Below are 55,073 nucleotides of genomic sequence, written 5' to 3' on the forward strand. Positions count from 1 at the left end.
TCCCGCTTATCTCCACCAAATATTAAAGAAACCCGCTTCGGCGGGTTTTTTGCTTTTGGCGCTTTGTCATTTCTCCTGCCTGTTTTACTGCGCTGAATCGCAGACATAAAAAAAGGCGCCGGAGCGCCTTTCTCGTCGTTCTGTATTTGCTTACTTACGCCAGTACCAGACCCGCGATAGAAGCAGACAACACGCTGACCAGCGTTGAGCCGTACAGCAGTTTCAGGCCGAAGCGTGAAACCACGTTGCCCTGATGTTCGTTCAGGCCTTTGATAGCGCCGGCAACGATACCGATGGAAGAGAAGTTTGCGAAAGACACCAGGAACACGGACAAGATGCCCACGCCGCGTGGTGAAAGTTCGGTTGCTACTTTCTGCAGATCCAACATCGCAACGAATTCATTGGAAACCAGTTTGGTTGCCATGATGCTGCCTACCTGCAAGGCTTCGTGACTTGGCACGCCCATCATCCACGCGAATGGATAGAAGACATAACCCAGCACGCCCTGGAAGGTGATACCGAATACCACGTCGAACAACGCATTCAGGCATGAAATCAGTGCGATGAAACCAATCAACATGGCTGCAACGATGATAGCCACTTTGAAGCCTGCCAGGATGTATTCACCCAGCATTTCAAAGAAGCTCTGACCCTGGTGCGTATTACCGATTTGCAGGTCTTCTTCTGAATCAACCTTATAAGGGTTGATCAACGACAGTACGATGAAGGTACTGAACATGTTGAGCACCAGCGCAGCAACAACAAAGCGCGGTTCCAGCATGGTCATGTACGCACCCACAATCGACATAGAAACCGTCGACATTGCTGTGGCAGCCATGGTGTACATACGTTTTTCAGACATTTTGCTCAGAATATCTTTATACGCGATAAAGTTTTCTGACTGACCCAAAATCAGGGAGCTGATGGCGTTGAAAGATTCCAGTTTTCCCATGCCATTAATTTTCGACAGAACCGTACCGATAATACGGATGACGAAAGGCAGTACACGAATGTGTTGTAAAATACCGATCAACGCAGAAATAAACACGATCGGACACAAGACTTTCAAGAAGAAGAACGCTAATCCTTTATCGCTCATGCCTCCAAATACGAAGCCGGTCCCTTCCGCAGCGAATCCTAATAATTTCTCAAACAAGTCTGAGAAGCCTTTCACAAAACCTAAACCAACAGAAGAATTCAGGAAGAAGTAGGCTAACAAGACTTCGATGACCAACAGCTGAACGATGAAGCGTAAACGGATATTTTTCCGGTCACGGCTCACCAGTAAAGCGAGTGCAGCGACAACGGCCAACGCTAATACAAAGTGCAATATTCGGGACATGGGTGCTCCAAATTAGAGGCAGGCTATATTTCGACGGTCATTTTATGTAACGCGTACATTTAAAACGTGAAGTCGATTGCAAATATAGAAATTACAGACACGAATTGCAACAAATCGCGGCCCATCACACAAAAAATCAAGATGTTAATAAAACTAAGCACAATTAGCATTCCTGTGCTAGTTTTATCATGTGCCGTAATGCGTTCTGAATCTGGCCCGTTAATGTCTGTTTTAGGAAAGTGCGCTGCGTCTGGCTTTCTGAAGCCGGGTGAGCGAATCACCCCCTCAGTTATTACCTTCTCGCTTACTGCTGCTGCCTATCAGAGTAATCACTCAGATCATTCCAAATGCACTTGATAATCATTATCAATTAGATATCATTGATGTAAGCGTAATAATTGTAAGGGTTAACTAACTATGCTGAACAGCCGGGCCGAATCTGCAGGCCGCGCGTCCAGAAAGATGAAGCTTTCACTGATGGGACCGGCCTTTATCGCCGCCATTGGTTATATCGATCCGGGCAACTTTGCGACGAATATTCAGGCCGGTGCTTCTTATGGCTATCAGTTGCTGTGGGTGGTGGTATGGGCCAACGTCATGGCGATGTTGATCCAGTTGTTGTCTGCCAAACTCGGTATCGCGACCGGCAAAAACCTGGCCGAACATATCCGCGATCGTTTCCCGCGTCCGGCCGTCTGGGCTTACTGGGTGCAGGCGGAGATTATCGCAATGGCCACCGATCTGGCCGAATTTATTGGCGCCGCCATTGGCTTCAAATTGCTTCTCGGGGTTTCCCTGTTACAGGGCGCAGTACTTACCGGGATTGCCACCTTTATTATCCTTGGGCTGCAAAAACGCGGGCAAAAGCCGCTGGAACTGGTGATCGCCGGTTTACTGTTGTTTGTTGCTGCGGCTTATATTGTTGAATTGTTCTTCTCGCAGCCAAGCATGCTGGCGCTGGGCAAAGGCATGTTAATCCCCGCACTGCCAACCGCCGATTCGGTGTATCTGGCCGCGGGTGTGCTCGGCGCGACCATTATGCCGCATGTCATTTATCTGCACTCTTCGCTGACTCAGCGGGGCGGCAAGGCGTCCAAAGCGCAGCGTTATTCAGCCACCAAGCTGGATGTCGGTATTGCCATGACTATCGCCGGTTTTGTGAATCTGGCGATGATGGCGACGGCTGCGGCGGCATTCCATTTCAGCGGACACAGCGGGATCAGTGAGCTGGATGAAGCCTATCTGACGCTGCAACCGTTGCTCGGCCACGCTGCCGCGACCACCTTCGGTCTGAGTCTGGTGGCAGCCGGTTTATCTTCTACAGTTGTCGGCACGCTGGCCGGACAGGTAGTGATGCAGGGGTTCGTGAAATTCTACATTCCGCTGTGGGTTCGCCGTACGGTGACCATGATGCCGTCTTTTATTGTGATCCTGATGGGATTAGATGCCACACGTATTTTGGTGATGAGCCAGGTATTGCTGAGCTTCGGGATTGCGCTGGCATTGCTGCCGTTGCTGGCTTTTACCGGTAACCGCAGCCTGATGGGCGAGATGGTGAATACTAAAACCGTGCAGTGGGCGGGGCGGGTCATCGTGCTGATCGTCGTCAGCCTTAACCTTTATCTGCTGACAGGTATGTTGAAATAACGCCTTCGCCAGCAACAGGTAATAAAAAACGGGACAGTTTGCGCTGTCCCGTTTTTGTTTTATTCCGTTGATTAATGGCGGTGATCGCCATGCCCGCCCCTGCGATCATCATGGCCGTGACCCCGATCCGGCCCGCGGCGGTGATCATAATGCGGACGTCCGTGGTCGCTGTGATGATAACGCGGTGGCGGCATCGGACGACGTGGAGGATGGCGTTCGTTCCACCAGCCATGATCGCGCCAGCGATAACCATCCCAGTAATAGCCACGCGGGCTGCGTGCACCATAGTGGTGACCACGGTAACCATTCCACCAGCCTGGGTTACGCCAGTCATAGCCGTCCCAGTAATAACCCCGCCTGTCGCGATCACCGATATTGATAGAAAGGCCCGGCGTATTCAGGCTGAAGCTGCTGGCCTGCACGGTGGGTACCGCCGCAGGGAGCAGGGTAAAGAACAATGTGGCAAAAAGTACCGGCTTTAACATGAGTGGCCCCAGATTCCTTATAATTTATGCTGACAGTTATAAGGGGAAGAGGGCACCGGTACTATTGCTTACAATCCTGTTTTGAATGATTTACGCGCCTTAACGGTTTACTTACGAATCCTCCATAAAGGCGCGTTTTTTATACCGCAGGGTAATCGCTTACACTAAAATCCCTTCGATCGCCGCCAGTTCTTCTGTGCTGAAATGACGGTGAGAGACCATGCCCACGGCATCGTCGATCTGGCTGGTTTTACTGGCACCAATCAGGACGGACGTCACGCGGTCGCCGCGCAGAACCCACGCCAGCGCCATCTGCGACAGCTTCTGACCGCGTGCCTGCGCAATATCATTCAGCTTACGCACTTTTGCCAGCTTCTCTTCCGTCAGCTGATCTGCTGTCAGGAACTTACTGCCGCTGGCTGCGCGGGAATCTTCAAGAATGCCCGCCAGATAACGGTCAGTCAGCACGCCGCCTGCCAGTGGCGAGAAGGCGATAGACCCGACGCCGTTATCCGCCAGCGTATCCAGCAGATCAGCCTCAACCCAGCGCTCGAACATGGAATATTTCGGCTGATGGATCAGGCACGGTGTGCCAAGATCTTTCAGGATTTCAAACGCTTTTTTGGCGCGTTCTGCCGGATAGTTCGACAAACCGACGTACAGGGCTTTGCCCTGACGCACGATCAAATCCAGCGCGGCCATGGTTTCTTCCAGCGGTGTATCAGGGTCAGGACGGTGATGATAGAAAATATCCACGTACTCCAGCCCCATGCGTTTCAGGCTCTGATTCAGGCTGGCGACCAGATATTTTTTCGAGCCCCAGTCTCCGTACGGGCCGTCCCACATGGTGTAACCGGCTTTGGAGGAAATAATCAGCTCATCGCGATAAGGCAATAAATCTTCCTGCAGGATGCGGCCGAAATGCTGTTCTGCCGAACCCGGAGGCGGGCCGTAGTTATTGGCCAGATCGAAATGGGTGATCCCATGGTCGAAAGCATGGCGGATCAGTTTCCGGCCATTCTCAAAATGGGCGTTATCGCCGAAGTTATGCCACAAACCCAGGGAAACGGCGGGCAGTTTCAGACCGCTCTGGCCACAGCGACGGTATTCCATATTCTCGTAACGGGTTGGACTGGCTTGATACACCATGTGAGTCCTTATAATAAATTCAGAAGTGAACAGAAGGTTATAAATGTCATAAAAAACCAATTTTAGTGTATGCGCTTTCACAAGCATTTCCAGCTAATCAGATCACATACGGAACAATCCTTGTGCGCAGGATCGTTGATTACCGTGACTATTCTTCCTGCCTATTACCTTTACTGCTGAATCCGCTTCCCTGCATTCACACAGTGCAGGGGTGTAACTCTGCGTTGCCATGCCTTATTTCGAATAATAAATGTGCTGTTCCCCGGTTTGGAGTAATACTCATATTAGTGGGATTAACTGGTTACTTTATTTTTCTCAGAGGATCGTCATGGTTAATGAATACACAGTAGGTGACTATCTCTTAGATCGTTTATCACTCAGCGGGATCTCCGAGTTGTTTGGCGTGCCGGGTGACTACAATCTGAAATTCCTCGACAGTGTGATTAATCATCAGCAAATCACCTGGGTCGGCTGTACCAATGAATTAAATGCCGCCTATGGCGCAGATGGTTACGCCCGTACCAAAGGTATTGCGGCGTTGCTGACGACGTTTGGTGTCGGCGAACTGAGCGCACTGAATGGCATTGCCGGTAGTTATGCGGAATATGTGCCCGTCGTGCATATCGTGGGTGCGCCAGCACTGACGTCTCAGCGTAAAGGTGAGCTGCTGCATCACACGCTGGGAGATGGCGAATTCTGTCATTTCATGCGGATGTCAGCTCCGGTCAGCGTGGCGCAGGCGTCCCTCACACCGGAAAATGCCCTGGCTGAAATCGACCGTGTGATTGAAGAAGTGATGTACAGCTCGCGGCCGGGTTACCTGTTATTGCCCAGCGATGTGGCCGCGTTGCCGGTCAGTACCCGTGCGCATGCGTTACCTGCGCGTCAGCCGCCTTTCTCGGCTTCTTCTCTGGAAGCTTTTACTGCCGCCGCTGAAACGCAGTTGCGGGGTGCAAACCGTGTTTCGTTGCTGGCGGATTTTCTGGCAGACCGCTTCAAGGTTAAAAAGGCGCTGGAACAGTGGATGGAAGAAGTGCCGCTGGCGCATTCAACGTTGCTGATGGGTAAAGGTTTATTCAACGAGCAGCAGGCGCATTTTGCTGGCACTTATTCGGGGGCCGCCAGCGCACCGTCAACGAAAGAAGCGATTGAAGGGGCTGATGTGGTGATCACGGTCGGGGTGAAATTTACTGACACCATCACCGCCGGTTTTACCCAGCAGCTTCCGTCCGGAAAATGCATCGACCTTCAGCCCTTTTTTGCCCGCGTGGGCGATAAGATCTTCCATCAGCTGCCGCTCGAAAAAACGGTCAGCGTGATGCACCGCCTGACCGCTGAACTGGCTTCCGGCCGGACGCCTTATCCTGTTAAACACAACGCATTGCCGTTGTCGCACGATAACAGCCTCGGACAATATGCCTTCTGGCAACAGATTCAGGATTTCCTGCAACCGGGAGATGTGCTGGTCGCTGAGCAGGGCACCGCCTGTTTTGGTGCGGCGGCGCTGAATTTGCCGCAGGATTGCCAGTTCGTCGTCCAGCCGTTATGGGGCTCAATCGGTTTCACGCTGCCCGCCGCATTTGGTGTACAGATTGCCGTACCGGATCGCCGTGTCGTGCTGCTGATTGGCGATGGCTCCGCACAGCTCACCTTGCAGGGATTAGGTGCCGCCATCCGTTATGGCCTGCCGCCGATTATTTTTGTGATTAACAATGACGGTTATACCGTCGAACGGGCGATACACGGCGAAACCCAGCGCTACAACGACATCGCGCAGTGGAACTGGACACAGTTCCCGGCGGCCTTCGGCGGTAAAGAAGTCTTCAGTGCGCGGGTGGATTCGCCGCAGGCGCTGAAAGAAGCGATAGCAAAGGCCACCGCACGGCGGCAGATGGCCTGGATAGAAGTCATTTTGCCAAAAATGGATATTCCTGAACTGCTCAACTCAGTGACTAAATCGCTGGCGCAGCGTAACTCAGGGCAATAAATCAGTTTCCGGTGATGGCGGGACAGTCAGCTGGTCGATGAACCACCAACCCGCCGGACCGGGCTGATTGTTTTTACTCCAGACCGCATCCACCGATATCTGCTTCGGCCAGCCGCGCATCGGCAGGCTGACCAGTTTGTCATGTCCGAACTGTTTCACCAGCCAGTGCGGCAGTGTCGCCCAGCCAAATCCCTGTTCCGCCATTTCCAGCAACATCAGATAACTGGGCGCTGACCAGATCTGACCCCGCGCCCGAGGCATTTCACGACGGCTGTAAGGCTGCAGGCAAAGCTGGCGGAAGGTGTGCAACTGCTCCGGTTGCAGATCGGTGATTTTTGCCAGCGGATGTTCACGGCTGCAAAATACCGACATATCCGTTTGTTCCGGTAAACGCGCCACACCAATGTCCGGCGGATAACTCGCCTGTACTTCCACCATGCCGACATGGGCACGGCCAGACTGCAACAGGTCGATCACATCCTGATCTTCGGCGATCTGACATTCAAATTCGATATCCGGATACCGGCGTTCAAACCGGCGCAGCAGCGCCTCGTGGTGAGTCGGCTGGTAAGTGTCAGACAGCACAAACGTCAGGCGGGTTTCCACCTGCGTCGATAAACGCACCGCCAGTTCATCGAGGCGTTCGCTGGCCGCCAGAATCGCCTGAACGTGGCTGAGCACGCGTTGTCCGGCTGGTGTCAGCACCGGCTGGCGACTCTGGCGGTCAAACAGTGTTACGCCCAGATCCACTTCCAGATTGGCGATCGCCGTACTGACACTCGACTGACTCTTGCGCAGTTTACGCGCCGCTGCTGAAAACGATCCGGTATCGGCCGCTTCGACAAAAGCCATCAGGGCTTCCGGTGAATAGCGCATCAGGTACTCCTTCTGATTCTGATCTATCTATTTTATCGATACTTTCTATCTTTTAACTATCTTATTTAGTGATGATAATGACTGCCTGTGACAGCCGTCACGTAACAATGATCAGGAATCAGGCAGGTTTTTATGTCTAAGCAAACACGGAATATCTCTCAGAAAACGTTCGGCGAACGCATTTTCCACGCGGTGGGTTTTGAAACAATCGCGGTACTGATTTCGGCACCGGCAGCAGCCTGGGCGCTGAACAAACCGGTCTGGGAAATGGGCGCGCTGGCGATCATGCTGTCGACGACAGCGATGGTCTGGAACATCGTTTATAACAGCCTGTTCGACAAATTCTGGCCGGTTTCCCGCGTGGTGCGGACATTTAAAATCCGCGTGGCGCACGCGCTGGGGTTCGAAGGTGGATTTATTATGATTGGTCTGCCGGTTGCCGCACTGTGGCTGGGGATCGGGCTGCTGGACGCCTTTATGCTGGAAGTCGGGTTCTTCCTGTTCTTCCTGCCGTATACCGTGGCCTACAACTGGGTTTACGACACGTTGCGCCAGCGCTGGATGGACCGCCGTCTGGCCGCAGAGGATTGCCCGGCCAAACATTAATCCGCATCGCTGAATGCACAAAAAAGCCCGCCGACATTTTCTTTGTCCGCGGGCTTTTTGTCGGTTATGGTTTTGCCATCCGCATAAACACAGGGTGTGCAAATGAAAACGTTAGGGTTGATTGGTGGCATGAGCTGGGAATCTACCGTGCCGTATTACCGCATGATTAACGAGCATGTGAAGCAGCAACTGGGGGGATTGCATTCTGCCAAACTGTTTCTCTACAGCGTCGATTTTTATGAAATCGAAAAGCTGCAAATGGCCGGTGACTGGCAGCAGGCAGGTGAAATTCTTGGTAACGCCGCGAATTCACTGGCGCGTGCAGGGGCGGAGGTCATCGTTGTGTGTACCAACACCATGCATAAAGTGGCAGACGATATCGAGCGGATCGGCGGCCTGCCGCTGCTGCATATCGCCGATGCGACGGCTGACAAAATCACCGGACAGGGGCTGCATAAAATCGGTCTGCTCGGCACGCGTTTCACCATGGAACAGGATTTCTATCGCGGACGTTTGCAGGAAAAACATCAGATTGACGTGGTGACGCCGGATGAAGCTGACCGCGCGATTGTTCATCGCATTATTTATGAAGAGCTGTGCCTGGGCAGGATTAAGGAGGATTCCCGCGCAGAATACCGGCGGATTATTGGCAAATTAGAACAGCAGGGCGTGGAAGGCATTATTCTCGGATGTACCGAAATCACCCTGCTGGTGGGCGCTGAAGACGCGAGCGTGCCGGTTTTTGACACCACCGCCATTCATGCGCTGGCGGCGGCGGAGTTTGCACTAAAGCAGGATTAATCTTCTTCCGGGACCGGCCGGTTGAGCCGCTGTTTTGCCACCTGCATCAGCGGTTTACCTGCCAGCATCAGCCAGGCTGGCAGCATCACGATGCACAGTAGCGGCAATAATTTCAGCCCCGGTACCACCGCTGCGGCCATAAACAAGCTGAGCCAGCCGTCACGTGTCACGACCAGTACCATGCCCATGACGGCGCATGAAACGGTCACCGCCGCCGGCACATCCGGTGCGTACTGATGCAGCATCAGGCCAAGCGATACCCCGACAAACACCGCCGGGAAAATGCGTCCGCCACGAAAACCGCAGGCTGCCGCCACCACTAACGCCGCCAGTTTGGTCAGGGTGATCGCCAGCAACGGCCCCATCTCAAACAACGCATTGGAATGTGCCAGTTCCTTCATTTCATCCAGCCCTTTAAACAGGGTAATTTCCCCGCCTGTCAGCGCCAGTAAACCCAGCACAAAGCCGCCAATACCCAGGCGCAATACCGGATTCTGAATATTGTTAAACATCCGGTGAACATGCGGGAACAACCAGACGGCAATCATCCCCAGCGCGATGGCAATCAGCACCACGACTGACCCGCTGAAAATATCCATCAGGCTGGCGGCGTCATACGACGGAATGCTGAGCGAAAAATCGGGCTGAAAAAACTGATCGGTGGTGATGGCGCCAGCGCCCGCGGCGAGCAATGGCGCAAAAAGGCGATCCCATAACTGCACATCTTTGCTGGTGCCGAGGGTTTGCGAAAAAATCAGCGCGGCTGCCACCGGCGTGCCGAACAACGCGCCGATAGTCCCGGCCGCCGCCAGGATCACCCAGTCCGTCGTTGGCACTGCGGGCAATAAACGGGATCCTATTGCCGCCACCAGCGCGATATTAATCACTGTAATCGGATGTTCCGGCCCCAGACTGACACCGCCTGCCAGTCCGACCATCAGCGCCAGCGCCAGCCCAGGTAAAGCGCTGACTGCCACCGGGGCGCCAATCAGAGATTCCGTGGCAGGATCCGGCCCGGCGTGGCCTGGCATATACTTAATGATGGCGCCGACGCCAATGCCGGTCAGTGTCAGCATAAACAGCGTCCAGCTGGCGGATTGTGTATTGATATTCAGCACGGCGGGAATGTTCTCCCACAGCAGATTTTGCAGCGCGCCAGAAATCATCATGACGAATACCAGAACCAGGCTGGACATCACGCCAATAATGATCGCGGGCAGGGCAAAAGCTAACATGACTCTGGTGCGGGGATGGAACATGCACGTATTTCCTTATTTATAATTTTGTTTGCTCTGATAGCTTAGATGAATCCCGGCAAAGTCGGTTTGCGGGCTGTCGACATTATTTTGTGTGGCATGCTGCATAAATGTGGGTTGCTTCAAAACTGCGTTGCAGCGTATAGCAATTACCGCTATTTTGCCCACACGAATTTGGCGCAAATGCGCAGCATAATGAATTTACTTTTGCGGAGAATAACATGACCAAATACTCCCTGGTGGGCGATGTCGGGGGCACCAACTGCCGCCTGGCGCTTTGCGCGTTGGACAGCGGCGATATTTCTCAGTCTAAGACTTTCTCCGGGCTGGATTACGACAGCCTCGAAGCCGTGGTGCGTGAGTACCTCGCGCAGCAGCATCAGGATGTTGAGGATGCATGTATTGCCATCGCCTGCCCGATCACTGGCGACTGGGTGGCCATGACCAACCATACGTGGGCCTTTTCCATTGCCGAAATGAAGAAAAACCTTGGCCTGCAACATCTGGAAGTGATCAATGACTTCACCGCTGTTTCGATGGCGATCCCGATGCTGAAAGAAGATGACCTGTTGCAGTTCGGCGGTAAAAAAGCGCAGGACGGCAAACCGGCAGTGATTTACGGTGCTGGCACGGGGCTGGGCGTCGCACACTTAATTCATGCCAATAACCAATGGTTGAGTCTGCCGGGCGAAGGCGGCCATGTTGATTTCGCGCCAAACAGCGAAGAAGAAGACATCATTCTTGAGCAGTTGCGTACCGAAATGGGGCACGTTTCTGCCGAGCGTATTCTCTCCGGTCCGGGGCTGGTGAATCTCTACCGTGCCATTGTTAAATCAGATAACCGCGTGCCGGAAAACTTCAAACCGAAAGACGTGACAGAACTGGCGCTGGCAGACGAAAATCTGGACTGCCGCCGCGCACTGTCGCTGTTCTGCGTCATCATGGGGCGTTTCGGTGGCAACCTGGCGCTGAACATGGGCACCTTCGGCGGCGTGTACATTGCCGGCGGCATTGTTCCGCGCTTCCTGGACTTCTTCAAAGCTTCCGGTTTTCGTGCCGCGTTTGAAGACAAAGGCCGCTTCAAAGATTATCTGATGGATATTCCGGTGTTCCTGATCACGCACGATCAGCCGGGGCTTGTGGGTGCCGGGGCGTACCTGCGTCAGTCTATCGGCCTTCCTCTTCGTCCTTGAAGTTGCAGCGGTGTTGGCTGCGCTCGAAGACCCGAATCACTGACATCAGTCAGCTCATCGGGATCTTCTCACTTGCCGCCTTGCTGCAACTCTAATGACTTAGCGGAAGAATCGGGCTTTCTATTTCAAAAGCCCGATCAAAACCGCATTAACTGCCTGAATTCTTTCACCTTGCTGCGACTTACCGGCACCTCGAAATCTAAATCACTTAAGCGCAAAATATAGGTGTTATTGAACCACGGCACGATCTCGCGGATTTTCGACAGATTCACGCAGTACGAACGATGACAGCGGAAAAAATGCTCCTCCGGCAGGCGGTTGCATAATTCGGTGATGTTCATCGGCATGGTGAATTCTTCTTTGCGGGTATATACCTGCGTGACCTTTTCCTGCGCGGCGGCGTAATAAATATCGTTGATATCGGTAACGATAATCCGCTCATCTTTGATCAGATTGATGCTGTGACTGACACGCGGGGTGCTGCCCGCGACGGGGGCAACACCTTCCGGTTTATCGCCCGGTTCCTTCACTGTCAGCTCTTTATCCCGGCGAAAATGTGACTCCAGCTTTTGCAGCATGGTGACAATGCGTGACTCGTGATAAGGCTTAAGAATGTAATCAAATGCCTCGATTTCAAAGGCTTCTGCGGCGTGCTCCTTATAGGCGGTGATAAACACGATATAAGGTTTATGCGCAAACTTACTGATGTTTTGCGCCAGTAATACGCCGTCAAGGGAAGGGATGCTGATATCGAGAAAAATCGCGTCCACTTCATGTGATTGCAGGTATTTAAGCACGTCCAGCCCGTCATCCAATATTGCTTCAATGCTGATGCTGCTGTGGGTATTAATCAGATAACTCAGCTCTTCCTGAGCCGGTACTTCATCTTCGACGATAATCGCTTTCACTGAATTATCTCCCGGTGCGATGGCCCGAAAGGCGGGCGGGTAAAATGAAAAAGCGTCCCTGTAGTCAGGCTATTTTGCTCTCAAGGGCTTGCGTGACTTTTGCAGGAGCGTGGGTAATAACAAACGAAATATCGGTGCCTGGCTCAAGACGGCGGATGCTCAGGCCCTGACCATACAGCAATGAAACGCGGTGATGCACATTGAGCAGGCCGATTTTGTTGCCGGGCATTTCATTGCGTGCCACACGGTCAATGGTTTCCTGATTAATACCGTGGCCGGTATCTTTTACTGACACCCTGATACCGTCAGCCTGATGCTTCACTGAAATCACCACCACGCCTTTTCCGCTGCATTTCTGGATGCCGTGCACAATGGCGTTTTCGACCAGCGGCTGGATCAGCAGGCTGGGAATTTTCACCGAAATGTCGTCATCAATGTCATAAATCACCGTCAGTTTGCTGCCGAACCGCGCCTGCTCAATGGCGATGTAATCCTGTACCTGATGAAGTTCTTTGCGCAGGTCGATCAGTTCATCGTTCAGTTCCAGGTTATAACGCAGATAACGGGAAAGGTTGATGATGAGCTGGCGCGCCACGTCGGGGCGGGCGCGGATAGACGACGAAATCGCATTCAGCGCGTTAAACAGAAAATGGGGATTTATCTTGCTCTGCAACGCCCGCATTTCGGCTTTATTGGCCATCTCGCGCAACTGTTCGGTGCGTGATACTTCCATCTGCGTCGACATAATTTGCGACAGCCCGATCGCCATCACTTTCAGCGAATAAGTGATGCGGTGCGGGTCGCAATAATAGATTTTCAGCGAGCCGGTGACTTCGCCTTTTTCCCACAGCGGAATAATAATCAGCGAGTGAATTTGCGGCGTACGGTGCATTTCATCGTTGTTTCTGACCGTGATTTCACCGCTTTCCAGCGTCGCTTTGGTCATCTCACTCAGCGTTTCATGGCCGATATTATACTCTTCAGCACCCACGCCGACGTACGCCAGAATGTTTTTGGTATCAGTGATCGCCACCGCATCGGCGTCGATATCATCACGAATAATGCTACAGATACTGGCCAGGGATTCGGCGTTGATATTCCTGCCTTCTATGTTACGGCCATCTATATTGCGAAAGTACGGCAGCGTTTTATTGGCAATATCCAGCGCCAGCCGCGCCTGCCGTGCGGCAATCACCTCTTTTTCATCCTCGACACTTTGCACCAGCAACACAATCAGGCCGATGGAACTGGCTCCGAGGATCAGCGGTGCAGCGATGTTCATGACGATATCCAGCCCGAGCGAAAACGGTCGCGCCATCAGTAAAATCAGGATCATGGTCAGCGTTTCGCACAGCATGCCGCCCAGAATGCCGACTTTCCAGTGCAGTGATTTTTTGACTTTCTTATTGATATAACCGGAAAGGAAACCTGCGGTAATACTGGTGATGAGGCACGGAACAGACGTTGGTCCGTGAATGTCGATCAGGAAACGGTGCGTGCCGGAAATCAGGCCGGTAATGATCCCGACCCACGGCCCGAACAGGATCCCGCCCGACATGATCGCGATCGTACGCACGTTGATCAGTGAGCCTTCGACGTTGATCCCTGAGAGCGTACCGAAAATGGCGAACAGCGAGAAAATGGCGGTGACCGCAGTCAGTTCCAGCGGCGTATGGGTTTCATTTTCTTTGTGCAGCAGTTTGCGGAACAGCGGGGTTCGCGTGAGGAAGAACAGACAGATGAGCATCAGCGCCGCACGGTCGAAGACCGCCAGCAGCATATCGAACATGTGAGGCATGGCAGATTAGGCTCTTTGCACGATTGAAAGATAAGCGTGCCAAATGGATTCAGCGGTTATTATATGTAAAAGGTCAGACTTTCACCATCGCCAGACACAGGAGCACATTCCGACATGATTTTGTTATCCACGCCGCGGCTGATCATGCAGCCCATCCAGGCTGACGACTGGGCATTTTTCTTGCGGCTGTATCAGACCCCGGACGTCATGCGTTTTATCGGCGATATCGAAACCCACGCACAGGTTCATAGCCGTTTTGAACAACGTCTTGGTCACTGGGATCGCTACAGTGATTTCTGGCTGTGCCTGCTGATCCGCGAAAAAGACACCGGCGCGGCGGTGGGGCTGACCGGATTTTTCCCGGACTGGCGGCCCTATAAACAGGGCGAAGTCGGATTCATTCTGGCACCTGAACATCAGCGCAAAGGTTATGCAGTGGAATCCCTGCGCGAAGTGCTGAACTTTGCGTTTGACCAGTGTGGTTTTCACCGTCTGCAGGCCAACGTGCTTGAAGGCAACGACGCTTCGCGCCGTGTGCTGGAAAAATGCGGATTCCTCATGGAAGGCCGTTTACGGGACAGCTACCGGATCGGCGACGAGTGGAAAAACGACTGGCTGCTGGGGCTGCTGGCGACCGATCCGCGTCCGCAGTAAAAAAATAATGCGCAGTATCTCGACAGCCATTTTCCTCTGCGTTATGTTCGTAGAAGGCCGTTACGCGGCCAGCGTCGCTCGGACGGTCCGGGCGCTTACGTATCCCAGAGGAAATTATGGCTGATTCCAGTTCACCCCGTCGTTTTTCACGTATTGATCGTCTTCCCCCTTATGTTTTCAACATTACCGCTGAACTGAAAATGGCCGCACGCCATCGTGGCGAAGACATTATCGATTTTAGTATGGGTAACCCCGACGGCCCGACACCGCCGCACATTGTGGAAAAACTGGTGCAGGTTGCGCAGCGTGAAGACACGCACGGTTACTCGACCTCACGCGGCATTCCGCGTCTGCGCCGTGCAATTTCCCGCTGGTATGCCGATCGTTATCAGGTAGAGATCGACCCGGAAAGCGAAGCTATCGTCACTATCGGTTCGAAAGAAGGGCTGGCACATCTGATGCTGGCGACGCTCGATCACGGCGACACCGTTCTGGTGCCCAACCCAAGTTATCCGATCCACATTTATGGTGCCGTGATTGCCGGTGCGCAGGTGCGTTCTGTGCCGCTGGCTGAAGGTGTAGATTTCTTTGCCGAGCTGGAAAAAGCCATTCGCGAAACCATTCCGCGGCCGAAAATGATGATCCTCGGCTTCCCGTCCAACCCGACGGCGCAGTGCGTGGAGCTGGATTTCTTCGAGCGCGTGGTGGCACTGGCTAAGCAATACAACGTGCTGGTGATCCACGATCTGGCGTATGCCGACATCGTATACGACGGCTGGAAAGCGCCGTCAATCATGCAGGTGCCGGGTGCAAAAGACATTGCGGTGGAATTCTTCACGCTGTCGAAAAGTTACAACATGGCGGGCTGGCGCATCGGTTTTATGGTCGGTAATCCTGAACTGGTCAGCGCGCTGGCGCGTATCAAAAGTTATCACGATTACGGCACCTTCACGCCGTTGCAGGTGGCGGCCATCGCGGCGCTGGAAGGGGATCAGCAATGCGTGAAAGACATTGCTGAGCAATATCGCCAGCGCCGTAACGTGCTGGTACGCGGGCTGCATGAAGCGGGCTGGATGGTGGAAAATCCGAAAGCGTCGATGTATGTCTGGGCAAAAATTCCGCCTGCATATGCGCATTTAGGGTCACTGGAATTCGCCAAACGTCTGCTGGCCGACGCTAAAGTTTGTGTGTCGCCGGGCATTGGTTTTGGTGATTACGGCGATACGCATGTGCGTTTCGCCCTGATCGAGAATCAGGACAGGATCCGCCAGGCGGTGCGCGGCATCAAAGCGATGTTCCGGGCAGACGGTTTGCTGCCACCGAAAAAAGCCAGTAACGAACCGCCCGTGGAGCCGGAACAGGCCGTTAGCGAATAATATTCTGATGCGCTGAAAGCGATAAATGAAAGCCAGTCATTCAGATGACTGGCTTTTTTGTTTTTATGCGGCCGGTTTGTTCAGCGAATATCGGCAGGCGAACAGCCAAAACGCTCTTTGAAGCGCAGGGAAAAACGCGAGCTGGCCCGATAACCGCAGGCATCCGCGATTTGCGAAAGATTCCAGCGCGTGGTTTGCAGCAGGGTGATCGCATGATGCATGCGGATATCCTGCAACAACGTGCGAAAACTGATTTGCTCTTCCACCAGACGCCTTCTCAGCGTGGCTTCGCTCATCGCCAGTTGCTGGCTGGCGCTGGCGGCCGTCCAGGCAAATTCCGGCGCGGCCGCCAGCAGGGCGGTAAGACGTGTACCGAGCGGTTCTGCGGCGCGCGGCATAAACAATATGCGGCGTTCTGCCAGCGCGATAAGTACGGCGGTAAGACGATTTCGCTGCACTGTATGACTGGCCGGATTGCCGGTCCCGCGCAGGCAAAAATCGAGCGTATCGCGTAATTCGTCATCCAGCGGGAGAGTTTCAAACCCGTTCAGCGGCGACAGCGCAGTCAGAAGCCGGGCGTTATCGCGATAAAATTCCGCTACCAGCGCAGGTGAAAACCCCAGATACAGCGACGAGAAAAAACCGTTTGCCGCGTCCGGCGTTTTACTGACGTGCGCCAGCGTATGCTGCGACACCACGATCAGATGTTCCGAATTCCCAAGCTGCACCGACGTGCCGTTTTCATGGCGCAGCGCCAGCTGACCAGAATTTACCCGCAGCAGCGAAGGCTCAAAAAAACGAAAATTCGACACCTGATGAGGCTGTTGCAGATAAGGCTCGGCCCGTGAAAAAAGCCGGTCATGACTGACCGGCAATTTATTTGGCAAAAGACTCACGGCGTGACTGTGCTGCTCAGAGGACATGGTTTCTCCTGCCTGCGGACTTTAATCCAGATTGGGATTTAACGTGTAGGTGCCGGTCAGGCTGGCCTGCGCCAGAACGTGACCTTCGATGGCCTGCAACACATCCGGGCCAAAGAATTTATCCTGCAAATCCAGTTTTTCAATGTCCAGTGCATACAGCGTAAATACGTAGTCATGCACCCGTTCATCGTTCCACGGCGGGCACGCGCCGTCGTAACCGTAATAGTCGCCGCCCATGTTTTCATCATCGCCAAACCATGCGGTATAGCCGTTGATGCCATGACGCATTCCGGCGCTGGCGGGCAGCGCGGGTTTGCCGTGCGGCGTCACGCTGTTGCTGTGACTGCCTGCGGCGATTTCGCGAGCATCTGCCGGAATATCCACCAGCAGCCAGTGGAATAAATCGATGCGCGGCAGCGAAGCTGGCACCACTTTGCCTTCCTGATTCACGTCGTCCGGGCGGCCTGGTACGTGCGGATCCACACACACCAGCACAAACGAACGGGTATTTTCCGGCACATCACTCCACGCCAGGTGCGGGTTCTTATTATCGGAAAGTGCAATGTGGTTTTGGGTATCTTTCACGGCAAATGAAAACTCACCCGGGATAGGTGCACCGTTCTCAAAACTCTGGCTAATCAATTTCATCGTAAACTCCGCATCAGACAATGCTATTTTAGTGTGCGTTGATTATAAAGAGCGGTGCGGACAGACAGGGAACATCACCGGTCAAATTATTCACTTTTCCTGTCATTATGAGCGGAAAGGTGAATGTCTGCCGCGTTTAATCCCTGTTGCGGGTATATCCACAAAGTCTGCGCAATTCCTTTCTATACTCAGGGCAATATTCCTGTTTTCCACACGTTATCCTCCGGCGAGGAAATTACTCATGAAAACCCGTTATTCGCTGTCGCAGATCAGCCTGCACTGGGCAACGTTACTGATGATTATTCTGACCTACACGGCGATGCTGACCCGTGATTATTTCCCTGAAGATAATCAGCCGCTGGTGCGTTTGCTGCATTTTAATTTCGGGATTTGTGTCTGGTTGCTGATGTTTGTGAGCATTTTCCTGCGGACCCGCCATGCGACACCGGCGATCACGCCGCCCGTGCCGCGCTGGCAAAAAGCCGCGTCCCATGCAGTGCATGGGGTGTTATATCTGCTGTTTCTGTCGTTGCCGGTGCTGGGGATTTTGACGCTGGAGTTTGGCGGGCGGGAGTGGTTTTTATTCGGCTGGCCGGTGCCACAGTTTGTGACGCCGGATCCCGATGTCCGCCGCACGGTGAAAACGGCGCATGAGTTCCTGGCAAACTGCGGTTATTACCTGATTGGCCTGCACGCGCTGGCAGCGATTTATCATCATTACTTGCGCAAAGATGACACCTTACTGCGCATGATGCCGGGAAAATAAAGCGGGATTCACCGGCAGAAATCTGCCGGTGAAGGGAGGCGATTATTCTTCGTCGTGTTTGTAATGAATGACCCGGCGTTTACCGTCAATCTGTACGTCAGCCCATTTACGCGTTACCGGTTTGACCTCGCCGTTGCGCAGGGCAGTGATCAGCGCAGGGTTATCCTTTTCTTCATACAGATAAAGTTCTCCCGTTTGCGCCCATTTCCCGGCCTGTCTGGCGTAAATACGGCAGTTGACGGAAGGCGTATCCAGCGTATTACAGAGGAAAACTTCTTTCTGCCGGTCGTTGTTTAAATCCAGCGTATTGACGATACACGCGCCCTGCAGGCTGTGACAGTCGCGCAGTGTGTTGCGGTATTCATCCAGCTGCGGCAGGTTTTTCCACCAGGTGTCGTCGGGGGATACCGCGCCTTTCGCGAGCTGAATCATCTTCTTAGCATCTTCCACGCGATAATTTTCCGCCAGTGCAGCATGCTCTTTATCATCGTAAGCGCCCCAGCGTGATGTCTGCGCGATCATATTTTTCAGTGTGACCTGCAGGCGCGGATCGGCAGTAAACGCGGGGTGTTGTTGCAGCGCTGTCAGCGCCTCGTTGCCACGGCGACCGGTATCGAAACGCAGCATCTTCAGATCGAAATCCTTCGCCTGCGTTTTGCCGCTGTCGAGTCGCGCAATCTGATTGTTGACGCTGATACGGTAAGGATCGAGCAGCGGGCTGTTGGCCGCCATCAACAGAATGACCACCAGCAGCGACAACGGCTTATTGAATTGGGTAATACGCGGCAGCCAGTCCGGGCGTTTATCGATCACCGAAAAACTGTAGCAAAGGGCGGCGATCAGCGTCACGCTGATCACCAGCACCGCCCACAGACGTTGCGGCGTCCAGCCGTATTGCGAAACGCGCAGGCCGGTGGAATACAGCGCCAGCACGGCATACACCGGCAGCAGTAAAATCGCCGCATTCACCAGCAAACGGATCGCCCGCGGATACGGTTTTTCAGCGTGATCGGTTTCGCGTACCACGTTAACCAGCAGCAGAATGCCGAGCGCCATGGTGGTCAGCAAACTGGCTGCGGACCAGGCTTGCGATAACACCGTCAGGCCGGTGAACGGCAGGGCGAACAGAAAAATCAGCGCAACGAACGCCACCAGCGGCAGCAGGCCTTTGAGAATAAAACGGATGATATTGCGGGTGGTATTCATCAGCGCCGGTTGCGTGCGGCAGGTGACGATACTGATGCCCAGCAGCAGGCCGAACACCAGATGCATAAACAGCGGCGTATCGAAAAACAGCTCATGGAAATATTCAATGCCGATCACCCGGAACAGCCCGGCACATAATGCCATCACGCCAACGGCCAGCAGCATCATCAGCAACGTCAGCATGGCGCACAGCGTATTCTGGCTGTAGCAGGCGGAAAGGTTGGCGTAACGGTAACGGCTTTCTGCCGGGAACGCCTGCACCTGTAGCCACGGCAAAACAAAAAAGACCAGCAGCGTCAGCGACAGGTTAAACGGCACCATCACGCTGTCCCCGGACGTTGCCGCGATATTGCTTTTCGCCCAGGCTGCCATGCCCGCCAGTAACAGGATGAGTAACCCCGTTCCGCCCCAGAACCGGCGATCACCAGGCTGTACTACTGACAGAGAAATCAGCACCGGTAATGTTAATGCCATAGTCTGGCCGTAAATATTATGAGAGAACCCGGCATATCTGATGGCCGCGTGATCTGAAAAGAAGTAATACAGCAGGAACCCCTGCAACAGGCAAATCGCAAGGATTAACCAGCGGGTGGGAACGGGCAGAGGCGGCATCGCGCGACCTGCTCTGTTGAACTGAGACATCCGTGACTCTCCGAAAGTGTAAGAGGACATGTTGTTAAAAACGCATGCCAGTGTAGAGGGTTCCGGCTTCCGGTGCAGAAAACTCTTCACCTGAGCGGCCTCAGCGTTTTGTGAGCGACCCTTCATAACTGGCAAAATCAGCGGCAGTCACTAGGCTTATGGACTGGATGGAGAATTTCGAGGTGAAAATGGCAGAACATGAACTGAAAGAAAAGCGCATTGAAATTGTTAAGAATTTCTACGCCAAACTGGATCAGGCAGATGCCTCTTTACTGGATCTCTTTGCTGAAGATGTGGTGCTGTTTTTTCCGAAATTTGGCACTGCGCAGGGAAAGTCTTCACTGGGGGAACTGGGTAAACGCTTTGCGCTTGAAATCGACAAGATCCAACATATTCAGAACGCTTTCCGCTTTCTGAGTGACGGAGATGCCATTGTGCTGGAAGGGCAGATGCGCGGCGTGATGCAAAACGGTGACCGCTGGCCGACGTCCGAAGTCGGCAGCCATCATTTCTGCACTGTCTTTGTCTTTGAAGATTTGCTGATCAAACGGCTGAGCATTTATCTCGATCCGGACTTTAATCTTGAGGATAAAAAGCGGGTGAATAATTACCGGCAGGTGATGAAAAGCGAGGAAAGCAAAACCTGAGATTGTCGGATAAAAAAAGAAGGGAAACCGTTTCAACCCACGGTTCCCCTTCGCCAACTGCCTCTCATCAGGATTCGGCAGGGACAATGTTGTTCTTATAGCGTTGCAGAATGGGTGAGTTGATCTCCGACGGGTTTTGCAACTGCCACAGGTTACGTTCGATACCGTCATTCACCAGATAAATCACGCCGGATTCAATCGCCGACATCAGGCATAACATCACAGGCTCATTGGTGGTGTAGCCCAGTTCGCCTTCCAGCAACCGCTGATAATCGATAAAGCGGAACACCCCGGCCTGCACTTCATACGACAAAATCGTTTTGCTGGTATTTACGGAAGATAAAACCTCGCCGGTATTAACGTCGACAGCGCGCAGGTTCACGGCTATCTGATCCAGCTGGTATTGCGTACTGGCACCGATACCGAAATACCGCGCCCCCACGCCCCCTGATTTCACATTACTTTCGTAACCGATTATCGAGCCTTCAATCAGAATATTCGCTGCTACCAGCGAGGAAAGTGGCCGCTGATTATTGATCGCGACACTGCCATTTTCCTGCGCGGCACGGATAATTTTGCGTTCGTTCAGCAGGTTTTGCAGCCCCTGACGTTCCAGCGGGATAAACCATTTTGAATCTTTGAGTGCCGATACCAGCATCGCCGTGGCGCTTTGTGGCACGGCGGTCGAGAAGTTACTGGCCGGATACGGTTTGAACTGCCCCGTTTCATCCTGAATGTTATAGACCGACACAAAAATCCGGCCCTGCGGCGAAGGCAAATGCGTCAGATCGGTATAGCTTGGCGCCCGGGGCAATAATGTCGGTCTTGCGGCTTCTTTCGGTGCTGCTGTGAGGCACCCGCTCAACACAAAAACTGCGATGAGTAATAAATAGCTGCGCATGATGTCGTTCCTGTTTTTATTGGTCGTCGGAATCAGTTGGTGGTGGCGGACAAACCCTGAACCTGAATAGTGGAAATTTTACCGGTCTTGCGGTCAGTGACATTCATCACCAGCTGTCCGTCGGTATTCTGGATATCCACGATAAAGTCCTGTGTTACCAGCCGCCCCGGTTTTCCCTGATTGACGTTGCCCATCAGGCTGCCCAGCAATTGTGACTGAATCGAGGCGGTGAAATTGTCCAGTGCAGACGTCGAGGTGGACCCGAAGTCATACGCATCGGGGTCTTTATAGGAGTTTTGCGCCTGAGCTTCGTTGAGCAGGAACGCGCCATTATTCGGGTTGCCGCCGAAATTCGGGTTGATGAACTGGAAAACCATATTGCCGCCCCAGGAAACCGGGGACGCCGTCAGCAATGCCAGCAGCATGACTGAACGCGAAGCTGAGACTGGAATATTCACGATGCTCTCCTTAAGAGGCTGTGCATTAAAATTCGTCATGGGCGAGATCCCCGGTGCCCAGTAACGCTTTGTCTAATTGCCGCCGTGATAACGCTTCGGTTACACCGGCAATGGCGGTATCGACGTCCTTATTAAAATTGCGACGGTTGGGAAACAGCAAAGTCTGATACAGGGTGTCCTGACCTATTTTTATGGTGATCCAGCTCCCCCAGCGGGCGCTGGGCCTTTCTGAAATGGTGATGGTTTCCGGGTAGTTCTGTTCCCATTTGCCGGTAAAGCCACGGTAAAAATCGTGGCCGACCGATGTCACGGTTCTGTCGGTGATAAGCCCCGGGTCTTTTATATCCGCAGCCTGAACATGCAGGCAGGTGGCGCATAACAGCGCCAGCCAGAGCCAGAAGCCCTTTATGCAAATAGTCATGATGTCAGCGCTTGAGATTGTCATTCGCCCAGGACGCCGCCTGGGTACGGTTTTTAACCGAGATTTTTCTAAATAAATTATAGAGATGCGTCTTGACGGTGTTCTCGCTGATAAACAGCAAACGCGCGATTTCCGTGTTCGAGGCGCCCACACGTAACTTATTGAGGATCTCTTTTTCACGATGGGTCAGGCCGGTTTCTTCTGAGTGAAGATGACGGAAAGCACCGGACTGATTGATCAGGTAACTGGCGAAGCCCTGAGAGAAGTAACATTCTCCGCGGATCACGCTTCTGATCCCTTCCACCAGATGTTCTTCGTCAGTGGAGAGATAAAAAACGGCGCTGATCCCCGGCCAGGTTTCAATTTCCCGAAAATGATAATTATCAGGTGTGTTTAATAATAATAACTTCACGTTGTCGTGATAGCGGTTAATAGCCGTTTGCCACAGTTCAATTGTCCGGCGATCGGCTTCCATCATATCGAAGAGAATTAATGCCTGTTGAAGCGCCTGATCCTCAAGTGATTTATGGATATTATGCAGCCGGGTATTGACACAAAGTTGCTGTTTTAATTGTTGCAATAAAGCACTGGCTTGTAATGATGGTTTGGTCACTAATAAAAGAATATTATTATTGATTGCTGCTTCATTACTCATAATGAAACCCTGCCCTGATTTTTATAGCCACAGTCTGCCACTGCCTGAATATTGAAAAGGCACGGAATAGACTGAGATTTTATTTTGCTAAATCTATAGCTGTATGTTTGCTGTGCATATCTGAAAGTAGCAAATATTCACAACCTGAGGCACATAATATTTTCAGGTGGTTTATGTGCGGTACTGACTCAATTTAGCTTTTGGTTTACCTTACGCAAGGCTTATTTATGTTTCAAAATGTAACTGAAAATGTATAAAGCTTTCCTTATGTATTCCGGGAAATTAAATTCCGCCCTATTAAAGAGGGCTTAAGTAATAAATTTACACTATCTTAACGTTTGGCCTTGTTAAGACAGCATATTTGTCAGATAGCGCTGCGAATTAAGGGGGCTCAAACACCAGCCGGCTGCGTATTTCGCCTTAAATAACTCAAACTGGTTTATCTTTTCGTATTGATTTTACTTAGGTGAGCACATCTGCAGGCTTCTTTATGCCCTGTTAAACCGCGCCGCAAGGCAGCGGGAAGGCATTTTTAAGCGACTGTTAAGGGGTGGAAATGTGCGGGGGATCTCTTTTAGGGCTGTTTTAGTTTCAGAGAGAATTAAGAATAGTTGCATTTGTGTGATTATTTAAAACGGTTTGCTCTGTAACTTTAGGATTAATGCCATGGGTTGATTAGCCGTGCTGACCTTTTACTGAGACGCGCTGGTCAATCCGTATGATAAATACCGCCTCATGCTTTTTGATGAAGTCTGAAATTAAAATACGACGAGCGGGTGAGTTCCTTATTTTGAACAAACACCATAATCAATTCGTCAGCAGCAATTAGCCGGTAAGCAAAGTGTGGTGCCGGTATATACAGGGTGACGAAATGAAAAAGACTTTATTGACCCTGGCGTTACTTTCAGCCTCCTGGGGCATTCATGCACAGCAATTTGATATGGCCTATCCGGAAATGAATTCTGAGGTGCCGGATCAGATTTTTGCTGGCGCAAGGAATTCATCGGGGAATTCGTCAGTGATTTATCAGAACGGTAATAACAATCTGGCCACCACTTATCAGACGGGTTCTGGAAATTCCGGCGTTATCCGTCAGTCCGGGTCAGAGAATACTGCGCTGGTGAATCAGCGAGGTAATGGAAATAACGCGGATATATCCCAAAGCGGCAGCGATAATTTTGCCTACGTATCGCAAACCGGTGGCGGGGATGCATCCATTACGCAACAGAATTTTGGCAATACCGCATACATTCTGCAAAAAGGCCGGAGTGTGACGGAAATTCGCCAGAATGGTACGAACCAGAGCAGCGGCGTCGTGCAAAATTCGTCAGGAATGGCGATTAGAGTGACACAGCATTAACACACCAAACATCCGATATTAAACCAATGGGGTAGCATCATGAAACTTTGGAAAATTGTGGCAGTCTCCGCTTTAGTCGTCAGTGGCAGTGCATTTGCAACCAGTCCTGGTCATGGCGGGGGGGGCTCTGACCACGGTCATAATCCACCTTCATCAACTGTGCCGACATTCACAGCCACTCAGTGGAATTCTGAAATTCAGATTTACCAGCAGGGCACGGCAAACCTGGCGAATGCCACTCAATCTGGCGCACAAAAATCGCTGACCGCAATCAGTCAGGATGGCTACAGAAATAGCGCCGGGACGACTCAGACCGGTGATGGCAGCCTGATCAGTGTGGTACAAAAAGGTGAATACAACGGCGCTAACGTTTCTCAGAGCGCTAACGGCAGCAAAGTGCTCGTGTCCCAGAACGGTTCAGGCAACTATGCCCAGGCTTCACAAGGTGCGAATGGCTCTCTGACCAGCATTACTCAGGTCGGTACCGCGAACCTGGCCTACGCGTCACAAAACTGATGAGTGTTCCCTCCCCTGCGAAGGGGAGGAGTAAAGCAGAACAGGGCACTAGCCCTGTTTTTTTTCGACGGAACCCTGAGGATAAACGCTATGCACTTACTGCTGATCGCCGCCGTGATGTCCAACCAGCTTTGGTTTGATACGCACAACGAGGCGCAGAATTATGTTATTACCCCGATGGTCAGTCTCACCAAAGCCTGTTCCTGTCAGGTGGCGGTTTCTGTTTTGCAGGAAAGCACCGCAGGCACCAGCACCAGCCGCCAGAGCCACAATGTGAATCTTTCCGCCAATCAGCCACAGCCTCTGGGACAGATGCGTTTTGCCGTCCAGCCCGGCGGGAAAACACAAATTATGATAACCATTACAGACGGCGACAAACTGCGTCTGGAAAAGCAGCTTACCTTGCCGAATGACGCCTGATACCGGGCGGATCACACCGCCAGATTGTCATAGCCTTTGCGGCGATAATTAAGGACAGAGATGCCCCAGAACACGACGAAAATCGCCACAGCCGCATAGCCGACGCTGCCCATATTCTCATTCAGGCGTTCGACAACCGCCCATATTCCGCCGTGTAAATCCAGTTTATCGGCCATCAGTCCGAGTGCTTCCAGGCCGCCGATAAACAGAGCGATCATCACGCTGGTGGCTGTAATCGTCATGTTGTAATAGAGTTTTCGCACCGGTTTATCGAACGCCCAGCCGTAAGCGCCGACCATGACAAAGTTATCCAGCGAATCGACCAGTGCCATGCCGCTGGCGAACAACGCCGGAAATACCAGAATGCTCCATACGGACATGCCGGAAGAGGCCCCCGCAGCGGAAATCCCCAACAGGCCAATTTCCGTGGCGGTATCAAAACCCAGCCCGAACAAAAATCCCACCAGATACATCTGCCAGCTTTTATTCACCAGATTAAATGCAAAGCTGAATAACCGGCTCATCACACCTCCCTGCATCGCGTGGGTTTCTCCGGCGTCCGGAAAGCTTTTGCCCTGTTTGATCTTCTGAAAACGGCGGTAAACATCGCGCAGGATCAGCGCATTCAGCAGGGCCATCATCAGTAAAAACAGTGCGGAAACCATCGTGCCGATGGTGCTGCCATAATCGTGCAACCAGCCAATTTTGTTGCCAAACATCAGTGACGTTGCGGCGATCGCCACGCAGGCCAGTACCACAATGCTGGAATGTCCGAGGGAGAAAAATGCCCCGACGGCCACCGGACGCTGACCCTGTTGCATCAGCTTGCGGGTAACGTTATCGATAGCTGCAATATGATCGGCATCGACGGCATGACGCAGCCCGTAACCGTAAGCCAGCAAGGCCGCCGCCACCAGCGCCGCATTGTGGCGAAACACCACCAGTGCCCAGCCCCAGGCCAGTAAATTGATTGCCAGCAGCCCGATCAGCAGCCAGAAAGCACGACGGTGCGTGTGAAAAAAATCACGGTTAATCATGGGAGTCCTTGTTGTTAAAACCAGAAGAAAATTGCAGACGGGCGCAGGCGATAACGGCCTGACCCAAAGCCAGCCCGCCGTCTCCGGCGGGCACGTTTTGCGGCATCAGCACGCGAAGGGGGGCTAAATAATGATGTAAAAGCTGGCGCAGCAGGCGGTTATGCAGCACGCCGCCACCCAGTGCGACAGTACGGGTGCCGGTTCTCACCGCGTGGTAGCAGGCGAGGGCGGCAAAGCCTTGCGCCAGCGCGTCGTGAAAAGCGAAAGCCCGTGCGGCAGGCGTGGCATTCCAGCCGAGCCATTGCTGCCAGAACGTCGCTAAATCCAGAAAAGTGCCCGACGGCGTATGCCGCAGTGGCATCGTGACCGGATGCGAAATACCCTGTGCACGTTGTGCCAGCGCTTCCAGACGGCATGCCGCTTCGCCTTCCCAGCTCAGTTGCGCAGGCGTACAGCCGAGTGCGGCGGCGACGGCATCAAACAAGCGCCCGCAGGAAGACGCCAGCGGGGCATTAATCCCGGCGGTGATGGCTCTGGAGAGCGGCAACCACGGATATGCCTGCAACACCTTTGCCTCCGGGCGTGTCTGCCAGTCCGGCACAAACGCCTGCCACTGCGCCAGCAAATTCCGCCACGGTTCCCGCGCGGCCCGGTCGCCACCCGGCAGCGCAACGGCAGGCAATCCGCCTAAATGTTCACAGTGCAGATAATCCACCTGCAAACACTCACCGCCCCACAGGGCACCGGTTTTATCGTCAGCAATACCATAACCCAGCCCGTCAAGCGCCAGCCCGATGACCTTGCTGCCATCCAGCGGCCAGTGATGTTCCGCCAGACACGCGGTGATATGAGCGTGATGATGAAGAACATCAATCATGCGTACACCGTGACTTTCCGCCTGCACATGACTGATATACGCCGGATGTGCATCACGGGCCACCGCCAGCGGCATACAGTCATAAAGGTGCTGAAAATGTTCAATCGCCTGCTGCTGCTGTCCGGCAATATCGCTGCGGGTGAGTGACCCGAAATGTGCGCTGAGAATCGCCTGATCACCGCGCACCAGACAGAAGGTATTTTTGAGGTCACCGCCCAGTGCCAGCAGCGACGGCTGGGCATCGAATCCGTCAGGCAACGTAAAAGCATCGGGCACATAGCCGCGTGCGCGGCGCAGCATTTCAGTACCGTGCGGCGTCAGCCGCAGCAGCGAATCATCGGCGCGCTGGACGATATCGCGGTTATGCAACAGCCACATGTCTGCAATGCCATCGAGTTGCAACAGCGCAGCCGCATTAGTCAGCACGGGGGCACAACCGTTCGCATTTCCGGAGGTCATCACCAGCGGAGTATCCACTGCCTGCATCAGCAAATGATGCAGCGGGGTAAACGGCAGCATCAGTCCGACTTCGTCCAGTTCCGGCGCGATTGCCGCGCACAGCGGTGACATCGCGCTTTTCGTTGCCAGTACGATGGGCGCGGCCGGTGACTCCAGCATTTCGCGCAGTGCAAATGGCGGGCTTTCATCGCTGCATTCTGCCAGCCAGCCGATGTCCGGCAGCATCACCGCCAGCGGTTTTGACGGACGCTGTTTACGTTCGCGCAGCCGCATCACCGCGTTTTGCTGCGTGGCATCGCAGGCCAGATGAAAGCCTCCCAGCCCTTTAATAGCGACGATTTTACCCGCGCGTAATGCCGCAACCGCGTATTCCAGCGCCGCATCTCCTTGCGCCAGCATGTCGCCATTTTGCAACGTCGCGCTGACCTGCGGCCCGCACTGCGGGCAGGCGACTGGCTGCGCGTGAAACCGCCGGTCGGCGGGGTTCTGATATTCCTGCTGACAGTGCGGACACAATGTAAATTCCGCCATGCTGGTGGAAGGGCGGTCATAAGGCATGGCGCGGATCAGTGTAAAACGCGGGCCGCAATGTGTGCAGTTGGTGAAGGCGTAGCCGAAACGACGATCACCCGGGCGGGTGATGTCTTTCAGGCATTCCGGGCAGGTTGCCGCGTCGGGCACCACCTGCGTATCCATCCGGCTGTGACGGCTGTCAGCGATAGTGAAATTTTGCGGAAGCGTCTGCCAGTCGAAAGGATTGAAGCTGATGCTGTCGATGCGCGCCAGCGGCGGGCAGTCGCGCTGTAATTGTTCAATAAAAAGTTCGAGATTGACCGGCTGAAGCAGCCTGATTTCCACACCCGCGCTGTCATTACACACTTCCCCCCGGAGCTGCAGACGGTCGGCCAGTTGCCAGATAAAAGGTCGGAAACCGACGCCCTGGACTTTGCCGCAGACGCGAATGAGCAGACCGGAATCAGACATAAATACCTCTTAAATCTCAGGGGAGTTTTGCTCCTCCCCCTGCGAAGGGGGAGGAGCTTAAAAACTAAACCTCAACCACCGGGATCACATCTTCCACGGCGCTGCGCAGGCGCGCTTTCATGTCGCTGTAAGTCTGATGAGCGTAGTTCTCTGCCCAGCGCTGATCGGCGATCTGCTCGACTTTCACCGCGCAGTATTTGGTTTCCGGCGTTTTGGAAATCGGGTCGAGATTGTCCTGGGTCAGTTCATTACAGGCACCGATCCACCACTGATACGTCATGTACACCGCACCCGGGTTGATACGTTCGTTGTAGTTGGCGCGGGAAATGACTTTGCCACGGCGTGATGCCACCCAGACCAGTTGCTGATCACGGATACCCAGCGCCTGGGCGTCCACCGGGTGCATCTGCACGAAGCCCGGTTCATCAGCCAGCGTTTGCAATGCCGCACAGTTACCGGTCATTGAACGGCAGGAGTAGTGACCGACTTCACGCACGGTACACAACACCAGCGGATAATCGCCGTCCGGCACTTCAGCCGGTGCGCGCCACGGTGCGGCAAACAACTGGCCTTTACCGGTCGGGGTATCGAAGTGATTGTCGGCATACAGATATGGCGTCCCCGGGCTTTCAAGCGTGGTACAAGGCCACTGCACGTGTCCCAGTTCGCCCATTTTTTCGTAGGTGGCGCCGTAAAACAGCGGACACAGGCTGCGCATTTCGTCCCAGATTTCCTGGTTATCGTTGTAATGCATCGGATAACCCATTTCGGTCGCCAGCAGGCTGATAATGTCCCAGTCGCGCTTGACGTTATATTTTGGTTCGATGGCTTTCTCGAAGCGCTGGAAGCCACGGTCTGCGCAGGAGAAGACACCGCCGTGTTCGCCCCAGGAAGTGGCCGGTAAAATCACGTCGGCCTGCTCGGCGGTTTTGGTCATGAAGATGTCCTGAACCACCACGAATTCCAGTGCTTCAAAGCCTTTGCGCACCAGACCTAAATCGGCTTCGGTCTGCAACGGATCTTCACCCATGATGTAATAGGCTTTAACTTTGCCTTCAAGGGCCAGATGCGGGATTTCCGTGATACGGTGACCGACTTCGGTGTCCATCTGATTCACGTCAATGCCCCAGGCATCGGCGAATTTCGCGCGAACTTTCGGATCAGTGACGGACTGATAGCCCGGGAATTCATTCGGCAGCACGCCCATATCACAGGCACCCTGCACATTATTCTGACCGCGTACCGGTCCGACGCCGACGTTGGCGCGGCCAAGATTACCGGTCAGCAAAGCCAGCCCTGCCAGACCTTTTACCACGTCAACCGCCTGACCAAACTGGGTGACGCCCATGCCCCACATGATGGTGGCTGAAGGTGCAGCGGCGTAAGTGCGCATCGCCTGACGGATTTGCTGCGCAGAAACACCGGTCTGTTCTGCCACGGCTTCCGGTGAGTAATCCGCCACATTTTTGCGGTATTCCTCAAAGCCTTCGGTGTATTTCGCGACATAGTCATGGTCATACAGATCTTCTTCGATCAACACGTGGGCAAAGGCATTCACCAGCGCCATGTTGCAGCCGTTTTTGATTTGCAGATGCTGATCGGCAATACGTGCGGTTTCGATGCGGCGCGGGTCGCAGACGATGATCTGCGCGCCTTTTTCTTTCGCTTTGATCACACGGCGCGCGACGATGGGATGGGAATCCGCGCAGTTATAGCCGAACACCAGCAGACATTTTGAGTTTTCGATATCGCCGATGGAATTACTCATCGCGCCGTTACCGAGCGTGGCCTGCAAACCGGCCACCGACGGGCCGTGACACACGCGGGCGCAGCAGTCGACGTTATTGGTGCCGATCACTGCACGGGCAAATTTCTGCATCACATAGTTGGTTTCATTGCCGGTCCCGCGGGAAGAACCGGTGGTCATAATGGAACGCGGACCGTGTTTTTGTTTAATGTCTTTCAGGCGCTGTGCGGTGTAACGGATGGCTTCATCCCAGCTGACGGCTTCGAATTTTCCGCCTTTCTGGCGGCGGATGAGCGGCTGGGTCAGGCGCGGGGTCAGCAGTTTGGTGTCATTGAGAAAATCCCAGCCGTAATAGCCTTTCAGGCACAGTTCGCCCTGATTGGTGACGCCGTTCGCGGCTTCCGCACGGATGATTTTTCCGTTATCTACAACCAGATTCAATTTACATCCGGCGCCGCAATACGGGCAGACAGTGGTGACTTTTTTCATGGTCTTGCTTCCTTAATCCGGGGTTAAAACAGCAACGGGGAGGTGCTGTCGAGCGCAGCGCGGCGGCGTTTTTCTGCGTTCATTTCCTGTAAGTGGTTACGGTCGATAGCGAAAAGTGCCTTGGTCGGGCAGATTTCCATACAGGCCGGGCCTTCAGCGCGGGTGTGGCACAGGTCGCATTTGTGCGCCTCGGCTTTATCCGAGGTGGTGACCATCGCCGCGCCGTTCTGGCGGAAAACGGGTTTGGTGACGACTTCCATGGCGCCGTACGGGCAGGCGACAACGCAGGTCTTACAGCCGATGCAGCGTTCCTGCATCACCTGTACATGATCTCCGGTGCGAAGAATGGCGCCGTTCGGACAGACGTTGGCACAGGGCGCATCTTCACACTGGCGACACATCACCGGTGTACTGAGATTGACACCTTTAATGACGTGCAGACGCGGTGCGAATGTCGCGGCGTTGAGCAGCGAGATATCCTGCGATTCACTGTGAGCCATCACGCAGGCAATTTCACAGGTACGACAGCCGATGCATTTTTTAGGGTCGGCGATGATAAACCGGTTCATTTTTCTCTCCAAATCCCCGTCGTCCTTGACATCGCAGGTGCGTTGGCTGCGTTCACTCGCCCGAATCACTGACTCATGTCAGCTCATCGGGACTCCTTCGCTTGCCGCCTTCCTGCCATGCCAATGCCTTAGGGGATTTCAGTGTGCTTTTAATTCAGGGGGTTAAAAGTTTTCATCTACTTCTATACATAAAACGTGCCAGTTTCGGGTGCTTGTTTTTATCTATGTATTTCAGTTGGTTATATAAAAATGACGTAACGATGACGAAATGTCGGGCTGATGTCATGTCTGTTTCGTCACCGCATCGACAGTTATGTCGACAGCCGCTGTCAGAGGCTTTCGGGCCGGAAAGGGGCGATTCCCAGCCCCTGCTCCAGCGCAGGCAATAGCTGATACAGGCGGTTCACGGCCTGTTCAACGGCGGCACTCATCGGGAAGTAAAAAGCCACCACGTCCGGCTGAATGCCGACAAAGGTGATCTGCGGGATGTCTTCACGCAATTGCTGAATAAGGAACGTCAGCGGCAGATTGTGGGTGGTCATCATGAACATCTCAGCGATGTCATCTTCATCGATAATGCGCATTTCACCGGGTGTCAGCCCCATGTCGGTGGCATCGACAATCACCAGATGCGCAGGCCGCAGTTCGCGTAAATAACCGATGTCGTTCTCTGGTGCCGCACCGCCGTCAACCACAGTCCAGCCGGACAGCGGTTTTTCAGCGCACAGTTCGGCCAGCCGCGGGCCGGCACCGTCGTCGCCCATCATGCTGTTGCCCACGCACAGCAATGCATAGCGGGAGGATAAATCAGGCATCGTATCTCCTGACCATCAGGTACATGGCGGGGTCGTTTTCAATCTGGGCAAGCAGGGTGATCAGCGCATCGCTCCAGCCCTGTTGCGTATCACTCATGTACGGGCGGGCAGCGCTCAGCGCCAGCGCCAGCAGGTGGGTGTGGCTGCTGTCGATAATGATCTCTCCGAAACGCTGCACACCGGCCAGTTTTCGATATGCTTCGCTGTTTTCGGGCAGGCAGTCAATCCAGTGCATATACCCGTCGAGAGGGCATTCGAGACGGGATTTCAGGCAGTCGATCACCCCGAGGTGATGGCCGATCGCCAGGCTGTAATACACCACTTCCTGCACTTTTTGCGAACTGCGTTTCAGGGCGCTTTTCTCATCGACAAACTTGCTGCTCAGCGAATAGAAAATCACTTTGTTCTTGTCCGGCTGATGACCGGCGTAGGGTTGATGTCGCGCGTAGCGCTGGTCGTTGACGGAGGTCATCACAGGTGTACCTCGCCACGCAGAACCTGCTGATAAATGTGCAGCAGGTTGCCGATAATTTCGTTGAGACGCAGATCGCCTTGTTCTTCAAGATATGCAGAAATGCGCTGTTCCACGGGTTGTAAGCCGGGCGCGGCCACGATATCCATAAAGGTGTCGGCAATCTGGCGGCCATAACGGTAACCGGCCATCCGGCGCGCTTCGCGGTCCAGCAACACGCGCAGCGGCTGCGGTAAATCCGGGTGCAGCAGCAGAGCTGGTTCGGTGGCCGCCTCATCGTGTTGCTGGCCTTTGATCTTCTGATCCAGCAAACCCAGAGCCATCGCAAAACCATAAATGGTGGCGGCCGGTGTCGGCGGGCAACCCGGAATATACACATCCACCGGCACGATTTTGTCAGTGCCGCCCCACACGCAATACAGATCGTGGAAGATGCCGCCGCTGTTGCCGCAGGCGCCGTAGGAAATGCAGATTTTCGGATCCGGCGCAGAATCCCAGGCGCGCAGCGCCGGAATACGCATGGCGCGGGTCACGGCACCGGTGAACAGCAAAATGTCTGCGTGGCGCGGCGACGGGACCACTTTAATCCCAAAGCGTTCGGCGTCGAACAGCGGGGAAATGGCGGCGAAAATCTCAATTTCACAGCCGTTACAGCCGCCGCAGTCCACGCGGTAAACGTAAGCTGAGCGGCGGATGCTGTGAAGCAGTGTGGATTTCAGTTTGGCAATGCTTTCATCCAGCGTGACGGGTACCGGCAGGCCATTTTCGTCACGCGGAGCAATCAGGTTATGACTCATGAATGAGCCTCCGTGGTCATGTGCCGGCCAATATCAATACGGTCGGAGGAAGAAAGGCTGTGCAGTTTTTTGCATTCGGGGCAGGTTTCATACTGCTCCCGGCGGTCAGCAACTTGCCTGTCACTCAGGGCGGCGCTTTCCTGCAACAGGCTGAGTGCGAAGTCGATTTCCTTTTGTACCGCGTAAGGTTTGCCGCAGGCACGGCAGTGACAGATGGGGAAATCCGCGGTCTCAAACAGGTCTTCTTTACGCCAGACTGCCAGTTCAAATTCCTGCGACAGTCTGATGGCCGCCGTCGGGCAGACTTCCTCGCAGCGGGCGCAGAAAATGCAGCGGCCTAAGAACAGCTGCCAGCGGAGGGTTTCGCCGTCTTCTGCCGTGGTCATGGTCAGCGCGTTAGACGGGCAGGCGTTGGCACACGCGCCGCAGGCAATACACTGCTGTGCGGTGTATTGCGGTTTGCCGCGAAAATTCGCTGCCAGATCCAGCGGCTTAAACGGATAAGCCACGGTTGCGGTGCCGGTTTTAAGCACTTTTTTAATCAGTTTCAGCATGATGGGAGCAGCTCCTCAAAGCGGCGAATTTTTGCGTTCGATGCCGTAGCGTTCGATCTCTTTGTAAGGCACGACGATGGACGTTTTCTTACGCACATCGACAACCGTCATGCGGTCGGTGCAGGAATAACAAGGATCGAGACTGCCGATAATCAGCGGCGCATCGGAGACCGTATTGCCGCGCAACATGTAACGCAGCGTCGGCCAGTTGGCGTAAGTCGCCGCACGGCAACGCCAGCGGAACAGCTTTTGGTTGTCGCCGGTCATGCTCCAGTGAATGTCGTCACCGCGTGGCGCTTCAGCAAAGCCGAGGGCAAAACGGTGCGGGATATAATTGAAACCTTCTACCGCCAGCGGGCCACCCGGCAGGCTTTGCAGACCGAACTCGATCATATTCAGGGCGTTAAACACTTCGTGGATGCGCACTTTCAGGCGGGAATAAACGTCGTTACCGGTTTCGCTGCACAGTTCAAATGGCAGTTTGGCGTAACCGGCATAAGGGTGATCCTGGCGCATATCGCGGCGGTGACCGCTGCCACGCACCATCGGGCCGACGTTACTGAAATCGCGCGCCACCTGCGGATCCAGAATACCGACGCCGATGCTGCGCTGCCGGGTATTCGGCGTACTGAGCAGGATATCCACCAGCTCGTTAAGATCCCGGCGCATGCTGCCCGCCAGCGCAATGGTGGCGATCATGTCGTCTTTGAGGATGTCACGGCGGATGCCGCCGATCAGGTTCATGCCGTAGGTTTTACGCGCGCCGGTCAGGATTTCTGCCATCTTCATCGACTGTTCACGGACGCGGAAAAACTGCATGAAACCGGAATCAAAACCGACAAAATGACAGGCAAGCCCGAGGTTCAGCAGATGGCTGTGCAGACGTTCGACTTCCAGCAGAATAGAACGGATCATCTGGGCGCGTTCCGGCACCACGATACCCATCGCGTTTTCGACCGAAGAGGTGTACGCCACGCTGTGCGTGAAGCCGCAGATGCCGCAAACGCGGTCTGAGAGGAAGGTGACTTCGTTGTAGCCCATGCGGGTTTCGGCCAGTTTCTCCATGCCTCGGTGCACGTAAAACAGCCGGTAATCGGCATCGATAATGTCTTCACCGTCAACGAACAGACGAAAGTGTCCCGGTTCGTCAGAAGTGACGTGCAGCGGACCAATCGGCACAATTTTGCTGCCTTCTTTGGCTTCGGAAATAAACGGATAGGTTTCTTCGTCCGTGGTGGGTGCCGGGCGCTGGCGGTAATCCATCGCATCTTTGCGCAGCGGGTATAAATCGTCCGGCCAGTCATCCGGCAGCACCAGACGGCGTTCGTCCGGCAACCCGACCGGGCGCAACCCGTACATATCACGCACTTCACGTTCGCCCCAGACCGCTGCCGGTACGCGCGGTGTCACGGAAGGGAATTCCAGCGACACAGGATCCACTTCGGCGCGCACGGTGATCCAGCACTTCACGCCTTTTTCCATCGACAGCACGTAATACAGCGCGTAGTTGCCGCACAACGTACGTTCGTCATTGCCGAATAACACGGAAAGCCAGCCACCCTGCTGGTAATACAGCCATTCGACCACTTCCGGCAGCCAGTTCAGCCTGATGGTGACGGTCGCCTGTGTGTCGGTCTGCCATTCACTGCCTAAGATCGCCGACGGAAACTGCTTCGCCAGCGCGGCCAGATACTCTTTACCGACCGGGTTTTGATTTAATGCGGTATTGAACTCACTCATTACAAAGCCTCTTCCCGCCGCAGCGGGACAAGAAAAATGTCAGGTCAGCCTGCGACCAGCCAGGAAACCAGCGCCAGAAACGCCAGCCCGAAACCCGCCCAGGTGGTGCGGGAAGTTTTAAGAAAGCGCAGACGGGCGACGCTGTTCTCGATGAGCGCCACCACAAATACCGCGATCAGCAGTTTCACCAGACACAGCACCACGGCGGTCAGCAACGTCAGCGGCGTGAGTTGCTCCGCCAGTCCGAACGGGAAAAACAGACCAAGGAATAGCTGCAACACCACCAGTTGTTTCAGGCTGATGCCGATTTTCAGCACGCCCAGCGCCGCGCCGGAGTATTCGGTCAGCGGGCCTTCCTGTAATTCCTGCTCGGCTTCCGCCATGTCGAACGGCAGCTTGCCCATTTCGATATAGGTCGCGAATGCACAGGCCAGACCGGCCAGAACGAGGGTTAAGGAAGACGACAGCGGCCAGTGCAGAACACGGGCGGCAATGGCGCCAAGCGAGGTGGAACCGGCGACCAGCGCCGCAATCCACAGCCCGAGCAGCAGAATGGGCTCGACCAGCACGCCAAGCACCGCTTCACGGCTGGCGCCGATGCCGGTGAAGGTGCTGCCGGTATCCAGCCCGGCGATGGCAAACACAAAACGCACCACGGCAAACAGGTAGATGACCGTGATCAGATCGCCCGCCGCGCCCATTGGCGACGCCAGCGTCACCACTGGCAGGGCGGTGGCGATCACCAGTAAGCCGCCGGTCAGCAGGTACGGCATGCTGCGAAACGCCGCACCGGCCGCAGCGGGTGCGACACTCTGGCGGGTCAGCAGTTTGGTGATATCACGGTATTCCTGTAACACGCCCGGTCCCTGACGGTTGTGCATCCGTGCGCGCATTACGCGGCTGAATCCGGCAAACAGCGGCGCGAGCGCCAGCAACGCAATCGCCTGAATCAGCGCCAGTGGCCACAACGAACCCGCGAGTAAGAATGAAGTGTTCATAGTCAGTTCCTCAGGCAAAAGCCACGACCAGCAACACGGCCAGTTCGATGAAAGCCAGACGACGGCAGAAGGCACCCAGCCAGCCACGGTGCAGCGCGGCCACCAGCGGAGCCGGTGTCATGTGCTGACGCAGGCGATAAAGCGGGGCAAACATCACGCGCAGCGGTTGGGCAAAACCCGTCGCTGTCACCACCATGTCAGCGGAATGGCCGTAGCCACAGGCCCAGGCATCGCCGCGTGAACGGTTTGGCAGACGGGAACCGCGCAATACCGTGGCGGCAATCCACGGCAGCAGCGGCATGCCCAGCAGCAGAATGGCGACCATCGGCGCGGATACCGCAGACGTGGCGGAAAACGCCGCGCCATGTCCGGCGGCCTGTAAGACAGGCACGTTCAGCACTGAGGCGGCAACGGCGGAGAAGTGCGGAATCAACCACGGCGAGGCGACACCGAAAACCACACACAACAGCGCCAGCAATACGCTGCTGAGTGTCATCAGTCGCGGGGCAGGCGTGGCGTCTGCCGCCGCCGGACTGCGTGGTGTGCCTAAGAAAGTGACGCCGAAAACTTTGGCAATACACATCAGCGCCAGCGCACCGGTCAGGGCCAGACCGACCGCCAGCAGCGGCCCGAGCAGACGTGCGATAAACACGTGACCCGCACTCAGCTGGAACAGCGACTGATACAGCAGCCATTCGCTGGCAAAGCCGTTCAGCGGCGGCAGGGCAGCCATCGACATCAGGGCAATCAGCATCGACACGGCGGTCCACGGCATCAGACGGGCGATCCCGCCGAGTTTTTCCATGTCCTTAATGCCGGTCTGCATTTCGATTTCACCGGCACCGAGGAACAGCGCGGTTTTAAACAACCCGTGATTAAACAGGTGAAACAATCCGGCCAGCAGGGCGAGCGAAGCCAGCAGCGGCAGATTCAGCGCCACGCCCACCATGGCGCCGCCGATGCCGAGCAAAATAATCCCGACGTTTTCCAGCGTGTGATAGGCCAGCAGACGGCGGATATCGTGCTCCATCAGCGCGTACAGGCCGCCGATAAATGCGGTCAGGATTGCCAGAAGCAATACCATCAGGCCCCACCAGAGTGGCGGTGCGCCGAGCAAGTCCAGACCGACTTTTACGATGCCAATAATGCCGATTTTCATCAGCGCCGAAGAGAACAGGGCAGCGGCGTGGGCGGGGGCGCTGGAATGCGACTGCGGCACCCAGGCGTGCAGCGGGATAATCCCGGCGTAGAGTCCGAAACCGGCCAGTGCCAGCAGGAAAGCCAGCGATTTAATGCCTGGCGTAAACGTGGTGTGGCGAAGAACCTCAAAATCCAGACTGCCGCTGGCGTGATGCAGCAGCGCAAACGCCAGGATCAGACACAGCGTGCCGAGGCGGCCGGATAAAAACTGATTCAGACCGGCACGGCGGCTTTTCACATCGTCGGCTTGTACGATCATGAAATACGCACACAGCGCGGCCATTTCCATCATCAGGATCAGTTCAGCCGCATTGGCGGAAATCGCCGCGGCAGTCAGCGCCGCCAGCAGCAGATTGCATAACAACCCGGTACGGGCGCGCTGGCGCGGACGGGCATTCGCCAGCCATGCGCAGGCATACAGGCTGCTGAACAAGGCCGTTACCGACATCGCCAGTAACAACAATGCATTCAGCGGGCTGAAGCTGGCGCGGTAAGGCAGAACCGGCAGTGTAAGGGTCACCGGTGCGCCACTGTTTACCATCTGGACCGCCGCAATAATAACCGCCGCGGATGCCACCATGCTGCCAGCGCCTGAAATCAGGCTGCTTAATTTCGCGGCTCCTGCCAGTAACCCGCAGATAATGCCGCTGAAAACCCAGACCAGCAGCGCCAGCGTCAACAGTGATGCCGGATCCAACGTTAATAGTGCCGTCATTGTTTGGCCTCCGTGTCAGGCGCACTAAAGGATGTCAGCCCGGCCGGGAATACATTCATCGCATTCAGGCGTTTTTGCTGGCTGGCATTGTCAGACAGACTGGCCGTGATAAGCCGGATGGCCTGTGTGGGACAGGTCTTGATGCATGCCGGACCCTCAGGGCTGAAGCTGCATAAATCGCATTTCACTGCCACCGCGCGAACCCCCGGCACACAATCCAGGAAAGGGCTGATCGCACGTGGCGGGCGCGGCGCGGGCGGCGCTTTTGAGGTGTTACAGTCGACGGGCATGTCCAGCGGCGTGCTGCCGGAAAAGGTGATGGCACCGAACGGGCAGGCAAGCCCGCACAGTTTGCAACTGACGCAGAGGCTTTCATTGAGATGAATCGCGTCGTTTTCACGGGTGATAGCATTAACCGGACACACCTGCGCGCAGGGGGCATCTTCACACTGGTGACACATCACCGGCGCGGAATCCAGACGGTTTCGCATCACCTGCAAACGGGGGGCAGATTGTAAACCGTGACGCTGGTGTTCCTGCGAACAACTGGCCATACAGGTATTGCAGCCAATACAAAGTTTCGGATCAGCTATCACATATTGATTCATGGCATTTTTAAAGCTCATGAAGTCTCCTTGGTATTTCGTCAAAGGTGACGAAATCGGCACTTAAATTGACATTTCGACATTTATGTCGGAATAGATCCCAGTAAAAAAACGGCAATGAAAAACATTCCTGTTATGCCGGTGTGATAATGTATTTCTGAATGTAAATCAGGCGTGGTCGAGTAATTTATCGAGTTGCGAATGAATGGGCTGATTAGTTTTCAGTGAGTCGAAAATACACTGATAAATAGCCGATATTTTATTGAGATAATGTTCCAGTACGGCGTTCTTATCTTTAATATCCACGGTGCCATCCACCCGGCCTTCTTCACTCAGCGTGGCGTGTGCAAACGCTCTGAAGTCGGGTTCTTCACCGCTGTGCGCCATGTTCAGGCTGTAAACGATATCCTGACTGTAGAAGTCGTCGCTGAGATGAATACTGACGGAAAAATGGTTAAACAGGGTGAAGCGGATATCCTGATCTTCGCCGCAACTGAATTCATGGTTTATCTTTTTATTTGAATGGGTTATGGCCTGTGTCAGGCTGTTCTGATACAGGCGCCATTGTGATTTCAGATGGCTGTTTTTGCTGGCTATATAATCCGCTTTACTGGTCAGTTCGCTGAGAGTGCTCATTGTCATTACCCGTTATTGAGGTGTGCGTAGGTGCCTTTCCGGTCCGTCTTTATGCAGAAAGTGACGACGAAAATACGGCGCATACATCCCTGCTGGCATAAAACGTGCCAGTTTCCGGTTTTGTTTAAGAACTGCTTTATTATTAAAAGGTTAAGATATTTAAAACCTGTGTGCCCGGTCGCATGAAAAACATAATGACATGTCGATGACACGGTATTTCGACATATATGACGGACTGCGCCGGGATTATTTCGCTATCCGGTTTTCTTCTCCGTGTCTCCGTGTCGAAAAATTGTGGCATCAATATTGCTACTTACCTTCCCATGCGCTGTTTATTAATCTCCTGACGGAGAGGGAAATAATGCACGAGATTACGTTGTGCCAGAACGCCGTGGAAATAATGCAACAGTTTGGACGGCAAAATAATGCCCGGAGAATTACGGCGGTATGGATGGAAATTGGCGCGTTTTCCTGCGTCGAACCTGAAGCGGTGCAATTTTGCTTCGAACTGGCGTGCCGCGAAACACTCGCTGAAGGCTGTGAATTGCATCTCCACACACCGGCGGCAGAAAGCTGGTGCTACACGTGCCAGCAGGACATCACTTTACTCAGCCCCGGCGTGCTGCTGTGTCCGCACTGTGGCGGACGTGATGTGCGGGTGGTGGCCGATGACGGCATGAAAATTAAACGAATCGAAATCGAATAACGGGCATCCGATGTGCCCGGGGAGAAAGCTATGTGCAGTACCTGCGGTTGTGCCAGCGGCGAACTTCGTATCGAAGGCGTCAGCCCTGAACACACTCATCACCATTCCCATGATCACGATGATTCACATGATCATCGCCACGGTCTGCCGTTTGCACCGCGACGCCTGGTGGACATCGAAATGGACGTGCTGGCGAAGAATAACCATATCGCTGCCCATAACCGCGAGCATTTTGCGGCGGCGGGCATTCTGGCACTGAATCTGGTGTCCAGCCCCGGCTCCGGTAAAACGACCCTGCTGACCAGCACCCTGACCCGGCTGGCACCGTATTTCGACTGCGCGGTGATAGAAGGCGATCAGCAAACCACTCACGATGCCGATCGTATCCGCGCCACCGGCGTCCCGGCGATCCAGGTGAATACCGGTAAAGGCTGCCATCTGGATGCGCAAATGGTTCATGATGCGCTGCATCAGCTGTCGCCAAACAATAACAGCCTGTTGTTTATCGAAAATGTCGGCAATCTGGTGTGTCCGGCCAGTTTTGATCTCGGTGAATTGCACAAAGTGGCGGTGCTGTCCGTCACGGAAGGCGAGGACAAGCCGCTGAAATATCCGCATATGTTTGCCGCATCGCGCCTTATGGTCCTCAATAAAATCGACCTGTTGCCGTATGTCAGTTTTGACGTCGAAGCCTGTATTGCCAATGCGCGCCAGGTCAATCCGCAGATTGAAGTGATCCGGCTTTCTGCCACTACCGGCGAAGGTATGGAGCAGTGGCTGGTCTGGCTGGAGCAGCAACGATGTGCATAGGCATTCCGGGACAAATCGTCGCGCTGCATGACCAGCAGCCTGATCACGCCTGGGCAGAAGTCTGCGGTCTGCGCCGCGAAGTGAATATTGCGCTGGTGTGCGACGGCCAGCCACAAACGCTGATCGGCGGCTGGGTGTTAATCCACGTCGGTTTTGCATTGAGCAAACTTGATGAACAGGAAGCACAAGAAACGCTGGCTGCGCTGCACGCGATGGAAGAAGTAGAAGCCGATGTCGCCCTGTTTCTCGGTGCGGGAGAGGCCCGATAATGCGTTTTGTTGATGAATTCCGTGATCCGAAACTGGCGAAAACGCTGATTGAACGGCTGCATCAGCGGGCGGCATTACTGCCTTACACCGCTGAAAAACCCATGCAGATTATGGAAGTGTGCGGCGGCCATACCCATGCCATTTTCAAATTCGGGCTGGATAAACTGCTGCCCCCGCAACTGGAATTTATCCACGGGCCGGGGTGTCCGGTGTGCGTGTTACCGATGGGGCGTATCGATGCCTGCTGTGAAATTGCCGCACATCCCGACGTGATTTTCTGCACCTTTGGCGACGCGCTGCGCGTGCCCGGCAAGCAAGGCTCGCTGTTGCAGGCGCGCGAACGGGGTGCCGATGTGCGTGTGGTTTATTCCCCGCTGGATACGCTGAAACTGGCCCGTGCAAATCCGGCACGTCAGGTGGTGTTTTTCGCCCTCGGTTTTGAAACCACGCTGCCGGTTACCGCTGTCACGCTGCAACAGGCACGGCGCGAACGTCTGCCCAATTTCAGCGTGTTCTGTCAGCACATCAGCCTGATGCCGACCTTACGCAGCCTGCTCTCGCAGGATGATGTGCGGATTGATGCTTTTCTGGCTCCCGGTCACGTCAGCATGGTGACGGGCACCGCACCTTATCATTTCATCAATGAAGAATTCGGCAAGCCACTGGTGATCAGCGGCTTTGAGCCACTCGATATGCTGCAAAGCGTGCTGATGCTGGTGGAACAAGTTTGCGAGGCATCGTGTAAAACGGAAAACCAGTATCGCCGCGTGGTGCCGGAAGAGGGTAACCTGCTGGCACAGGAAGCGATGCGCGAAGTGTTTACGCTTGCCGGTAGCAGCGAGTGGCGCGGTCTGGGCGTGATTGAAGCCTCAGGGATTTCCCTGGCCCCCGCCTATGCCTCATTTGATGCAGAGCGGCGCTTTAACCCGCAGGCACAACCGGTAGCGGACGATCCCCGCTCCCGTTGCGGTGAAGTGCTGACCGGGCGCTGCAAGCCGCATGAGTGCCCGCTGTTTGGCACCGCTTGTACGCCACATAATGCATTTGGTGCGCTGATGGTGTCTTCTGAAGGTGCGTGCGCGGCGTGGTATCAGTACCGGCATCAGGAAACGGCAATGGCGGATAAACCGCAGCAAAAGCATCAACAGCAGAAGGTAAGTCAGGATGAGTGATCGCAAAGAAGTCGTCACAATGGCGCATGGCAGCGGCGGCCGCGCCATGCAACAGATGATCGAACAGATGTTCATCAGCGCATTTGATAATCCCTGGCTTAACGAACGGGAAGATGGCGCACGATTGTCACTTGCCAGCCTGAGTGCACAGGGCGACCGGCTGGCGTTTACCACGGACAGTTACGTGATTGATCCCATCTTTTTCCCCGGCGGCAATATCGGCAAGCTGGCGGTGTGCGGCACGGCAAACGATCTGGCGGTCTGCGGGGCGACACCCGCCTATCTTTCCTGCGGTTTTATTCTGGAAGAAGGGTTAGCGCTGGATGACTTACAAAAAATAGTCAGCGCGATGGCGCAGACCGCGCATGCTGCGGGCATTGCCATTGTGACCGGCGATACCAAGGTCGTGCAGCGAGGTGCCGCCGACAAAATCTTTATTAATACCGCCGGGATCGGCGTGATCCCAACGGCCGTTAACTGGGCCGCCGGTACGATAAAAGCAGGCGATAAAGTGATCGTCAGCGGGACGCTCGGCGATCATGGTGCGGCGATCCTCAATCTGCGTGAAAAGCTGGGGATGGATCTGGGCGTGGAAAGTGACTGCGCGGTGCTTGCGCCGATGATCGCACCACTGCGACCGCTGGCTGGCGTGCATGCCTTACGTGATGCCACGCGCGGCGGGGTGAATGCGATTTTGCATGAATTCAGCGCCGCCAGTGGTTTTGGGATATGTATCGACGAAACCGCGTTGCCGGTGAAACCGGCTGTGCGTGGCATCTGTGAATTACTGGGGCTGGAACCGCTGAATTTTGCCAATGAAGGCAAACTGGTGATCGTCGTGTCGGACCGGGCTGAAGAGCAGGTGCTGAACCTGTTACGCAGCCATCCGCTGGGCGCTGATGCGGCGACTATCGGCGAGGTGACGATAAGTCCGCAGGTGTGTCTGCGCGGCGCGCTGGGTGTTTCCCGCCAGTTAATGTTGCCCCATGCGGAGCCATTACCCCGCATTTGTTGATCTCGTCAGGGGAGCGCGCCGCCGCGAAGGCGTAAACTTTCTTAATCGTTTCTTCAAAAACGCTTTACATCAAAAGCCAGAGCCCACGGTATGCAGAGTGCAACAATGAGCACCACAAAACACAAAGGATTACTGGAACTGACGCGCACATTGCTGCTGCAACAGAACATGACTTCGCTGCTGGAAACCCTGACGCAAGTGGTGCAGAGCGCCGGTATTGCGGAGGCTGTGACGCTGGTGTTGTTCGACAATAACAGCGAACGCGTCAGTTTTTATGGCATCGATCCGCATCATCAGCCGGTCAGTTATGAAGATGAAACGCTGCTGGCGACCGGGCCGGTACATGCCTTACTGAGCAATCCTAAAACGCAGGTCTGGCGCAGTGAAGCGTTGCATCTGCGCTATCCGCAACTGGCGGCGCTGAACCTGTATCCGGCGTTTACCGATTATTGTCTGGTGCCTCTGCTGGCCTCTTCCGGCTTGCTGGGGGGCTGTGAGTTTACCCGTCAGCACGCGACCCCGTTCAGTGAGGAAGACAAGAACGGTCTTTATGAGCTTTGTACGCTGGCGGCCATTGCGGTCGAACAAATCCAGTTGCGCGAAAGCGCCTCGCTCCAGCAATCCCTGCTGCGCCATGAACGTGACGATTTCCGCATTCTGGTGGATATCACCAACGCCGTCCTGTCCAAGCTGGATCTCGACGAACTGACCGGCGAAATCGCCAAGACTATTCACCATTTCTTTCACATTAATGCCATCAGCATTGTGTTGTGTGATGCCGATAAAGACAGCGAACAGGCCAGTGTTTACGCGACACATTATGTGCAAACGCACGTCGCGGAGCGTGAACAGTCGCGCATGACGCTGGAGGGTTCCCTGGAACAGCAGGTGATGAAAAATGGCGAAATGTTGCTGACTAACGTGCGGTCCGCCGAAGAACCGGATAACGATGAAAGCACGTTGTTCCAGCTGTTATGGCGGGATCAGACCAAAACCCTGTGCATTCTGCCGCTACGTTTTGGTCATAAAACGCTGGGGGTGTTGAAACTGGCACAGTGCCAGCCGGATAACTTTAATTCCGCTAATCTGCGCGTGTTGCAGCAGATCGCCGAACGCATTGCAATTGCCGTGGATAACGCACTGGCCTATCAGGAAATTAAAAGCCTGAAGGAAAAACTGCAACACGAAAACCTGTATCTCACCGAGCAGATAAACAGCAATAACCCGGATTTCAGCGACATTGTCGGCCGCAGTTCCAGCATGTCGGCGGTGCTGAAACAGGTTGAGATCGTGGCGAAAAGCGACTGTTCTGTGCTGATCCTCGGCGAAACCGGCACCGGTAAAGAGCTGATCGCCCGTGCGATCCATAATCTCGGCGATCGTCGTGATCAGCGCATGGTGAAAATGAACTGCGCGGCCATGCCTGCCGGATTAATGGAAAGCGATTTATTCGGCCATGAAAAAGGCTCGTTTACCGGGGCTACCGCTCAGCGGATGGGGCGTTTTGAACTGGCTGATAAAGGCACCTTATTTCTCGATGAAGTGGGTGAAATTCCGATTGAACTGCAACCCAAGTTGCTGCGCATTTTGCAGGAGCAGGAGTTCGAGCGTGTCGGCGGCAATAAACTGATTTCGGTGGATGTGCGGATGATCGCTGCGACCAACCGCGACCTGTGCCAGATGGTTGCCGATAAAGAATTCCGCAGTGATTTGTATTACCGGCTGAATGTGTTCCCGATTGTCATCCCGCCGTTGCGTGAGCGCCCTGAAGACATTCCGCAACTGGTGAAATTCCTGACCTATAAAATCGCCAAGCGCATGAAACGCACCATCGACAGTATTCCCGCCGAGACCTTGCGTTTATTAAGCCGGATGCCCTGGCCGGGCAATGTGCGCGAACTGGAAAATGTTATTGAACGCGCTGTGCTGCTGACCCGCGGAACGGTGCTGGATTTACAACTTCCTGAGCTGAATTATCCGTTGCCGGTGTCTCAGCCGGAGAGGGTGATGCCCGCGCCTGATACAGCGCCCGCCCCGCATTTGAATGAGGAAGACGAGCGCGAACGTATTCTTCAGGTACTTAAGGAGACCAACGGTGTGGTCGCCGGTCCGCGTGGTGCGGCACAACGTCTGGGATTAAAACGTACGACGTTGTTGTCGAGAATGAAAAAATTGGGGATTGCCGCGCATTAACCGATTCAGACTGCTTTTACCGCACCGGACAATGAAATATGGCCGATGCGGTAATGCTGCCCGTCGCCTGCCAGCGGATTTCTCCCCGCCGTAAAATGGATTTTCTTCCAGTTTGTCGTGTCCCAGGCGGTGACGTCGATAAGTCTGTCGCTCACCGTTTGCTCACTGAATGGCGCAAGGTCACTGAACGGTGCGATATCCGTTATCTCTCTTTTCGCATATACCGCCTCCGCGACGTTTCCGCTGACATGTGCCGTCAGCACCGGATAAACCCGGATCTGCGGCCAGCCGAAGGCGCCGGCGACGCCCTGAAAACCTGCACCTGAAATAAAACGGTTCATATCTGATACGTCCTGCCACAGGTAAAACGGCGCGTAGATATTTTCTGCGCTGCCGGTGTGCAGGCAGTTGCGGCGGGCATAGAGATAGGTTTTGAAAATAAGCCCTGCAAAACCGTCCGTCCGATATCCGTTATCCGCAATGCGCTTTTCAATAATGCCCATGTCGTAGTCCGCAGGCAGGGTAAAACTGTATTGCATGGCAATCATGACCGGGCTCCTTGCGCAATTCTGAACATTTCACCGTGACTGAACGACCAGTCTTCCGGCTGTGTAAAACTCACCACCACCATCACATCAGCCTGAGAAATTCCCAGTGTGAGGTGTAATTTTTCGGCCAGATGGTGGAACAGTTGCTGTTTCTGATAACCGTTACGCGGTTTGCCTGCGGTGATGTGAAACAGCAGAAAATCGTCTGAACGCCGGTCATTTTCACCGGCTAAATAGGTCGGGTTGATCACCCGCTGGTGGCGGCTGACCGGTTCGAATAACTGAAAACAATCATCTTTGGGCACGGAAAAGTGATCAACCAGCGCTTCCTGTAATATGGCTGAAATGGCATCCTGCCAGGCATCCGCGCGGTGGGCTGGTAAAGAAATTCGGCTAAAAGGCATCGGTTGTTCCTCCGGTTACGGGGCGCGGGTTACTGGTCATTGAGAGCGGCGAAGCGGCTCAGGGCGGATGCCGCTGCGGGCCAGCCGGCATAAAATGCCAGATGGGTGATCACTTCTGAAAGTTCGGCCTGTGAGACCCCGTTTTTTACCGCCAGGCTCAGATGAAAAGGCAGTTGTTCAACGCGATTGAGGGCAATCAGTGCGGCAACGGTGATCAGGCTGCGATCACGCGCAGACAATTCATTTCTTTTCCACAGATCGCCGAACAGCACCTGTTCCGTCAGTTCCGCAAATTTGGGCGTCAGACGCGCCATGGTATCCAGCGTCTGTGTTTGGGACGAGGTCGTGCTCATATCAGGCTCCTTTTTGTCGGTGTGAAAAGGAGCATAAGGCGTTATGATTATCCTGAATATCGAAAATAACAGCAGCATTAGTCCATAAAAACGGGATGATTAAGCATGGCGAAAAGACCGGTCACTTTTGATTCAGAAGCCTTGCGCAGTTTTGTTACCGGCATTGAGCTGGGGAGTTTTGTGCTGGCCGCCGACCGGCTGGGACGCTCCACATCTGCCGTCAGCGCACAGCTGAAAAAGCTGGAGCAACAGGCGGGCACGGAGCTGGTACAGAAATCCGGACGGCACCTGATCCTGACCGGACGCGGCGAAGTGATGCTGAGTTATGCGCGGCGGATCCTCAGCCTGAATGATGAGGCCAGCGCTGTGCTGCTCGCCAGTACGCTGAGTGGCAGCCTGAATCTGGGTATGCAGGAGGATTTCGGCGAAACCCTGTTACCGGCCATTCTCGGCACATTCACCCGTGCACATCCGCAGGTGCAGGTTTCCGCCAGTATTACCCGTAATCAGCAATTGCTGGACGGGATCCGGCATAACGAGTTTGATCTGGCGGTGTGCTGGCAGGCTGATGAAACGCCACTTTTCCCGTCAAGCCGCTCGCTCGGACGGATTCCGCTGCGCTGGATTGGCCCTGAAAGTTTCGACCTGAAGCACTATCAGGAAACCGGCGAACCGTTGCCCTTGCTGGTGTTCGAAGCGCCATGCCTGATGCGGAATGCCGCAACGACGGCGCTGGATAACGCCGGTATTGCGTGGCGGATAGCCTTCACCAGCCGCAGCCTGAGCGGGATTTGGGCGGCGATGTCGGCGGGGCTGGGGGTGACTGTTCGTACGGATTTCGGTATGCCATCAACCGTACGGATTTTGCAGGAATTGCCCGCGCCGGGTGAGGTGGGGATCAGCCTTCATCAGAGCCTGACGCCACCGGGCGAGGCGGCCGTCAGCCTGAGAGAGTCGATTGTCGGCTTCTTTACGCAGCAGCACTGAGCCGCTGTGACTATTTTTTAGCCGGTTGCTGACGATAATGTTCCAGACGTTCGCGAAAATAAGCGCGCAGATGTTCCGGCTGCTCCATCTCCACTTCTTCTGCGTTGACCGGCAGATGGTTGCGCTCACGCACCACGACAGTCCCGGCCGCCAGCCCGGCGCTGACTTTATCCATTTCCTCTTTACTCAGTCCTGCGAGTGCTTTGTTCATGGTTTCTCCTTTTGATTGTTCTGTTAGGTTGTCGGGCAAAGCCTCTATTCTACTGCGGTTCCGGCCAGTGTCTTTAACATGCCGTCAGCGAAATATGTCTCCAGCAACGCCGGGTCGGTTTTCTGATGTTCCGATGAAAGAAATTTGGCAATAGCGTTGCGATCATCTTCTCCCCAAATAAAGATTTTATCGGGATGATAAAAAGCATGTTTTTTTATTGAGGCATTATTGGTGATCAGTTTCTTATTAAAAGCCATGGCTTCGAGAGCACGCAGCGTTAATCCGCATTGATCCGGCTTGTTGATCTCAAGAACGACAGAAGCGCGTTTCAGCTTTTCAATATTTTGCTGATAACTGATTTTCTGATTGATACAACAGTCCGGGTAATCCGGGGTTCCGTTGCAATCGCCCACCAGATAAAAGTCGGTCTGGCAGTGATTCTGGCGCAATACCGGTGTCAGGTCGTTAATGAGTTTTGCCCGATAATCATCAAACCCGCCGACATAAAAGCATGAGCAGGATGACGGCGTATTTGCCGGTTCCGATTGCCACGCAGCCATGTTATGGCGGGTGAACGGCAAAAACTGGTCAACATAAGAAAGTCCGTATTTCCGGCAATCTTCGGGATCAAAACTGTAAATAACATCAAAAACAGCGGTGACCCGGTCGAGATAATTTTCGTCATGGGAAAGTAATTTCAGCCGACGTCTTTTAGACGTAAGCGCGGCCACTGAGTCGCGCAATACCAATATTTTTTTGCATTTGAGCAGGGAAAGTAAATCCAGCATCAGAAATGCGCTGTAGCCGTTACAAATGATGATGTCGCTTTCACGCACGTGGCGGAACTTGATAGCAATCTGAAATTTCCGGTGCCAGTGTTTGAGCCGCTTTCCCGGCAGCAAAGAGTGGACAGATTTAAAGTGTTTTTTGACGTGATAAATCGTATGCACATTAAATTCTTTTTTCAGTGCAGAGGTCATCATCCGTTCGTACTCTGAGTTCCATTCGATGAAATGTATTTTCGGTGGTTGCGAAAGATGGTTTTTCATTGTTTCTCCCTTTATGACCAAAGTTTAGCATTTTCAGTGCATAAAAGTGTTGATGCGGCCTGGAAAGCCATCCCATCTCACAACGGGTTTACAAAATCGCCAAAAACAGGCCATTATTTATCCTTCCCCTGACCGGAACGGAGCCTGAAAAATGACCCGAATGACAGCGAAAGATTTCCCGCCTGAACTCCTCGAATATTTTGATTTTTACGTGCACGGCAAAATGACCAAACGTGAGTTTCTTGATCTCTCGGCGAAGTTTGTGGCAGGCGGATTGTCGCTGGCTGCACTGACAACGCTGATGACGCCGAACTATGCCTACGCCGAACAGGTGCAATTCACTGATCCGGATATTGTGGCGGAATACATTCAGTATCCGTCGCCGCAGGGACACGGCAGCGTGAAAGGCTATCTGGTGCGTCCGGCCAAAGTGACCGGTAAAGTGCCTGGTGTGGTGGTGGTGCATGAAAATCGCGGGCTGAATCCGTATATCGAAGATGTCGCGCGGCGGGTGGCGAAAGCCGGATTTGTCGCGCTGGCGCCGGACGGGCTGAGTTCGGTCGGCGGTTATCCGGGCAATGATGAGAAAGGGCGCGAACTGCAAAAACACGTTGATCCGGCCAAACTGATGAACGACTTTTTTGCGGCGGTAGAATTTCTGATGCACCACGAGACTGGCACCGGCAAAGTCGGCATCACCGGTTTCTGTTACGGCGGTGGCGTGGCGAATGCGGCGGCGGTGGCTTACCCTGAACTGGCGGCCGCCGTGCCGTTCTACGGGCGTCAGCCGAAAGCGGAAGATGTGCCGCGTATCAAAGCGCCGTTATTGCTGCATTATGCTGAACTGGATAAACCCATTACCGAAGGCTGGCCGGCGTATGAAGCGGCGCTGAAGGCCAATAACAAAGTTTTTGAAGCGCATATTTATCCCGGCGTGAACCACGGTTTCCATAATGATTCGACGCCGCGTTATGACAAAGCGGCGGCGGATTTAGCGTGGGAAAGGACCATTGCCTGGTTTAAAAAGTACCTCGAACCGCAGACAGAACGCGCATAAAAGAAAAGGGCGGGATCGCAAAATCCCGCCCTTTTTTTACGTTTCAGATGTCCGTTACGATTTCAGAATGCCATCGAAATCCGAGGCATCATGGCGCTCTTCCAGTTGTTCATCACCCCAGGTGCGGTTCACAATGCGTCCGCGTTTCACCGCCGGACGGCCCGCCACTTCAGCCGCCCAGCGCTGGAAGTGCTTATAAGATTCGATGTCGAGGAACTTAGCCGATTCATACAGACCGCCCTGCGCCAGGCTGCCATACCAGGTGAAAATGGCGATATCAGCAATCGTGTATTCTTCCCCGGCAATAAAACGGTGTTCAGCAAGCTGACGGTCTAATACGTCGAGCTGGCGTTTGGCTTCCATCGTAAAGCGGTTAATGGCGTATTCGATTTTGACCGGCGCGTAATGGTAGAAATGACCGAAACCGCCGCCAAGATACGGCGCGGAACCTTGCAGCCAGAACAACCAGTTCAGGGTTTCAGTGCGACCGGCGAGATCTTTTGGCAGGAATTGGCCAAATTTTTCCGCCAGATACAGCAGGATGTTGCCGGATTCAAACACGCGGATTGGCGGTGTGGTTGAGTTATCCAGCAGCGCCGGGATTTTTGAGTTCGGATTGACGTCAACAAAGCCGCTGGAGAACTGATCGCCTTCATTGATGCGGATAATAAATGCATCGTATTCCGCACCGCTGATGCCCAGCGCCAGTAACTCTTCCAGCAGGATCGTCACTTTCTGGCCGTTCGGCGTGCCAAGGGAATAGAGCTGAAGCGGGTGCTTACCGACCGGCAGCGTTTTTTCGTGCGTCGGACCGGCTATCGGGCGGTTGATGTTCGAGAACTTGCTGACTTCATCTTTATTCCAGGTCCAGACTTCAGGGGGCTGATACTGTTCTGACATTGCATTCTCCGCATCTTTTTTTGAGGTTAAGACTCAAAAGTCTAGCAGGAGATAATCAATGGCGACGCTGAGAATGTGCCTTCGGGGCGCGGCTAACTGGCGGCAGGATACAACCCTTTGCGCTTCCATTTCACATCGGCCACTGACTGGCCGTTGTGAATTCTCCCCTGTAACAGCAAATTGAATTTCGCGCCGGTAGCGCGCATCAGGCGGCTTTGCAGAATATACACTGCCTCGGTGCCCAGCTCGCGGCACGGCAAATGCACGGCAGTGAAACTTTGTGCCGCTGATGTTTTCATGTCGTGCGCAAAATCGATACTCATCACCGAAATATCTTCCGGGACTTTAAATCCGTATTCGTTCAGGGCATCAATGGTGGCCTGTGCAATCTGATCGCCTCCGCATAAGATGGCTGACGGCATGGTTTCCCGTTTATGCCCCCGGAGATACTTCTCAATATTTTCTCTCGCCTGTTCCCCTCCGCTGCCATGATTGACCAGCAAATGCAGGGCTTCGTCGAACACCACATGGTGTTCAAGGCAGGCGCGTTTAAAGCCATCGAGGCGCTGCATCATGGTTTCACGACGCAGGTCGGTGAACAATAAAACGGGGCGGTGACCTCTGGTAAACAGATAGTTGGCAGCACTGTAACCGATGGAATAATGATCGGCAGAAACACAGTCCAGACGCATCTCGCTGTCCTTGGCGTTGATCATTACCACCGGTTTGTTAGATTCTGCTGCCAGCCGATACAGCATCACGTCATCAATACCGATAATGACAATGCCGTCGACATCCGGCTGATGAAGTGCCTGCATAAAAACAGCGATATCCGGTTCATTGACTGCCAGCGCGCATTTACGTATGTGAATATCAAAACGCGCAACTTCCGCCGTTATTTCCTGAATCACTTCATAATAATAACGATCTTCATGGGGAGAGAAGGCGGCGGGTGGCGCACAGAGCAACAGGCAATTCATTAACAAACGGCTGGCCGGAATGTCACGCAAAATACCCATTGTTCTGGCATGGGCAAATACTTTCTCTTTTGCCTGGAGACTGACATTGGCTTTCCCTGCCAGCACACGGGAAACGGTACTCGGAGAAAGCCCGGTTAACTCCGCTATTTGCCTGATTTTTAATTTTCCCGTCATTTTGTGATCAATGCCTCAAATGGAGATGGACTTATTGCCATGGTTAACTGGTTGTAATTCATGGGCTATTCAGCATGATAGCAAATTCCGCAAACGGCACTGCAATTCCTGTCACAAATAACAGTTGTTGGAAAAAAAAACCATTATTACTCTCCAGAATATAAACCTCAGAAACAAAAAATAAGGTATTTATCTGTGCTGAATCTATAAAGAATTCAACACGGTGACGCCCTTTATGCGGCTTAAATCCGCCAGCTGTTCGGTTAAATATAAGGAGTAAGAGAATGCTGAAAATAGCCATTATTGGTACGGGTAATATTTCACATAACCATATTCAGGGATATTTAGAGTTTGCTGATCGTTGCCAGATTGTTGCGCTGGTAGATATTTATCCTGAAAAAGCGGAAGAGAAAAAACGGCATTATGGCCTGACGAACGCCAGGGTCTATGCCAGCCATGAGGAAATCCTTAATGATGCAGATATCGACATTTTTGACGTCTGCACGCCGCCGTATGTCCACGCCGAAATCTCGATTAATGCGCTGAACGCAGGCAAACACGTGTTGTGCGAAAAGCCGATGGCGGCGTCATTACAGGAATGCGACGCGATGATCAGCGCGGCGCAGGCGAGCGGGAAAACGCTGTCAATCATCGCGCAAAACCGTTTTACCGACGCGTTCTGGCGGCTGAAAAAAGTGCTCGATTCCGGTGAGACCGGCAAAGTGTGTCATGCGCAGGTGGATTCTTTCTGGTGGCGCGGTCATTCCTATTACGATTTGTGGTGGCGCGGCACCTGGGAAAAAGAAGCGGGCGGTTGCACGCTCAATCACGCCGTTCACCATATTGACGCGATTCAGTGGATGCTCGGTTTTCCCTCTGAAGTGGTCTCGATGATTACCAACGCTGCGCATGATAATGCCGAAGTGGAAGATCTCTCGGCGGCAATTTTCAAATATGACTCCGGCGCACTGACCCAACTGACGGCTTCCGTGGTGCATCACGGCGAAGATCAGAAGATTGTTATTCAGGGCGAGAAAGCGCGAATTTCAGCTCCGTGGGACAAATACGCCAGCATTTCTGCGCCGAACGGTTTCCCGATTGATGCGCGTGACACGGATCGTGAAAACCAGCTTGAAGACATTTACCAGTCGATTCCCAAACTCACTTATACCCTGCACACCGGCCAGATCGACAATTTCCTGACCGCACTGGAAACCGGTACCGCGCCGCTGATTGACGGCATTCAGGGCAAGCGTTCACTGGAACTGATTGCCGCGATTTATAAATCCGCCATTACCCGCAGCATTGTGTCACTGCCGTTGTCGCCGGAAGATCCGTTTTATCAGACCGGCGGGCTGGTTTCGCTGGCACCGCACTTTTACGAAAAATCAGCATCGGTGGAAAACTTCGCCAATGAAGATGCGATCCCTCTCGGCAAAAATATGGATAAAGGAGCCTGAACATGAGCAATAAAGACGGTATGAATTATGCGCCGGTAGGGAAACCGCAACCTGTGGTAAAGCCCGGTGAATTCGTGATTGCTGCTGCGGCCCTGGATCACGGGCATATCTACGGTATGTGTAACGGGTTGATCGAGGCGGGCGCCAGCCTGAAATGGGTTTACGATCCGGATCCGGTAAAAGTGGAGAAGTTTGTCGCCCAGTATCCGCAGGTTAAGGTCGCGGAGTCATTGCAGATACTCCTTGATGACCGTGAAGTGCAGATGATCGCGGGGGCGGGCATTCCGTCCGAACGCTGCGCGCTGGGGCTGAAAGTCATGGCAGCCGGGAAAGACTATTTCAGCGACAAAGCGCCGCTGACCACGCTGGAACAACTGGCGCAAGCGAAGGCCAAAGTGGCCGAGACCGGGCGCAAATATGCCGTGTATTACAGCGAACGCCTGCACGTAG

Annotated in this window: 57 protein-coding genes; 22 read left to right on the forward strand and 35 right to left on the reverse strand. The window is 54.1% G+C overall.

The genetic code is table 11. The features are described from left to right. Nucleotides 1–154: 154 nt before the first annotated feature. The gene (locus tag UC14_RS15970) at nt 155–1,342 is read right to left on the reverse strand and encodes a NupC/NupG family nucleoside CNT transporter (protein WP_013574449.1); all 1,188 of its coding nucleotides are present in this window, start codon (nt 1,340–1,342) and stop codon (nt 155–157) included. A gap of 417 nt (nt 1,343–1,759) precedes the next feature. Here UC14_RS15970 and UC14_RS15975 point away from each other — a divergent pair, with 417 nt between their 5' ends. Next, the gene (locus UC14_RS15975; RefSeq protein WP_013574450.1) at nt 1,760–2,989 is read left to right on the forward strand and encodes an Nramp family divalent metal transporter; all 1,230 of its coding nucleotides are present in this window, start codon (nt 1,760–1,762) and stop codon (nt 2,987–2,989) included. Nucleotides 2,990–3,060: 71 nt separating this feature from the next. Here the strand turns inward: UC14_RS15975 and UC14_RS15980 are convergent, their stop codons facing one another. Then, complete coding sequence (locus UC14_RS15980) at nt 3,061–3,474, reverse strand: DUF2502 domain-containing protein (protein ID WP_013574451.1); 414 nt, start codon at nt 3,472–3,474, stop codon at nt 3,061–3,063. A gap of 159 nt (nt 3,475–3,633) precedes the next feature. Continuing rightward, nucleotides 3,634–4,623, reverse strand: coding sequence for an L-glyceraldehyde 3-phosphate reductase (mgrA, locus tag UC14_RS15985; RefSeq protein WP_112198041.1), 990 nt, complete (start codon nt 4,621–4,623; stop codon nt 3,634–3,636). Between the two features lie 328 nt (nt 4,624–4,951). On the opposite strand from mgrA, the gene UC14_RS15990 reads away from it, so the two are divergent. Further along, nucleotides 4,952–6,610: an alpha-keto acid decarboxylase family protein gene (locus UC14_RS15990; RefSeq protein WP_112198042.1), complete on the forward strand. Its 1,659-nt coding sequence runs from the start codon at nt 4,952–4,954 to the stop codon at nt 6,608–6,610. Here the strand turns inward: UC14_RS15990 and UC14_RS15995 are convergent. Beyond that, the gene (locus UC14_RS15995; protein ID WP_112198043.1) at nt 6,599–7,486 is read right to left on the reverse strand and encodes a LysR family transcriptional regulator; all 888 of its coding nucleotides are present in this window, start codon (nt 7,484–7,486) and stop codon (nt 6,599–6,601) included. The genes UC14_RS15990 and UC14_RS15995 overlap by 12 nt on opposite strands. 132 nt (nt 7,487–7,618) lie before the next feature. Between UC14_RS15995 and UC14_RS16000 the strand changes: the two genes are divergently transcribed. Together UC14_RS16000 and UC14_RS16005 are read left to right on the forward strand one after the other, a co-directional pair. Further along, on the forward strand, nt 7,619–8,092 hold the full coding sequence (locus UC14_RS16000) for a multidrug/biocide efflux PACE transporter (protein ID WP_013574455.1): 474 nt from the start codon (nt 7,619–7,621) through the stop codon (nt 8,090–8,092). Between the two features lie 102 nt (nt 8,093–8,194). Next, nucleotides 8,195–8,893 (forward strand): aspartate/glutamate racemase family protein, encoded by a 699-nt coding sequence (locus UC14_RS16005; protein WP_013574456.1) that lies wholly within the window; start codon nt 8,195–8,197, stop codon nt 8,891–8,893. On the opposite strand, the gene UC14_RS16010 is transcribed toward UC14_RS16005, so the two are convergent. After that, entirely contained in the window at nt 8,890–10,152 is a 1,263-nt protein-coding gene (locus UC14_RS16010; RefSeq protein WP_013574457.1) for an ion channel protein, read from the reverse strand. The genes UC14_RS16005 and UC14_RS16010 overlap by 4 nt on opposite strands. A 218-nt stretch (nt 10,153–10,370) precedes the next feature. On the opposite strand from UC14_RS16010, the gene glk reads away from it, so the two are divergent. Beyond that, nucleotides 10,371–11,342 (forward strand): glucokinase, encoded by a 972-nt coding sequence (gene glk, locus UC14_RS16015; RefSeq protein ID WP_013574458.1) that lies wholly within the window; start codon nt 10,371–10,373, stop codon nt 11,340–11,342. A gap of 137 nt (nt 11,343–11,479) precedes the next feature. On the opposite strand, the gene UC14_RS16020 is transcribed toward glk, so the two are convergent. Both UC14_RS16020 and UC14_RS16025 read right to left on the reverse strand, forming a co-directional pair. Next, entirely contained in the window at nt 11,480–12,250 is a 771-nt protein-coding gene (locus UC14_RS16020) for a LytTR family DNA-binding domain-containing protein (RefSeq protein ID WP_013574459.1), read from the reverse strand. A gap of 64 nt (nt 12,251–12,314) precedes the next feature. Further along, nucleotides 12,315–14,048, reverse strand: coding sequence for a sensor histidine kinase (locus UC14_RS16025; protein WP_013574460.1), 1,734 nt, complete (start codon nt 14,046–14,048; stop codon nt 12,315–12,317). Between the two features lie 114 nt (nt 14,049–14,162). Here UC14_RS16025 and UC14_RS16030 point away from each other — a divergent pair, with 114 nt between their 5' ends. Continuing rightward, nucleotides 14,163–14,702: a GNAT family N-acetyltransferase gene (locus UC14_RS16030; RefSeq protein ID WP_112198044.1), complete on the forward strand. Its 540-nt coding sequence runs from the start codon at nt 14,163–14,165 to the stop codon at nt 14,700–14,702. Between the two features lie 116 nt (nt 14,703–14,818). Then, on the forward strand, nt 14,819–16,078 hold the full coding sequence (alaC, locus tag UC14_RS16035) for an alanine transaminase (protein ID WP_013574462.1): 1,260 nt from the start codon (nt 14,819–14,821) through the stop codon (nt 16,076–16,078). Between the two features lie 80 nt (nt 16,079–16,158). Here alaC and UC14_RS16040 read toward each other — a convergent pair whose 3' ends face one another. Together UC14_RS16040 and UC14_RS16045 are read right to left on the reverse strand one after the other, a co-directional pair. Further along, entirely contained in the window at nt 16,159–17,001 is an 843-nt protein-coding gene (locus UC14_RS16040) for an AraC family transcriptional regulator (RefSeq protein WP_112198045.1), read from the reverse strand. 21 nt (nt 17,002–17,022) lie between these two features. Then, entirely contained in the window at nt 17,023–17,649 is a 627-nt protein-coding gene (locus tag UC14_RS16045; protein ID WP_013574464.1) for a YbhB/YbcL family Raf kinase inhibitor-like protein, read from the reverse strand. A gap of 241 nt (nt 17,650–17,890) precedes the next feature. On the opposite strand from UC14_RS16045, the gene UC14_RS16055 reads away from it, so the two are divergent. Further along, complete coding sequence (locus UC14_RS16055) at nt 17,891–18,415, forward strand: cytochrome b (protein WP_112198046.1); 525 nt, start codon at nt 17,891–17,893, stop codon at nt 18,413–18,415. A 42-nt stretch (nt 18,416–18,457) separates the two neighbouring features. Here UC14_RS16055 and UC14_RS16060 read toward each other — a convergent pair whose 3' ends face one another. Continuing rightward, entirely contained in the window at nt 18,458–20,263 is a 1,806-nt protein-coding gene (locus UC14_RS16060) for a DUF4153 domain-containing protein (RefSeq protein ID WP_112151249.1), read from the reverse strand. A 188-nt stretch (nt 20,264–20,451) separates the two neighbouring features. Between UC14_RS16060 and UC14_RS16065 the strand changes: the two genes are divergently transcribed. Beyond that, entirely contained in the window at nt 20,452–20,910 is a 459-nt protein-coding gene (locus UC14_RS16065; protein WP_013574467.1) for a nuclear transport factor 2 family protein, read from the forward strand. 67 nt (nt 20,911–20,977) lie between these two features. On the opposite strand, the gene csgG is transcribed toward UC14_RS16065, so the two are convergent. From csgG to csgD, 4 genes are read right to left on the reverse strand one after another with little or no spacing between them, the layout of a single operon-like run. Further along, nucleotides 20,978–21,811: a curli production assembly/transport protein CsgG gene (gene csgG / locus UC14_RS16070; RefSeq protein ID WP_013574468.1), complete on the reverse strand. Its 834-nt coding sequence runs from the start codon at nt 21,809–21,811 to the stop codon at nt 20,978–20,980. Nucleotides 21,812–21,843: 32 nt separating this feature from the next. Beyond that, nucleotides 21,844–22,236 (reverse strand): curli production assembly/transport protein CsgF, encoded by a 393-nt coding sequence (gene csgF / locus UC14_RS16075; RefSeq protein WP_369794818.1) that lies wholly within the window; start codon nt 22,234–22,236, stop codon nt 21,844–21,846. Between the two features lie 58 nt (nt 22,237–22,294). Then, on the reverse strand, nt 22,295–22,714 hold the full coding sequence (csgE, locus tag UC14_RS16080) for a curli production assembly/transport protein CsgE (RefSeq protein WP_013574470.1): 420 nt from the start codon (nt 22,712–22,714) through the stop codon (nt 22,295–22,297). Continuing rightward, nucleotides 22,695–23,345, reverse strand: coding sequence for a biofilm master transcriptional regulator CsgD (gene csgD / locus UC14_RS16085; protein ID WP_013574471.1), 651 nt, complete (start codon nt 23,343–23,345; stop codon nt 22,695–22,697). Before csgD ends, csgE begins: the two co-directional genes overlap by 20 nt. Nucleotides 23,346–24,216: 871 nt before the next feature. On the opposite strand from csgD, the gene UC14_RS16090 reads away from it, so the two are divergent. The 3 genes from UC14_RS16090 (at nt 24,217) to csgC (ending at nt 25,641) form a co-directional block, all read left to right on the forward strand. Beyond that, nucleotides 24,217–24,705: a curlin gene (locus UC14_RS16090; RefSeq protein WP_013574472.1), complete on the forward strand. Its 489-nt coding sequence runs from the start codon at nt 24,217–24,219 to the stop codon at nt 24,703–24,705. Nucleotides 24,706–24,744: 39 nt separating this feature from the next. Next, nucleotides 24,745–25,221, forward strand: coding sequence for a curli major subunit CsgA (gene csgA / locus UC14_RS16095; protein WP_013574473.1), 477 nt, complete (start codon nt 24,745–24,747; stop codon nt 25,219–25,221). Nucleotides 25,222–25,311: 90 nt separating this feature from the next. Then, nucleotides 25,312–25,641, forward strand: coding sequence for a curli assembly chaperone CsgC (gene csgC / locus UC14_RS16100; protein ID WP_013574474.1), 330 nt, complete (start codon nt 25,312–25,314; stop codon nt 25,639–25,641). Nucleotides 25,642–25,652: 11 nt separating this feature from the next. Here the strand turns inward: csgC and UC14_RS16105 are convergent, their stop codons facing one another. The 13 genes from UC14_RS16105 to hycA form a co-directional block, all read right to left on the reverse strand. Further along, nucleotides 25,653–26,678 carry a HoxN/HupN/NixA family nickel/cobalt transporter gene (locus UC14_RS16105; protein ID WP_112151246.1) on the reverse strand — a complete coding sequence of 342 codons (1,026 nt, stop codon included), beginning with the start codon at nt 26,676–26,678 and terminating at the stop codon, nt 25,653–25,655. Then, complete coding sequence (gene hypF, locus UC14_RS16110) at nt 26,671–28,998, reverse strand: carbamoyltransferase HypF (protein WP_112198047.1); 2,328 nt, start codon at nt 28,996–28,998, stop codon at nt 26,671–26,673. Before hypF ends, UC14_RS16105 begins: the two co-directional genes overlap by 8 nt. A 64-nt stretch (nt 28,999–29,062) precedes the next feature. Beyond that, the gene (gene fdhF, locus UC14_RS16115) at nt 29,063–31,234 is read right to left on the reverse strand and encodes a formate dehydrogenase subunit alpha (protein ID WP_015689505.1); all 2,172 of its coding nucleotides are present in this window, start codon (nt 31,232–31,234) and stop codon (nt 29,063–29,065) included. A 23-nt stretch (nt 31,235–31,257) separates the two neighbouring features. Beyond that, nucleotides 31,258–31,803, reverse strand: a complete 546-nt coding sequence (gene hydN / locus UC14_RS16120; RefSeq protein WP_013574478.1) for an electron transport protein HydN — start codon at nt 31,801–31,803, stop codon at nt 31,258–31,260. A gap of 329 nt (nt 31,804–32,132) precedes the next feature. After that, nucleotides 32,133–32,618: a hydrogenase maturation peptidase HycI gene (gene hycI / locus UC14_RS16130; protein ID WP_013574479.1), complete on the reverse strand. Its 486-nt coding sequence runs from the start codon at nt 32,616–32,618 to the stop codon at nt 32,133–32,135. Further along, nucleotides 32,611–33,090 carry a formate hydrogenlyase maturation protein HycH gene (gene hycH, locus UC14_RS16135; RefSeq protein ID WP_013574480.1) on the reverse strand — a complete coding sequence of 160 codons (480 nt, stop codon included), beginning with the start codon at nt 33,088–33,090 and terminating at the stop codon, nt 32,611–32,613. Before hycH ends, hycI begins: the two co-directional genes overlap by 8 nt. Continuing rightward, nucleotides 33,090–33,887 carry an NADH-quinone oxidoreductase subunit B family protein gene (locus tag UC14_RS16140; RefSeq protein WP_112198049.1) on the reverse strand — a complete coding sequence of 266 codons (798 nt, stop codon included), beginning with the start codon at nt 33,885–33,887 and terminating at the stop codon, nt 33,090–33,092. Before UC14_RS16140 ends, hycH begins: the two co-directional genes overlap by 1 nt. Next, on the reverse strand, nt 33,884–34,441 hold the full coding sequence (locus UC14_RS16145) for a formate hydrogenlyase complex iron-sulfur subunit (protein WP_013574482.1): 558 nt from the start codon (nt 34,439–34,441) through the stop codon (nt 33,884–33,886). Before UC14_RS16145 ends, UC14_RS16140 begins: the two co-directional genes overlap by 4 nt. A 15-nt stretch (nt 34,442–34,456) precedes the next feature. After that, entirely contained in the window at nt 34,457–36,181 is a 1,725-nt protein-coding gene (locus UC14_RS16150) for an NADH-quinone oxidoreductase subunit C (protein WP_015689510.1), read from the reverse strand. Nucleotides 36,182–36,225: 44 nt separating this feature from the next. Beyond that, on the reverse strand, nt 36,226–37,179 hold the full coding sequence (locus UC14_RS16155) for a respiratory chain complex I subunit 1 family protein (protein ID WP_112151242.1): 954 nt from the start codon (nt 37,177–37,179) through the stop codon (nt 36,226–36,228). Nucleotides 37,180–37,189: 10 nt separating this feature from the next. After that, nucleotides 37,190–39,094, reverse strand: a complete 1,905-nt coding sequence (locus UC14_RS16160; protein WP_112198050.1) for a proton-conducting transporter membrane subunit — start codon at nt 39,092–39,094, stop codon at nt 37,190–37,192. Next, nucleotides 39,091–39,702 carry a 4Fe-4S dicluster domain-containing protein gene (locus tag UC14_RS16165; protein WP_183065344.1) on the reverse strand — a complete coding sequence of 204 codons (612 nt, stop codon included), beginning with the start codon at nt 39,700–39,702 and terminating at the stop codon, nt 39,091–39,093. Before UC14_RS16165 ends, UC14_RS16160 begins: the two co-directional genes overlap by 4 nt. 165 nt (nt 39,703–39,867) lie before the next feature. Further along, the gene (hycA, locus tag UC14_RS16170) at nt 39,868–40,335 is read right to left on the reverse strand and encodes a formate hydrogenlyase regulator HycA (protein ID WP_013574487.1); all 468 of its coding nucleotides are present in this window, start codon (nt 40,333–40,335) and stop codon (nt 39,868–39,870) included. A 361-nt stretch (nt 40,336–40,696) separates the two neighbouring features. Between hycA and hypA the strand changes: the two genes are divergently transcribed. The 6 genes from hypA (at nt 40,697) to flhA (ending at nt 46,500) form a co-directional block, all read left to right on the forward strand. Then, nucleotides 40,697–41,041 carry a hydrogenase maturation nickel metallochaperone HypA gene (gene hypA / locus UC14_RS16175; protein WP_013574488.1) on the forward strand — a complete coding sequence of 115 codons (345 nt, stop codon included), beginning with the start codon at nt 40,697–40,699 and terminating at the stop codon, nt 41,039–41,041. A gap of 30 nt (nt 41,042–41,071) precedes the next feature. Beyond that, nucleotides 41,072–41,851: a hydrogenase nickel incorporation protein HypB gene (hypB, locus tag UC14_RS16180; RefSeq protein ID WP_015689514.1), complete on the forward strand. Its 780-nt coding sequence runs from the start codon at nt 41,072–41,074 to the stop codon at nt 41,849–41,851. After that, nucleotides 41,842–42,120, forward strand: a complete 279-nt coding sequence (gene hypC / locus UC14_RS16185) for a HypC/HybG/HupF family hydrogenase formation chaperone (protein ID WP_013574490.1) — start codon at nt 41,842–41,844, stop codon at nt 42,118–42,120. Before hypB ends, hypC begins: the two co-directional genes overlap by 10 nt. Beyond that, nucleotides 42,120–43,292, forward strand: a complete 1,173-nt coding sequence (gene hypD / locus UC14_RS16190) for a hydrogenase formation protein HypD (protein ID WP_013574491.1) — start codon at nt 42,120–42,122, stop codon at nt 43,290–43,292. Before hypC ends, hypD begins: the two co-directional genes overlap by 1 nt. Continuing rightward, nucleotides 43,285–44,307 carry a hydrogenase expression/formation protein HypE gene (gene hypE / locus UC14_RS16195; protein WP_013574492.1) on the forward strand — a complete coding sequence of 341 codons (1,023 nt, stop codon included), beginning with the start codon at nt 43,285–43,287 and terminating at the stop codon, nt 44,305–44,307. The genes hypD and hypE overlap by 8 nt, the downstream gene beginning before the upstream one ends. 105 nt (nt 44,308–44,412) lie before the next feature. Continuing rightward, complete coding sequence (gene flhA / locus UC14_RS16200; RefSeq protein ID WP_370447482.1) at nt 44,413–46,500, forward strand: formate hydrogenlyase transcriptional activator FlhA; 2,088 nt, start codon at nt 44,413–44,415, stop codon at nt 46,498–46,500. A 5-nt stretch (nt 46,501–46,505) separates the two neighbouring features. On the opposite strand, the gene UC14_RS16205 is transcribed toward flhA, so the two are convergent. The 3 genes from UC14_RS16205 to UC14_RS16215 are packed head-to-tail and all read right to left on the reverse strand — an operon-like array spanning nt 46,506 to nt 47,805. Beyond that, nucleotides 46,506–47,048 (reverse strand): DUF4865 family protein, encoded by a 543-nt coding sequence (locus tag UC14_RS16205; RefSeq protein ID WP_112198053.1) that lies wholly within the window; start codon nt 47,046–47,048, stop codon nt 46,506–46,508. Continuing rightward, nucleotides 47,045–47,452, reverse strand: a complete 408-nt coding sequence (locus tag UC14_RS16210) for a tautomerase family protein (protein WP_013574495.1) — start codon at nt 47,450–47,452, stop codon at nt 47,045–47,047. The genes UC14_RS16205 and UC14_RS16210 overlap by 4 nt, the downstream gene beginning before the upstream one ends. Before the next feature lie 29 nt (nt 47,453–47,481). Next, nucleotides 47,482–47,805: a carboxymuconolactone decarboxylase family protein gene (locus tag UC14_RS16215; protein ID WP_013574496.1), complete on the reverse strand. Its 324-nt coding sequence runs from the start codon at nt 47,803–47,805 to the stop codon at nt 47,482–47,484. Between the two features lie 105 nt (nt 47,806–47,910). On the opposite strand from UC14_RS16215, the gene UC14_RS16220 reads away from it, so the two are divergent. Then, nucleotides 47,911–48,792, forward strand: coding sequence for a LysR substrate-binding domain-containing protein (locus UC14_RS16220; protein ID WP_112198054.1), 882 nt, complete (start codon nt 47,911–47,913; stop codon nt 48,790–48,792). Nucleotides 48,793–48,802: 10 nt separating this feature from the next. Here the strand turns inward: UC14_RS16220 and UC14_RS16225 are convergent, their stop codons facing one another. Then, complete coding sequence (locus UC14_RS16225) at nt 48,803–49,003, reverse strand: DNA polymerase III subunit theta (protein ID WP_013574498.1); 201 nt, start codon at nt 49,001–49,003, stop codon at nt 48,803–48,805. Nucleotides 49,004–49,047: 44 nt separating this feature from the next. Continuing rightward, complete coding sequence (locus UC14_RS16230; RefSeq protein WP_112198055.1) at nt 49,048–50,052, reverse strand: hypothetical protein; 1,005 nt, start codon at nt 50,050–50,052, stop codon at nt 49,048–49,050. Between the two features lie 151 nt (nt 50,053–50,203). On the opposite strand from UC14_RS16230, the gene yghX reads away from it, so the two are divergent. Then, nucleotides 50,204–51,109 carry a YghX family hydrolase gene (gene yghX / locus UC14_RS16235; RefSeq protein ID WP_013574500.1) on the forward strand — a complete coding sequence of 302 codons (906 nt, stop codon included), beginning with the start codon at nt 50,204–50,206 and terminating at the stop codon, nt 51,107–51,109. A gap of 54 nt (nt 51,110–51,163) precedes the next feature. Here the strand turns inward: yghX and yghU are convergent, their stop codons facing one another. The 3 genes from yghU to UC14_RS16250 form a co-directional block, all read right to left on the reverse strand. Beyond that, on the reverse strand, nt 51,164–52,009 hold the full coding sequence (gene yghU, locus UC14_RS16240; RefSeq protein WP_013574501.1) for a glutathione-dependent disulfide-bond oxidoreductase: 846 nt from the start codon (nt 52,007–52,009) through the stop codon (nt 51,164–51,166). Nucleotides 52,010–52,101: 92 nt separating this feature from the next. Beyond that, entirely contained in the window at nt 52,102–53,163 is a 1,062-nt protein-coding gene (locus UC14_RS16245) for a LacI family DNA-binding transcriptional regulator (protein WP_013574502.1), read from the reverse strand. Nucleotides 53,164–53,221: 58 nt separating this feature from the next. Beyond that, nucleotides 53,222–53,464 (reverse strand): hypothetical protein, encoded by a 243-nt coding sequence (locus UC14_RS16250; protein ID WP_015689520.1) that lies wholly within the window; start codon nt 53,462–53,464, stop codon nt 53,222–53,224. Between UC14_RS16250 and UC14_RS16255 the strand changes: the two genes are divergently transcribed. Both UC14_RS16255 and UC14_RS16260 read left to right on the forward strand, forming a co-directional pair. Further along, a complete protein-coding gene (locus UC14_RS16255) occupies nt 53,448–54,623 on the forward strand; it encodes a Gfo/Idh/MocA family protein (RefSeq protein ID WP_013574503.1) in 1,176 nt (391 codons plus the stop codon). The genes UC14_RS16250 and UC14_RS16255 overlap by 17 nt on opposite strands. A 2-nt stretch (nt 54,624–54,625) precedes the next feature. Continuing rightward, nucleotides 54,626–55,073, forward strand: a 448-nt coding sequence (locus UC14_RS16260; RefSeq protein WP_198670079.1) for a Gfo/Idh/MocA family oxidoreductase, incomplete at its 3' end; no start/stop codon positions are given.

The sequence above is a fragment of the Rahnella sp. NRRL B-41462 genome (assembly GCF_003263525.1).
Taxonomy (GTDB): Bacteria; Pseudomonadota; Gammaproteobacteria; order Enterobacterales; family Enterobacteriaceae; genus Rahnella; species Rahnella aceris.

What these genes read in the sequence shown, in the direction of transcription:
- UC14_RS15970 (WP_013574449.1), bottom strand. Translation starts at nt 1,342, where the DNA reads ATGTCCCGAATATTGCACTTTGTATTAGCGTTGGCCGTTGTCGCTGCA.
- UC14_RS15975 (WP_013574450.1), top strand. Translation starts at nt 1,760, where the DNA reads ATGCTGAACAGCCGGGCCGAATCTGCAGGCCGCGCGTCCAGAAAGATG.
- UC14_RS15980 (WP_013574451.1), bottom strand. Translation starts at nt 3,474, where the DNA reads ATGTTAAAGCCGGTACTTTTTGCCACATTGTTCTTTACCCTGCTCCCT.
- mgrA (WP_112198041.1), bottom strand. Translation starts at nt 4,623, where the DNA reads ATGGTGTATCAAGCCAGTCCAACCCGTTACGAGAATATGGAATACCGT.
- UC14_RS15990 (WP_112198042.1), top strand. Translation starts at nt 4,952, where the DNA reads ATGGTTAATGAATACACAGTAGGTGACTATCTCTTAGATCGTTTATCA.
- UC14_RS15995 (WP_112198043.1), bottom strand. Translation starts at nt 7,486, where the DNA reads ATGCGCTATTCACCGGAAGCCCTGATGGCTTTTGTCGAAGCGGCCGAT.
- UC14_RS16000 (WP_013574455.1), top strand. Translation starts at nt 7,619, where the DNA reads ATGTCTAAGCAAACACGGAATATCTCTCAGAAAACGTTCGGCGAACGC.
- UC14_RS16005 (WP_013574456.1), top strand. Translation starts at nt 8,195, where the DNA reads ATGAAAACGTTAGGGTTGATTGGTGGCATGAGCTGGGAATCTACCGTG.
- UC14_RS16010 (WP_013574457.1), bottom strand. Translation starts at nt 10,152, where the DNA reads ATGTTCCATCCCCGCACCAGAGTCATGTTAGCTTTTGCCCTGCCCGCG.
- glk (WP_013574458.1), top strand. Translation starts at nt 10,371, where the DNA reads ATGACCAAATACTCCCTGGTGGGCGATGTCGGGGGCACCAACTGCCGC.
- UC14_RS16025 (WP_013574460.1), bottom strand. Translation starts at nt 14,048, where the DNA reads ATGCCTCACATGTTCGATATGCTGCTGGCGGTCTTCGACCGTGCGGCG.
- UC14_RS16030 (WP_112198044.1), top strand. Translation starts at nt 14,163, where the DNA reads ATGATTTTGTTATCCACGCCGCGGCTGATCATGCAGCCCATCCAGGCT.
- alaC (WP_013574462.1), top strand. Translation starts at nt 14,819, where the DNA reads ATGGCTGATTCCAGTTCACCCCGTCGTTTTTCACGTATTGATCGTCTT.
- UC14_RS16040 (WP_112198045.1), bottom strand. Translation starts at nt 17,001, where the DNA reads ATGTCCTCTGAGCAGCACAGTCACGCCGTGAGTCTTTTGCCAAATAAA.
- UC14_RS16045 (WP_013574464.1), bottom strand. Translation starts at nt 17,649, where the DNA reads ATGAAATTGATTAGCCAGAGTTTTGAGAACGGTGCACCTATCCCGGGT.
- UC14_RS16055 (WP_112198046.1), top strand. Translation starts at nt 17,891, where the DNA reads ATGAAAACCCGTTATTCGCTGTCGCAGATCAGCCTGCACTGGGCAACG.
- UC14_RS16060 (WP_112151249.1), bottom strand. Translation starts at nt 20,263, where the DNA reads ATGTCTCAGTTCAACAGAGCAGGTCGCGCGATGCCGCCTCTGCCCGTT.
- UC14_RS16065 (WP_013574467.1), top strand. Translation starts at nt 20,452, where the DNA reads ATGGCAGAACATGAACTGAAAGAAAAGCGCATTGAAATTGTTAAGAAT.
- csgG (WP_013574468.1), bottom strand. Translation starts at nt 21,811, where the DNA reads ATGCGCAGCTATTTATTACTCATCGCAGTTTTTGTGTTGAGCGGGTGC.
- csgF (WP_369794818.1), bottom strand. Translation starts at nt 22,236, where the DNA reads ATGCTGCTGGCATTGCTGACGGCGTCCCCGGTTTCCTGGGGCGGCAAT.
- csgE (WP_013574470.1), bottom strand. Translation starts at nt 22,714, where the DNA reads ATGACAATCTCAAGCGCTGACATCATGACTATTTGCATAAAGGGCTTC.
- csgD (WP_013574471.1), bottom strand. Translation starts at nt 23,345, where the DNA reads ATGAGTAATGAAGCAGCAATCAATAATAATATTCTTTTATTAGTGACC.
- UC14_RS16090 (WP_013574472.1), top strand. Translation starts at nt 24,217, where the DNA reads ATGAAAAAGACTTTATTGACCCTGGCGTTACTTTCAGCCTCCTGGGGC.
- csgA (WP_013574473.1), top strand. Translation starts at nt 24,745, where the DNA reads ATGAAACTTTGGAAAATTGTGGCAGTCTCCGCTTTAGTCGTCAGTGGC.
- csgC (WP_013574474.1), top strand. Translation starts at nt 25,312, where the DNA reads ATGCACTTACTGCTGATCGCCGCCGTGATGTCCAACCAGCTTTGGTTT.
- UC14_RS16105 (WP_112151246.1), bottom strand. Translation starts at nt 26,678, where the DNA reads ATGATTAACCGTGATTTTTTTCACACGCACCGTCGTGCTTTCTGGCTG.
- hypF (WP_112198047.1), bottom strand. Translation starts at nt 28,998, where the DNA reads ATGTCTGATTCCGGTCTGCTCATTCGCGTCTGCGGCAAAGTCCAGGGC.
- fdhF (WP_015689505.1), bottom strand. Translation starts at nt 31,234, where the DNA reads ATGAAAAAAGTCACCACTGTCTGCCCGTATTGCGGCGCCGGATGTAAA.
- hydN (WP_013574478.1), bottom strand. Translation starts at nt 31,803, where the DNA reads ATGAACCGGTTTATCATCGCCGACCCTAAAAAATGCATCGGCTGTCGT.
- hycI (WP_013574479.1), bottom strand. Translation starts at nt 32,618, where the DNA reads ATGCCTGATTTATCCTCCCGCTATGCATTGCTGTGCGTGGGCAACAGC.
- hycH (WP_013574480.1), bottom strand. Translation starts at nt 33,090, where the DNA reads ATGACCTCCGTCAACGACCAGCGCTACGCGCGACATCAACCCTACGCC.
- UC14_RS16140 (WP_112198049.1), bottom strand. Translation starts at nt 33,887, where the DNA reads ATGAGTCATAACCTGATTGCTCCGCGTGACGAAAATGGCCTGCCGGTA.
- UC14_RS16145 (WP_013574482.1), bottom strand. Translation starts at nt 34,441, where the DNA reads ATGCTGAAACTGATTAAAAAAGTGCTTAAAACCGGCACCGCAACCGTG.
- UC14_RS16150 (WP_015689510.1), bottom strand. Translation starts at nt 36,181, where the DNA reads ATGAGTGAGTTCAATACCGCATTAAATCAAAACCCGGTCGGTAAAGAG.
- UC14_RS16155 (WP_112151242.1), bottom strand. Translation starts at nt 37,179, where the DNA reads ATGAACACTTCATTCTTACTCGCGGGTTCGTTGTGGCCACTGGCGCTG.
- UC14_RS16160 (WP_112198050.1), bottom strand. Translation starts at nt 39,094, where the DNA reads ATGACGGCACTATTAACGTTGGATCCGGCATCACTGTTGACGCTGGCG.
- UC14_RS16165 (WP_183065344.1), bottom strand. Translation starts at nt 39,702, where the DNA reads ATGAATCAATATGTGATAGCTGATCCGAAACTTTGTATTGGCTGCAAT.
- hycA (WP_013574487.1), bottom strand. Translation starts at nt 40,335, where the DNA reads ATGAGCACTCTCAGCGAACTGACCAGTAAAGCGGATTATATAGCCAGC.
- hypA (WP_013574488.1), top strand. Translation starts at nt 40,697, where the DNA reads ATGCACGAGATTACGTTGTGCCAGAACGCCGTGGAAATAATGCAACAG.
- hypB (WP_015689514.1), top strand. Translation starts at nt 41,072, where the DNA reads ATGTGCAGTACCTGCGGTTGTGCCAGCGGCGAACTTCGTATCGAAGGC.
- hypC (WP_013574490.1), top strand. Translation starts at nt 41,842, where the DNA reads ATGTGCATAGGCATTCCGGGACAAATCGTCGCGCTGCATGACCAGCAG.
- hypD (WP_013574491.1), top strand. Translation starts at nt 42,120, where the DNA reads ATGCGTTTTGTTGATGAATTCCGTGATCCGAAACTGGCGAAAACGCTG.
- hypE (WP_013574492.1), top strand. Translation starts at nt 43,285, where the DNA reads ATGAGTGATCGCAAAGAAGTCGTCACAATGGCGCATGGCAGCGGCGGC.
- flhA (WP_370447482.1), top strand. Translation starts at nt 44,413, where the DNA reads ATGAGCACCACAAAACACAAAGGATTACTGGAACTGACGCGCACATTG.
- UC14_RS16205 (WP_112198053.1), bottom strand. Translation starts at nt 47,048, where the DNA reads ATGATTGCCATGCAATACAGTTTTACCCTGCCTGCGGACTACGACATG.
- UC14_RS16210 (WP_013574495.1), bottom strand. Translation starts at nt 47,452, where the DNA reads ATGCCTTTTAGCCGAATTTCTTTACCAGCCCACCGCGCGGATGCCTGG.
- UC14_RS16215 (WP_013574496.1), bottom strand. Translation starts at nt 47,805, where the DNA reads ATGAGCACGACCTCGTCCCAAACACAGACGCTGGATACCATGGCGCGT.
- UC14_RS16220 (WP_112198054.1), top strand. Translation starts at nt 47,911, where the DNA reads ATGGCGAAAAGACCGGTCACTTTTGATTCAGAAGCCTTGCGCAGTTTT.
- UC14_RS16225 (WP_013574498.1), bottom strand. Translation starts at nt 49,003, where the DNA reads ATGAACAAAGCACTCGCAGGACTGAGTAAAGAGGAAATGGATAAAGTC.
- UC14_RS16230 (WP_112198055.1), bottom strand. Translation starts at nt 50,052, where the DNA reads ATGAAAAACCATCTTTCGCAACCACCGAAAATACATTTCATCGAATGG.
- yghX (WP_013574500.1), top strand. Translation starts at nt 50,204, where the DNA reads ATGACCCGAATGACAGCGAAAGATTTCCCGCCTGAACTCCTCGAATAT.
- yghU (WP_013574501.1), bottom strand. Translation starts at nt 52,009, where the DNA reads ATGTCAGAACAGTATCAGCCCCCTGAAGTCTGGACCTGGAATAAAGAT.
- UC14_RS16245 (WP_013574502.1), bottom strand. Translation starts at nt 53,163, where the DNA reads ATGACGGGAAAATTAAAAATCAGGCAAATAGCGGAGTTAACCGGGCTT.
- UC14_RS16255 (WP_013574503.1), top strand. Translation starts at nt 53,448, where the DNA reads ATGCTGAAAATAGCCATTATTGGTACGGGTAATATTTCACATAACCAT.
- UC14_RS16250 (WP_015689520.1), bottom strand. Translation starts at nt 53,464, where the DNA reads ATGGCTATTTTCAGCATTCTCTTACTCCTTATATTTAACCGAACAGCT.